This window comes from Pseudomonas sp. OF001 (assembly GCF_904426495.1).
Taxonomy (GTDB): domain Bacteria; phylum Pseudomonadota; class Gammaproteobacteria; order Pseudomonadales; family Pseudomonadaceae; genus Geopseudomonas.
The window spans coordinates 1-57,038 of the sequence record NZ_CAJGBM010000004.1 but is presented as its reverse complement, the minus strand read 5'-3'; the positions used below and the strand labels follow the sequence as shown (position 1 = coordinate 57,038).

Below are 57,038 nucleotides of genomic sequence, written 5' to 3'. Positions count from 1 at the left end.
GGTGGCCGGTCGGCGCGCTGAAGCGCACGCGGCGGCCGCAGCCCTTCAGCTCGCCGGCCGGGATGCTCTCCACCAGGCAGCCGAAGGCCACCAGGTCCTCGGTCAGGCGGCCGAGGGTGGCATCGTCGAGCACCTTGAAGCCCATGAAGTCCATACCGGCCTCGTCGGCCTCGCGCAGCACCACCGAGAACTTGTCGACCTCGGTCCAGCCCTTGAGGTACACGCGGCCGCGCTCGTCGCGGTCGACCTCGATCAGGCCGAGCAGCTCGACGTAGTGTTCCAGGGCCTTGGCCATGTCCAGAACGCGCAGCTGGATGTGTCCCGGACGCATCACACCTTTTTTCATCTCGACACCTCTTGTCTTTGTTGTGGGGTCCAACGGTTTCGCCGGCCGCTAGCGCGCCGGCGTCGTCACGACAGGCTCGGCGGATGCCGGGCGCTGGATGGCCAGGTCGCTGCGCGGGAACAGCCGGCAGGCGAGCACCAGGCCCTGTTCACGGTCGATGGCGTTGACGTGGCGGCGGCTCATCCGTCCGCAGTCGAATTCGCCGCTGACCACCTGCACCTTGCACAGGCCGCAGCCGCCGCCGCGGCAGCCGACCGGGATGCAGCGCCGGGCATGACGCTCCATGGCCGCCAGCACGTTCTGCTCGCCATCGCAGGCGAAGCGCTGGCCGCTGGCAGTTTCGGTGATCTGGAAGGTCTGGCTCATGGCGCACCTCAGCCGCGCAGGCCGAGGGCTGCCCTGGCAGCCAGACGGAAACGGCGCAGCAGGCCGCCACGGGCAGGCGCGGGGGCAGGGCGCTCGGAAGGGAAGAAGATGCGGCGCTCGCGCTGTTCGGCGCGCGCACGGATGGCAGTGTTCATGACGACCGTACCTGTTGTTTTTGTCTGTGCGGCTGGCCTCGGCAACTTGGCTTGCCGGGCGAGAGGACAAGAGCAACGGCTGTGCCAAACCACCCGCAAGGGGCCGCCAACCAATCACAAGCCATTGATTTAAAAGGATTTTTATTTGATGTTCGGCACGCGGCGCAGCTGGAAAGGCTCGTCGCACGGCGGAAGGCAGGCATGGCGTGGCGATGAAATTGATGATTTGGTGAATTCCCGGACCCGCCAGCCGGCGCCAGGCGCCGCCGCACGCCGCCCCGGGCGCCCGGCACGGAGAAATTCAGCAAATGCTCAATTTCCGCATTCTTTGATCATCTGGTTGATTTTTTCCCGGCAAGCCGTTTCCATGCAGCAATAGGCCGCCCACGCGCGCCACGCCTCCCCGCCACAACAACAAGCAAGGGGCCCGCCCGAATGGCGATCAAGTACAAGCCGCAACTGCAGTACCCGGACATCCAGGACCTCAGCAGCCAGATCCGCTTCGTCAGCCAGGAAGGCAAGATCTGGCTGGGCGAGCAGCGCATGCTGCTGATGCCGCTGTCGGCGCTGGCCAACTTCCGCCGCGAGATGGTCGACCTGCTCGGCATCGAACGCGCCAAGGGCTTCTTCCTGCGCCTGGGCTACCAGTCCGGGCTCAAGGACGCCGAGCTGGCGCGCAAGCTGCGCCCCGACTCCAGCGAGCTGGACATCTTCCTCGCCGGCCCGCAGCTGCACATGCTCAAGGGCATGCTGCGCTCGCGACCGATCGAGGTGGACATCGACGTGGAGAAGGGCCGCTTCTACGCCGAGATCGACTGGCTGGACTCCTTCGAGGTGGAGATCTGCCAGACCGAGCTGGGCCTGATGGACCAGCCGGCCTGCTGGACCCTGCTCGGCTACGCCTGCAGCTACACCTCGGCATTCATGGGCCGCGAGATCATCTTCAAGGAAGTCAGCTGCCGCGGCCGCGGCGACGACAAGTGCCGGGTGATCGGCAAGACCGCCGAGGAGTGGGCCGACTCCGCCGAGTTCAAGGCCTACTTCAAGAACGACCCGGTGATCGAGGAGCTCTACGAGCTGCAGTCGCAGGTCGCCACCCTGCGCAGCCGCCTGCACAGCCACGACGGCCAGTACTACGGCGTCGGCCAGTCGCCGGCCTACCAGCGCATCTGCCAGACCATCGACAAGGCCGCGCGCGGCAAGGTATCGGTGCTGCTGCTCGGCGAGACCGGGGTGGGCAAGGAGGTGATCGCGCGCAGCGTGCACCTGCGCAGCGCGCGCGCCGAGCAGCCGTTCGTCGCGGTGAACTGCGCGGCCATCCCGCCGGACCTGATCGAGGCCGAGCTGTTCGGCGTGGAGAAGGGCGCCTACACCGGCGCCAGCCAGTCGCGCGCCGGGCGCTTCGAGCGCGCCCACGGCGGCACCATCTTCCTCGACGAGGTGATCGAGCTGACCCCGCGCGCCCAGGCCACCCTGCTGCGCGTGCTGCAGGAAGGCGAACTGGAGCGGGTCGGCGGCCAGCAGACGCGCAAGATCGACGTGCGGGTGATCGCCGCCACCAACGAGGATCTGGCCGAGGCGGTGCAGGCCGGACGCTTCCGCGCCGACCTGTACTACCGCCTCAACGTGTTCCCGGTGCAGATCCCGCCGCTGCGCGAGCGCCGCGAGGACCTGCCGCTGCTCGCCGAGCACTTCCTCAAGAAGTTCCACGAGCAGTACGCCAAGAAGACCCTCGGCTTCTCCGACCGGGCGCTGGAGGCCTGCCAGCACTACGCCTGGCCGGGCAACATCCGCGAGCTGGAGAACGTCATCGAGCGCGGGGTGATCCTCACCGACAGCAACGAGAGCATCAGCGTCGAGGCGCTGTTCCCCGGCCTGGCGCTGGCGGGACAGCGCGGCGGCGTGCGCCTGTCGCGCGCCGGCGAACTGACCGCCGGCGGCGCCGAGACGGCGCGGCACTGGGTCGAGCAGATCCTCGACGCCGGCATCGGCCTCGACGAGGTCGAGGCCATCCTGATGCGCGAGGCGATGCGCCGCGGCCAGCACAAGGTGTCGCGCGCCGCGCGCCTGCTCGGCATGACCCGCCCGGCGCTGGCCTACCGGCTGAAGAAGGTCGAGGGCGGCCTGCCCGACGAGTGACGCCCGTCGCCCTGTTCCACGTGGAACATCAGAGCAGGCGCAGCAGCGCCTCCTCGGTCGGCACCAGGGGCAGCTGGTGGCTGGCCGCCACGCCGGGGTTGGTCAGCACGCCGGCAGCGACGTTGAGGCCGCGGCGCAGGTGCTCGTCCTCCTCCAGCGCGCGGCGCGTGCCCTTGTCGGCCAGGGCGACGACGAAGGGCAGGGTGGCGTTGTTCAGCGCCAGGGTCGCGGTGCGCGCCACGCCGCCGGGCATGTTGGTCACGCAGTAGTGCACCACGCCGTCGACCACGTAGGTCGGATGGGCATGGGAGGTCGGCCGCGAGGTCTCGGCGCAGCCGCCCTGGTCGATGGCCACGTCGACCAGCACCGCGCCGGCCTTCATCTGCCGCACCATGCCGGCGCTGATCAGCTTGGGCGCCGCCGCGCCGGGGATCAGCACGCTGCCGATCACCAGGTCGGCCGCCTGCACCAGTTCGGACACCGCCGCGCGGGTCGAGTAGCGGGTGGCGATGCGATTGCCGTACAGGGCGTCGAGGCGGCGCAGGGTGTCCATGTTCTTGTCGAGGATGGTGACGTCGGCGCCCAGGCCGATGGCCATGGCGGCGGCCTGGCTGCCGACCACGCCGCCGCCGAGGATCACCACCTTGCCCGCCGGCACGCCGGGCACTCCGCCGAGCAGCACGCCGCGCCCCCCCTTGGCCTTCTCCAGGCAGCTGGCGCCGACCTGGATGGCCATGCGCCCGGCCACCTCGGACATCGGCGCCAGCAGCGGCAGGCGGCCCTGGGCATCGGTGACCGTCTCGTAGGCGATGCAGGTGGCGCCGCTGGCCAGCAGTTCGTCGGTCTGCGGCCGGTCGGCGGCCAGGTGCAGGTAGGTGAACAGGGTGTGCTGGCGGCCCAGGCGGGCGCGTTCGGAAGCCAGCGGCTCCTTGACCTTGACGATCAGCTCGGCCTCGGCGAACACCTGCTCGGCGTCGGCGGCGATGTGCGCGCCGGCCTTCTCGTAGTCGGCGTCGCTGAAGCCGATCGCCGCACCGGCCTGGGTCTCCACCCACAGCTGGTGGCCGAGGGCGCGCAGCTCGGCCACCGATTGCGGGGTCAGGCCGACCCGATACTCGTGGTTCTTGATCTCCCTGGGTACCCCGATGCGCATGGCAGTTCTCCCTGCTGCTCTTGTGGTAGCTCTCAGCGTAGCAGCCGGGACTGTCCGTCGGCGGGCGACGCCGGGGGTTTTGACGAGGCGCTGCGGCTGCGGCCTAATGGCAAGCCAGCCGCCCACCGGGAACCGTCATGTCCGAGCCGTCCACTGCCCAGCGCCCCAGCACCCTGCACCTGCCGCCGGGCGACTGGACCACGGTGCTCGACTGCCTGTGCGCGCGCTTCCCGGCCATCGACCGCGCCAGCTGGCAGTCGCGCATGCAGCGCGGCAAGGTGCTGGACGGCGAGGGGCGCATGCTGGAGCCCGAGCACCCGTACCGCGAAGGCCTGCGCGTGCACTACTTCCGCGAGGTGGAACGGGAGACGCCGATCCCCTTCGTCGAGGACATCCTCCACCACGACGAGCACCTGCTGGTGGTCGACAAGCCGCACTTCCTGCCGGTGATCCCTTCCGGCGGCTACGTCGAGCAGACCCTGCTGGCGCGCCTGACCCGCCGCCTGGGCAATCCGCAGCTGGTGCCGCTGCACCGCATCGACCGCCACACCGCCGGGCTGCTGCTGTTCTCCACCAATCCGGCCAGCCGCGACCGCTACCACGCGCTGTTCCGCGAGCGGCAGATCGACAAGCGCTACGAGGCCATCGCCCCGGCGCTGCCCGACCTCGAGTTCCCGTACCGCCACGAGAGCCGGCTGGTGCGCGGCGAGCCGTTCTTCCGCATGCGCGAGGCGCCCGGCGTGCCGAACAGCGAGACGCGGATGGAAGTGCTGGAGCGCCATGGCGAGCTGTGGCGCTACGCGCTGTTCCCGGTCACCGGCCGCCAGCACCAGCTGCGCGTGCACCTGGCCGCGCTCGGCGCGCCGATCTGCAACGACCCGTTCTACCCGGTGGCGCAGCCGGCCGACGCGCCCGACGACTACGACCGGCCGCTCAAGCTGCTGGCCCGCAGCCTGCGCTTCCGCGACCCGCTGAGCGGCGCCGAGCGCGAATTCGCCAGCCGCCTGCGCCTCGCCTGGTGAGGAGCGACGCCATGCCCGCCAACCTGTTCCAGCCGCTGCCCGATGCCCGCGCAAACGAGTGCTTCGACGACCTGCTCAGGCGTCCCGGCTGCCGCGTCGAGCGCATCGTCTCCCACGGCCAGGCCAGCCCGCCGGGCTTCTGGTACGACCAGGCCTGGGACGAGTGGGTACTGCTGCTCGCCGGCCACGCCGTGCTGCGCCTGGCCTCGCAGGCCGAGCCGGTCGAACTGCGGCCCGGCGACCACCTGCTGATCCCCGCCGGCGAGCGCCACCGCGTCGAGGCCACCGCCGCCGACCGGCCGACCGTGTGGCTGGCGGTACACTGCGGCGAGGCGCCCGGCGACGGAGCAAGCGCGCCGCCGTGAGGTTAAGATGGCGTCTTTCCGCCTACAGGAGTTGCCCATGACGCCTTGCCAGCCCGGCATCCTCGCCAGCCCCATCCCGGCGCAGGCCTGCCACCTGTTCTTCGCCCTCGAATCCACCGAGGCCCTGCCGGCCGCCCTCGACCGCCTGAGCCAGCTGGCCGACGGCGAGGCCGTCGTGGTCGGCTGCGGCGCCGCGCTGGTGCGCGCTCTCGGTAGTCGCATCGACGGCCTGCACAGCTTCCCGGTGCTCGACGGCGCTGCCGTGGACATCCCCTCGACCCAGCACGCGCTGTGGTGCTGGCTGCGCGGCGACGACCGCGGCGAACTGCTGCACCGCCGGCGCGAACTGGTCGCCACCCTGGAGCCGGCGCTGCGCCTGGTGCAGAGCAGCGATGCCTTCCGCTACCGCGACGGTCACGACCTGACCGGCTACGAGGACGGCACCGAGAACCCGCTGGGCGAGGAGGCCGTCGCCGCCGCCATCGCCGCCGACGGCAGCAGCTTCGCCGCCATCCAGCACTGGGTCCACGACCTCGACCACTTCCAGCGCCTGCCGCAGGCCGAACAGGACGACATCATCGGCCGCCGGCAGAGCGACAACGAGGAACTGGAGGACGCCCCGGCGTCCGCCCACGTCAAGCGCACCGCCCAGGAGAGTTTCGCACCGGAAGCCTTCGTGGTGCGCCGCTCGATGCCGTTCAGCGACGGCGAGCAGGCCGGCCTGGTGTTCCTCGCCTTCGGCCACTCCTTCGCCGCCTTCGAGGCCCAGCTCAGACGCATGGCCGGCCTCGAGGACGGCATCGTCGACGCGCTGTTCCGCTTCAGCCGGCCGACCACCGGCGGCTACTACTGGTGCCCGCCGCTGTGCGACGGGCGCCTGGATCTGCGCGCCGTGCGGGGCTGAGCACGCGCCTCATCCCGCTGCGGCCGGGATGGGGTTGCCGACCGACGACGCTTGCCGGGCAAAACCTGCCGCCGCGGTCGAGACTGATGACTGTCTCCCTTCCGCCAGGTACCGCCCATGCGCCGACCAGCTCGCCGCCCCATCTCATCGCCCTGGCAGAAGCTCGTCAGCACGGGGCTGATCCTCGCCCTGCTCGGGCAGTCCGCCTGCAGCCTGACGCCGACCGTGCCCGATACCCGCTACCAGACCAGCCTCGGGCGGATCGCGGTGGTGGCCGCCCCCCGGCCCCCGGAGGTCCGGCTGGAAGGACTGGTGCGCGGCAAGGCCACGGGCGCGGCCAGCGGCGCCGGCAGCAGCTTCCTCAACTGCCTGGGCGAACTCGGCCACTCCGGCTGCAGTGGCGACATCTGCGGAGCGGTGCTGATCATCGGCCTCGGCCTGTGCGGCGTCGCAGGCGTGGTCGGCGGCGTGGTCGGCGCAGTGCAGGCCCCGCGCGCCAGCAGTGTCCGGCACGCCGAGAGCAGCCTGCTCGCCGCCGTGCAGGCCGGCGAAATCCAGGAGACCCTGCGGCGCAAGGTGGAGGAGCTGGCGGTGAGCGAGGGGCGGGCACTGGCCGGTCCGGCCCCGGAGCAGACCCGCCTGGCGACGCAGCGGGGCGACTACCGCGCCCTGGCCGCCGCCGGAATCGACCAGGTGCTGGAGGTCGGCCTGAGCGAGGTCAGCGCTGCCAGCGGCGGCGGCAAGGGTGCCCTGCAACTGCTGATGCAGGCCCGGGTACGCCTGATCCGCAGCAGCGACAATCGCGAACTGAGCCATGCCGACTATCTGTTCCAGGGCGAGCGACGCCTGCCCGCGGAGTGGACGAGGAACAACGCTGCGCCGCTGATGCAGGCCCTGCAGAGCGGCTATGCCGCCCTCGGCGCGCACATCCACGACAGCGTCTTCCTGCTCTACCCGTTTCCCGATCGCGGCATGCACGGCAGCGGCTGGCTGTCCTCGGTGTTCGGCCTCGCCCCGCTCGAGCCGCGCAACCGTGGCCAACTGACCGGTGACAGCTTCCTCGACCGCCAGCTGGTCTGGACACCCGTCGCCTCGACGCGCCCGACCCTGCGCTGGCAGGCCTTCCCGCGTCCCAGCGACATCGCGGCCGCTCCGGCGGAGATGGCACGGGTCGACAACGTGCGCTACGACCTGGTGATCGCCGAGGCACGCCAGCTCGCTCCGGGAAGCATCGTCTATCGCGGCGAGAGCCTGCCCCGGGCGAGCCACACCCTGATCAGCCCGCTGGCGAGCAAGCGCCACTATTTCTGGAGCGTGCGCGCCCGCTTCACCCTCGACGGCCGCGAGCGGGTCACCGAATGGGGCTCGACCCACTTCATGGCCACCGGTCGCCTGACCACGCCCTCGGCGTGGTCGTACCGGTTCAGAACCCCATAGGCCTGTGGATGGCTGTCGATGCCGCGCCGGGTGCGGCCCAGATCCCCGGGAGGCTGGCTGCGCCGGCGACGGCAGGACCAGGCACCAGCTGGCTTTTTCCAGGCAACAAAAAACCCGCCGAAGCGGGTTCTTTCCTGACCATCCGACATCCTGTCGGTCGCCTCCTGGCGCTGGTCCATCATCCGTGATTCCGGGCGCATCCTTTCGCTCGGTGGATGCCTGTAGCTTAGAGATCGCTCCTGAGGCGCGACAGCAACAAAAACCGCCAGTGCGTGTAAGCCATTTGCTATATCGATATGCAGACCGCCTGTGGATTGTCTCGCTGCATACACGGCCAGCTTCGATCAGGCCGCCCAGCGATGTCTGACAGAACTTATCCACAGCCACTTTGGTTTCCTCCAGCGACCATCACAGATCCGGAACCGCCAGCGCGGCTCTCGATGAACTCACGCCGTGCTCCCACGCCATTGTCCATCGGTTTGCTGACCGCTGTGGATAACCTCTGCCTCGGCTTCAGCGACGCAACAGCCGATCGGCCGACGCAATGATCCTGCGTACTTGGCCCACCGTCTGCGCCGCCAGCGCCATTGCGATATGCGGGCGCAACTGTCCCTCGAGAATCTGTGAGTTGTAGACCCTGAGCGCAAGCACCACGCTGGCCCGCAGCGAAATATCCACAGCCCGGCTGTCCGGCAGGCTCAGCCCGGCTGCATCGACCAGTACGCTGGCGACACTGCCGCCCGACCGCCAGGCGTTGTTCATGTTGTCCATAGGTAGCTTTTTCTCCAAGGGTTACCCTCTTTTTCGGCACCGTTCGGTCGATACTTGAGGCAATTCGCCGCTCGGCAAAACAAAACCCCGGCAGACGCAAGTCTGCCGGGGTTTTGTCTGTCTCATCTGTGGATAACCGGATTATCCACAGATTTGCCGATCACACATCCAGATTCGACACCGCCAGCGCGTTGCTCTCGATGAAGTCGCGGCGCGGTTCCACGGCGTCGCCCATCAGGGTGTTGAAGATCTGGTCAGCGGCGATGGCGTCCTCGATGGTCACCTTGAGCATGCGGCGCACCGTCGGGTCCATGGTGGTTTCCCACAGCTGCTCGGGGTTCATCTCGCCGAGACCCTTGTAGCGCTGGATGCTGTGGCGCTTGGTGCTTTCGGTCATCAGCCAGTCGAGCGCTTCCTTGAAGGTCGCCACCGGCTTCTTGCGCTCGCCGCGCTGCACATAGGCGCCTTCCTCGAGCAGGCTGTTGAGCTGCGCGCCGAGGTCGGTGACGGTGCGGTAGTCGTTGCTGGCGAAGAAGTCGCGGTTGAAGGTGACGTAGCTGGACAGGCCGTGGGCGACGGTCTGCACCTCGGGCAGCCACAGGTGGCGCTCGCGGTCCTCGCGCAGGCTGACCTGGTAGCTCTGCCCGGACTTTTCCACAGCCTTGAGGCGCTCGCCGAGCTGTTCGATCCAAGCCTGCATGGCGACCTGGTCGGCGAGCTGCTCGACGCCGACCCGTGGCAGGTAGACGAAGTGCTCGGTGATCTCCTGTGGATAAAGTCGCGACAGGCGGGCGAGGGTCTTCATCACCGTGCGGTATTCGCCGACCAGCTTCTCCAGCGCAGCGCCGGACAGGCCCGGGGCGCTGTCGTTGACGTGCAGGCTGGCGTCCTCGAGGGCCGACTGGGTCATGTATTCCTCCATGGCCTCGTCGTCCTTGATGTACTGCTCCTGCTTGCCCTTCTTGACCTTGTACAGCGGCGGCTGGGCGATGTAGACGTAGCCGCGCTCGATCAGCTCGGGCAGCTGGCGGAAGAAGAAGGTCAGCAGCAGGGTGCGGATGTGCGAACCGTCGACATCGGCATCGGTCATGATGATGATGTTGTGGTAGCGCAGCTTGTCGATGTTGTACTCCTCGCGGCCGATCCCGCAGCCCAGTGCGGTGATCAGGGTGCCGACCTCCTGGGAGGAGAGCATCTTGTCGAAGCGCGCCTTCTCGACGTTGAGGATCTTGCCCTTGAGCGGCAGGATCGCCTGGGTCTTGCGGTTGCGACCCTGCTTGGCCGAGCCGCCGGCCGAATCACCCTCGACGATGTACAGTTCGGACAGCGCCGGGTCCTTCTCCTGGCAGTCGGCCAGCTTGCCGGGCAGGCCGGCGATGTCCAGCGCGCCCTTGCGGCGGGTCATCTCGCGGGCCTTGCGCGCGGCCTCGCGGGCGCGCGCGGCGTCGAGCATCTTGCCGACCACCGCCTTGGCCTCGTTGGGGTTTTCCAGCAGGTAGTCGCCGAAGTACTTGCCCATCTCCTGCTCGACCGCGGTCTTCACCTCGGAGGAGACCAGCTTGTCCTTGGTCTGCGAGCTGAACTTGGGATCCGGCACCTTGACCGAGATGATCGCGGTGAGGCCCTCGCGGGCGTCGTCGCCGGTGGTGGCCACCTTGAACTTCTTGGCCAGGCCCTCGGCCTCGATGTAGTTGTTCAGATGGCGGGTCAGCGCCGAGCGGAAGCCGGCCAGGTGGGTGCCGCCGTCACGCTGCGGGATGTTGTTGGTGAAGCAGAGGATGTTCTCGTTGAAGCTGTCGTTCCACTGCAGCGCCACCTCGACGCCGACGCCGTCTTCCTCGCGCTGCACGTTGAAGTGGAACACCTGGTTGACCGCGGTCTTGTGGTTGTTCAGATAGTCAACGAAGGCCTTGAGGCCGCCCTCGTACTTGAACAGCTCCTCCTTGCCGCTGCGCTCGTCCTTGAGGACGATGCCCACCCCGGAGTTGAGGAACGACAGTTCGCGCAGGCGCTTGGCGAGGATGTCCCAGCTGAAGTGGATGTTGCGGAAGGTCTCGGCCGACGGCTTGAAGTGGATCTGCGTACCGGAGCCCTCGGTGTCGCCGACCGGCGCCAGCGGCGCCTGCGGCACGCCGTGCACGTAGGTCTGCTCCCAGACCTTGCCGCTGCGACGGATGGTCAGCACCAACTGCTCGGACAGCGCGTTGACCACCGACACGCCGACGCCATGCAGGCCGCCGGAGACCTTGTAGCTGTTGTCGTCGAACTTACCGCCGGCGTGCAGCACGGTCATGATGACCTCGGCGGCGGAGACGCCTTCTTCCTTGTGGATATCCACCGGAATGCCGCGGCCGTTGTCGCGCACGGTGATCGATTCGTCGGTGTGGATGGTGATGCTGATCTCGTCGCAATGACCGGCCAGCGCCTCGTCGATGGAGTTGTCCACCACCTCGAAGACCATGTGGTGCAGCCCGGTGCCATCGTCGGTGTCGCCGATGTACATGCCGGGGCGCTTGCGTACGGCGTCCAGACCTTTCAGCACCTTGATGCTGGAGGAGTCGTACGTGTTGTTCTCGCTCATGCCTTCACTCCCGAGGATTCAATACGGCCATGCTCCACGTGGAACATGGCGACCGGCGTGTCCGTGCGCCAGCCGTCTTTGAGGGTTTCGCCGTCGACGCCGGTGACGAACACCTGGCAGTCGAGGTCTTCCAGCAAGCGGCACAGCGCGTGACGATGCTGTTCGTCGAGTTCCGAGGGCAGGTCGTCCACCAGGTAGACGCACTGCCCGTGTTTGGCCTGGTTGACCAGGTGCCCCTGGGCGATGCGCAGGGCGCAGACCACCAGCTTCTGCTGGCCGCGCGAGAGGATGTCGGCGGCGTTGTGGCTGCCGATGCGCAGGCGCAGGTCGGCGCGCTGCGGTCCGGCCTGGGTGTGGCCGAGCTGCTGATCGCGCAGCAGAGCGGCGGCGAGCACCTCGGCGAGGTCGCGTTCGCGGTCCCAGCCGCGGTAGTAGCTGAGGGTCAGCTCCGGCAGTTCCACCAGCTGCGCCAGGGTGCGCTCGAACACCGGCTTGAGCGCCTGGATGTAGGCGCGCCGGTAGGCGTCGATGGCCTCGCTGGCCAGTGTCAGTTCGCGGTCCCAGGCGGCCTGCGCAGCGGCGTCGATTCTACCATGGCGCAACCACGAGTTCCGCTGCCGCAGGGCCGCCTGCAGGCGCTGCCAGGCGTCGAGGAACCGCGGTTCCACGTGGAACACCCCCCAGTCGAGGAACTGCCGGCGCACCTTGGGCGCGCCCTCGAGCAGGCGGAAGCTGTCCGGGTTGATCAGCTGCAGCGGCAGCAGTTCGGCCAGTTGCGCGGCGCTGCGCGCGTTCTGCCCGTCGATGCGGATCTGGCTGTCGCCGCTGCGCTGGCGGGCGATGCCCAGGCTGGCCGGGCGGCCGTCGGCCAGGCGCACCTCGCCGAACACCAGGGCCTGCTCGGCGCCGTGCTGGATCACCGGGGTCAGCCGGCTGCTGCGGAACGAGCGGGCCAGGCCGAGCAGGTGGATGGCCTCCAGCACGCTGGTCTTGCCGCTGCCGTTGTCGCCGTGCAGCAGGTTGATGCGCGGCGAGGGCGCGAGCTGCACCGCCTGCAGGTTGCGCAGGCCGCTGACGTTCAGGCGGACCAGGGACATGGCTGGTGCCCGCCGATGTGGATAAGGGTACTCAACGGCTTGTACACAATGTTATCCACAGGGTGTTCCACGTACAGTACGCATGAATCGTGGCGGGGCAGACCCTGTGGCAGGTACATGCACATCTTGTCCACAGGATCCGCCCAAGCAGATCACAGGCGCATCGGCATCACGACGTAGGCCGAATCGTCGTTGCCGGCTTCCTGCAGCAGGGCGCTGCTGTTGGCGTCGGCCAGGGTGATGCGCACCTGGTCGGTGGTCATCACGCCGAGCACGTCGAGCAGGTAGCTGACGTTGAAGCCGACTTCCAGGGCGTCGCCGAAGTAGTCGACCTGCACCTCTTCCTCGGCCTCCTCCTGCTCGGGGTTGTTGGCCTGGATCTTCAGCAGGCCGCTGGCCAGCAGCAGGCGGATGCCGCGGTACTTCTCGTTGGAGAGGATCGCGGTGCGGCTGAACGCCTCGCGCAGCGCCTGGCGGTCGCCGACGACCAGCTTGTCGCCATTGCGCGGCAAAACGCGCTGATAATCGGGGAACTTGCCGTCGACCAGCTTGGAGGTGAAGGTGAAATCGCCGGTGGTGGCGCGGATGTGGTGCTGGCCGAGGACGATGCTGACCGGCTCGTCCGGCTCGGTGAGCAGGCGCGCCAGCTCGAGGATGCCCTTGCGCGGCACGATGACCTGGTGCTTGTCCGGCGCCTCGAGGCCGGCGTCCAGCGCGCACAGCGCCAGGCGGTGGCCGTCGGTGGCCACGGCGCTGAGGCGGCCGGCGTTGACCTCCAGCAGCATGCCGTTGAGGTAGTAGCGTACGTCCTGCTGGGCCATGGCGAAGCTGGTGCGCTCGATCAGCCGGCGCAGCTTGCTCTGCGCCACGGCGAAGGTCAGCGAACCCTGGCTTTCCTCCACCGAGGGGAAGTCGTTGGCCGGCAGGGTGGACAGGCTGAAGCGGCTGCGCCCGGCCTTGATCAGCAGCTTCTGCTCGTCGACGCGGATGTCGATCAGCGCATCGGACGGCAGGCTCTTGCAGATGTCCATCAGCTTGCGCGCCGGCACGGTGATCTCGCCGGCCTCGGCCGGTTCTTCCAGGGCCACGCGGCCGACCAGCTCGACCTCGAGGTCGGTGCCGGTCAAAGACAGCTGCTGGCCCTGCACCACCAGCAGCACGTTGGACAGCACCGGCAGGGTCTGCCGGCGTTCGACGACCCCGGCGACCAGTTGCAGCGGCTTGAGCAGGGCTTCGCGTTGAATGGTGAAATGCATCTTCAGTCTCGGCTTGCGGGGGCGCGCCCGTCAGGTGGTCAGGGTGCGCAGCAGGTTCTTGTAGTCTTCGCGGATATCGGCGTCTTCCTCGCGAAGTTCGGCGATCTTGCGGCAGGCGTGCAGCACGGTGGTGTGGTCGCGGCCGCCGAAGGCGTCGCCGATCTCCGGCAGGCTGTGGTTGGTCAGCTCCTTGGACAGCGCCATGGCCACCTGGCGCGGGCGCGCCACCGAGCGCGAGCGGCGCTTGGACAGCAGGTCGGCGATCTTGATCTTGTAGTACTCGGCCACCGTGCGCTGGATGTTGTCGATGCTGACCAGCTTGTCCTGCAGGGCGAGCAGATCCTTCAGCGACTCGCGCACCAGCTCGATGCTGATGTCGCTGCCGGTGAAGTGGGCATGGGCGATCACCCGCTTCAGCGAGCCTTCCAGCTCGCGCACGTTGGAGCGGATGCGCTGGGCGATGAAGAACGCCGCGTCGTGGGGCAGCTCGACCTTGGCCTGTTCGGCCTTCTTCATCAGGATCGCCACCCGGGTCTCCAGCTCCGGCGGCTCGACCGCCACGGTCAGGCCCCAGCCGAAGCGCGACTTCAGCCGCTCCTCCAGGCCCTCGATCTCCTTCGGGTAGCGGTCGCTGGTGAGGATCACCTGCTGGCCGCCCTCGAGCAGGGCGTTGAAGGTGTGGAAGAACTCCTCCTGGGAGCGCTCCTTGCGGGCGAAGAACTGGATGTCGTCGATCAGCAGGGCGTCCACCGAGCGGTAGAAGCGCTTGAAATCGTTGATCGCGTTGAGCTGCAGGGCCTTGACCATGTCGGCGACGAAGCGCTCGGAATGCAGGTAGACCACCTTGGCGTTGGGGTTCTTCTTCAGCAGGTGGTTGCCCACCGCGTGCATCAGGTGGGTCTTGCCCAGGCCGACGCCGCCATAGAGGAACAGCGGGTTGTAGCCGTGCTTGGGGTTGTCGGCCACCTGCCAGGCGGCGGCGCGCGCCAGCTGGTTGGACTTGCCCTCGACGAAGTTCTCGAAGGTGAAGTTGCGGTTCAGGTAGCTGGTGTGCTTGAGGCCGCCCTCGACCTGCACGCTGCGCTCGGTGCGCACCGCCGGCGCGCTGGGCGCCTCGGCCACGGCCTCGACCAGCGCCGGTGCGGCGATCTCCGCCGCGGCCGGCACGAAGGCCGGCGCGGGGGCGGGGGCGGGCGTCGCCACCGGAGCGGGCGCCGGGCGCGGCGGCGCGGGGCGCTTGCTGCCGATCAGCAGCGACAGCGCCGGCACCTGGCCGTCGCTGCGCTCGTTCATCAGTTCCAGCAGGCGGCCGATGTACTTCTCGTTGACCCAGTCGAGCACGAAGCGGTTGGGCGCGTACACGCGCAGCTCGTCGCCATGCATTTCGACCTGCAGCGGACGGATCCAGGTGTTGAACAGCTGGGAAGGCAGCTCGTCGCGCAGGACTTCCACGCACTGCTGCCACAGTTCCACGGACACTCGGTTTCCCTCGCTCGGTAAAGCGTCTTGATAGACAGGCAAAGGACACATTGTAGCGGCGAGGCGCCGAGTTATCCACATGCCTGGCGCTCTGCGGCAGGCGAACGACCGAGCTGCGCACGTTTTTTCACCGCCCGTCGCCAGGGACCTCCATCCCCATGTGGATAACCGCACGGCAAACCCATCGAGAACCTCCGGGAAAAGTCGGTTGGCAACTCGCCTGTGGACAAGATGCCCATCCATCCCCAGCTTTCCCCAAGCTGCCGCACACGCGCCGCACTTCTTCTCGACAGGCTTCAGTTTTCGTCCAAGCCTTGTGGATAATGGTCTCTGGCTACTTATCCACAGAAATGGGCTTGTATATACATCATTACCAGAACGATCTTTTAAACACTTTCTTGTCTGTGTTGATTATCGGCAGGGGAAAACCGTGCGCCATCGCTGATCGAATGCGGACAGGGACGAGGTCCGTCCGACCGGGCAGGCGAGAACGAGACGTCAACCGTCGAGGCAGGACTGAGCGGAAGTAAGAGCGACGACGAGGGCTGTGGATGACTGCCATCGAGCGCTGGTTGGAAATTGACCTGTGCCGAGGCTTTCTCTAGAATCCCCGGTCTCTTTAACTGGGGCTCCCTGTCGGCGCCCTGCGATTACCAGGTAACTGACCCATGAAACGTACTTTTCAGCCCAGCAATCTGAAGCGCGCCCGTACCCACGGTTTCCGTGCGCGTATGGCCACCAAGAACGGTCGTGCAGTCCTGTCGCGTCGCCGCGCCAAGGGCCGCAAGCGTCTGACCACCGTCTGATTGCCCGGAACGGGTGGTGAGTCGGAGTTTCGGCCGGGACAAGCGACTGCTGACGTCCCGACAGTTCGCGGCAGTCTTCGACTCCCCCACCGGCAAGGCTCCCGGCAAGTCTGTACTGCTCCTGGCCCGTGACAACGGGCTCGATCATCCGCGCCTCGGCCTGGTGATCGGCAAGAAGAGCGTCAAGCTTGCCGTCGAGCGCAATCGCCTGAAGCGCATCATGCGCGATTCCTTCCGTCTGCATCAGGAGATGCTCGGCGGTCTGGACATCGTGGTGGTCGCGCGCAAGGGCCTCGGCGATCTGGACAACCCCGAGCTGCACCAGCAGTTCGCCAAGCTCTGGAAACGCCTGGCGCGCAACCGGCAAAGCCCGCAAGCCCGCCCCGAACAGCCGCCGACCGACGGATCCCATGCGTAAACTGGCCCTCGCCCTGATCCAGTTCTATCGCTATGCCATCAGTCCGCTGATGGCCAGCCGCTGTCGCTTCTATCCCAGCTGTTCCTGTTATGCCCACGAAGCCATCAGCACGCATGGCCTCGCTCGCGGTGGCTGGCTGACCCTGCGTCGGCTGTCCCGCTGCCACCCCTGGCATGCCGGTGGTTACGACCCGGTGCCACAGTCCCGCACGTCCCGACCCTCATCGATGGCCGAATAAAACCATGGACATTCAACGCTCGATACTGATCGTCGCTCTGGCAATCGTGTCTTACATCATGGTCCTCAAGTGGAACGAGGACTACGGTCAGCCGCAGCTGCCAGCCGTGGCCGCCGCTCCGGCGCAGACCGCCGTCGGCGTACCGACTGCCGCCACCCAGGCCGACGTGCCGGTAGCCGGCGAGCAGGGCAATGCTCCGGCGAACGTTGCCGCGGCAGCGAGCACGCCGCTGATCCAGGTGCAGACCGACGTGCTCAAGCTGGCCATCGACCCACAGGGCGGCGACGTGGTGCAGCTGGCCCTGCCGCAGTATCCGCGCAGCCTGCAGAATCGCGACGTGCCCTTCGCCCTGTTCGACAACGGCACCGAGCGCACCTACGTCGCGCAGAGCGGCCTGACCGGCGCCAACGGTCCGGACGCCCGCACCAGCGGCCGCCCGCTGTACAGCAGCGAGAAGAACGCCTACCAACTGGTCGACGGCCAGGACGAGCTGGTGGTCGAGCTGAAATTCAGCGAGGCCGGCGTCAACTACGTCAAGCGCTTCGCCTTCAAGCGCGGCCAGTACGACTTCACCGTCAGCCACCGCATCGACAACCAGAGCGGCGCGCCGTGGAGCGGCAACCTGTTCGCCCAGCTCAAGCGCGACGCCAGCGCCGACCCGTCGGCGACCAGCGGCGCCAGCATGGCCACCTACCTCGGCGCTGCCCTGTGGACCCAGGACGAGCCGTACAAGAAGGTCGCCATGAAGGACATGGACGACAAGAACCTGCGCGAGACCGTGCAGGGCGGCTGGGTCGCCTGGCTGCAGCACTACTTCGTCACCGCCTGGGTGCCGAGCAAGGACGACAGCAACGTGGTGGCCACCCGCAAGGACGGCCAGGGCAACTACATCATCGGTTTCACCGGCCCGGCGCTCAACGTGCCGGCCGGCGCCAGCGCCGAGACCAGCGCCACCCTGTACGCCGGTCCGAAGATCCAGGACAAGCTGGAGGAACTGTCGCCGGGACTGGAGCTGACCGTTGACTACGGCTTCCTGTGGTTCATCGCCCAGCCGATCTTCTGGCTGCTGCAACATATCCACAGCCTGCTGGGCAACTGGGGCTGGTCGATCATCGTCCTCACCGTGCTGATCAAGCTGGCGTTCTTCCCGCTGTCGGCGGCCAGCTACAGGTCCATGGCGCGCATGCGCGCGGTGGCCCCGAAGCTGCAGGCGCTCAAGGAACAGTTCGGCGACGATCGCCAGAAGATGTCCCAGGCGATGATGGAGCTGTACAAGAAGGAGAAGATCAATCCGCTGGGCGGCTGCCTGCCGATCCTGGTGCAGATGCCGGTGTTCCTCGCCCTCTACTGGACCCTGCTGGAAAGCGTCGAGATGCGCCAGGCGCCGTGGCTGGGCTGGATCGTCGACCTGTCGATCAAGGATCCGTTCTTCATCCTGCCGATCATCATGGGCATCAGCATGTTCGTGCAGACCAGCCTGAACCCGACCCCGCCGGATCCCATGCAGGCCAAGGTGATGAAGCTGATGCCGATCATCTTCACCTTCTTCTTCCTGTGGTTCCCGGCCGGCCTGGTGCTGTACTGGGTGGTCAACAACGTCCTGTCCATCGCCCAGCAGTGGTACATTACCCGGCAGATCGAGCGGGCCGCCAAGGCCTGAATCAGCCGCTGACAGCAGACGCCCCCTCGTGGGGCGTCTTGCTTTCCACCATCCGGAGGCCGCCATGCAACCCGTCCGTGACACCATCGCCGCCGTCGCCACCGCCCAGGGCCGGGGCGGCGTGGGCATCGTCCGCGTATCCGGGCCGCGCGCCCGACCGATCGCCATCAGCCTGAGCGGCCGCGAGCCCGAACCGCGGCATGCCTACTACTGCGAGTTCTTCGGAGATGACGGCGAGGTGATCGACCAGGGCCTGCTGCTGTACTTCCGCGGCCCCAACTCGTTCACCGGCGAGGACGTCCTCGAGCTGCAGGGCCACGGCGGCCCGGTGGTGCTCGACATGCTGCTGCGCCGCTGCCTGGAGCTGGGCGCGCGGCTGGCGCGCCCCGGCGAGTTCAGCGAGCGCGCCTTCCTCAACGACAAGCTCGACCTGGCCCAGGCCGAGGCCATCGCCGACCTGATCGAGGCCAGCAGCGAGCAGGCCGCGCGCAACGCCGTGCGCTCGCTGCAGGGCGAGTTCTCGCGCCGCGTGCAGCATCTGGCCGACAAGCTGATCGAGCTGCGCATGTACGTCGAGGCGGCCATCGACTTCCCCGAGGAGGAGATCGACTTCCTCGCCGACGGCCACGTGCTCGGCCAGCTCGACGGCGTGCGCGCCGAGCTCTTGGCGGTGCAGCGCGAGGCGGGGCAGGGCGCGCTGCTGCGCGACGGCATGACCGTGGTGATCGCCGGGCGGCCCAATGCCGGCAAGTCCAGTCTGCTCAACGCCCTGGCCGGGCGCGAGGCGGCCATCGTCACCGACATCGCCGGCACCACCCGCGACGTGCTGCGCGAACATATCCACATCGACGGCATGCCGCTGCACGTGGTCGACACCGCCGGCCTGCGCGACACCGAGGACCAGGTCGAGCGCATCGGCGTCGAGCGCGCCCTCAAGGCCATCGGCGAGGCCGACCGCGTGCTGCTGGTGGTCGACGCCACCGCCCCGGAGGCGGCCGATCCGTTCGCCCTGTGGCCGGAATTCCTCGAGCAGCGCCCCGATCCGGCGCGGGTCACCCTGATCCGCAACAAGGCCGACCTGTCCGGCGAGGCCATCCGCCTGGAAAGCTGCGCCGACGGCCACGTGACGATCAGCCTGTCGGCGCGCAGCGGCGCCGGGCTCGAGCTGCTGCGCGAGCACCTGAAGACCTGCATGGGCTACGAGCAGACCACCGAGAGCAGCTTCAGCGCCCGCCGCCGCCACCTCGACGCCCTGCGCCAGGCCGGCGCCTGCCTCGAGCATGGCCGCCAGCAGCTGACCCTGCTCGGCGCCGGCGAGCTGCTCGCCGAGGACCTGCGCATGGCCCACCAGGCGCTCGGCGAGATCACCGGCGCCTTCACCCCCGACGACCTGCTCGGGCGGATCTTCTCCAGCTTCTGCATCGGCAAGTAGCCCCTCTCCCGGCCTGCTGACCCGGGGGTCGGCTGGCCGTCACTCCCTGCGTTCCTGCGCCAGGACCGGTTTTTCCGCCGGCCCTGCGCTGTCCCGTGTCCGCTCGTCGGGTCACGTGCTCAGACAGGACCTTGTCCACACAAGAATCCGTGCGGATAAGCCCTGTGGACAACCCCAATCCAGCTCTTTCGATAAGATCGTCGAACCCATGTGGATAACTGCCCCTGTGGATAACCGACTTGTCCACACACAGCCCCAGGCGGGTTATGCAGAGACCTCCCGATGACCTGTGTACAATCTTATTCAGTGAACAAGTCATTGAAATACAAGGACTAAACGGATCTATCCACAGATTTTGTGCACACCTATAACAAGCTCTAAAACAGTCTTTCTAAAAATCCGTTCTCTCTATTTTTTGTTGATCACCCGGCTCGGTCCGGCCCACACCGGCTGGCTACTTTTTGTCCACACTGCTTCATTCACCCCGGAGAAGCCTCTATACTGCGCGGCTTCCCGAATTCCCTTCCCGAACAGGCACGAGGTGCGTGGTGGATTTCCCTTCCCGTTTTGATGTGATCGTCATCGGTGGCGGCCATGCCGGTACCGAGGCGGCACTGGCCGCAGCACGCATGGGGGTCAAGACCCTGCTGCTCTCCCACAACGTGGAAACCCTCGGCCACATGAGCTGCAACCCGGCCATCGGCGGCATCGGCAAGAGCCACCTGGTCAAGGAGATCGACGCCCTCGGCGGTGCCATGGCCGAGGCCACCGACGTGGCCGGCATCCAGTTCCGCATCCTCAACAGCCGCAAGGGCCCGGCGGTGCGCGCCACCCGCGCGCAGGCCGACCGTGCGCTGTACAAGGCCGAGATCCGCCGCATCCTGGAAAACCAGCCGAACCTGTGGATATTCCAGCAGTCCGCCGACGACCTGATCGTCGAGGGCGAGCAGGTGCGCGGGGTGGTCACCCAGATGGGCCTGAAATTCCATGCCGACAACGTGGTACTGACCGCCGGCACCTTCCTCGGCGGACTTATCCACATCGGCCTGGAGAACTATTCGGGCGGGCGCGCCGGCGACCCGCCATCGCTGGCCCTGGCGCGCCGCCTGCGCGAGCTGCCGCTGCGCGTCGGCCGGCTGAAGACCGGCACGCCGCCGCGCCTCGACGGCCGCTCCATCGATTTCGCGGCGATGACCGAGCAGCCCGGCGACACCCCGACCCCGGTGATGTCGTTCCTCGGCTCGCGCGAGCAGCATCCGCGCCAGGTCAGTTGCTGGATCACCCATACCAACGCGCGCACCCACGAGATCATCGCCGGCAACCTCGACCGCTCGCCGATGTACTCGGGGATCATCGAGGGCATCGGCCCGCGCTACTGCCCGTCGATCGAGGACAAGATCCACCGCTTCGCCGACAAGGACAGCCATCAGGTGTTCCTCGAGCCGGAAGGGTTGTCCACCCACGAGATCTATCCCAACGGCATCTCCACCTCGCTGCCGTTCGACGTGCAGCTGCAGATCGTCCGCTCGATCCGCGGACTGGAGAATGCCCACATCGTGCGGCCCGGCTACGCCATCGAGTACGACTTCTTCGATCCGCGCGATCTGAAGTACTCGCTGGAGACCAAGGTGATCGGCGGCCTGTTCTTCGCCGGGCAGATCAACGGCACCACCGGCTACGAGGAGGCCGGCGCCCAGGGTCTGCTCGCCGGCGCCAACGCCGCGCTGCGCGCCCAGGGCCGCGAGGCCTGGTGCCCGCGCCGCGACGAGGCGTACATCGGCGTGCTGGTCGACGACCTGATCACCCTCGGCACCCAGGAGCCGTACCGCATGTTCACCTCGCGCGCCGAGTACCGGCTGATCCTGCGCGAGGACAACGCCGACCTGCGCCTGACCGAGAAGGGCCGCGAGCTGGGCCTGGTCGACGAGCGGCGCTGGGCGGTGTTCTGCGCCAAGCGCGAGGGCATCGAGCGCGAGGAGCAGCGTCTGAAGAGCACCTGGGTGCGTCCGGGCACCGCCCAGGGCGATGCTATCGCCGCGCGCTTCGGCACCCCGCTGAGCCACGAGTACAACCTGCACAACCTGCTGGCGCGCCCGGAGATCGACTACGCGGCGCTGACCGAGATCACCGGCGAGGCTGTGGATAACCCGCAGGTCGCCGAGCAGGTGGAGATCCGCATCAAGTACGCCGGCTACATCGACCGCCAGCAGGAAGAGATCGAGCGCCTGCGGGCCAGCGAGAACACCGCGCTGCCCGACGACCTCGACTACGCCGCCATCGGCGGGCTGTCCAAGGAAATCCAGGGCAAGCTGAGCACCGCCCGCCCGCAGACCCTCGGCCAGGCCTCGCGCATCCCCGGTGTCACCCCGGCGGCGGTGTCGCTGCTGCTGATCCACCTGAAGAAGCGCGGCGCCGGCCGCCAGCTGGAGCAGAACGTCTGATGTCCGCCGTCACTGCCGCCCACGCCGCCGAACTGCTCCGCGGCGCCGCCGAACTCGGCGTCGAGCTCACCGCCAGCCAGCAGGAACAGCTGCTGGCCTACCTGGCCCTGCTGATCAAGTGGAACCAGGCCTACAACCTGACCGCGGTGCGCAACCCGGACGAGATGGTCTCGCGCCACCTGCTCGACAGCCTGAGCATCGTGCCGTTCGTGCGCGAAGCTGGGGATAACTGGCTGGACGTCGGCAGCGGCGGCGGCATGCCTGGCATCCCGCTGGCCATCCTGTTCCCCGAACGGCGCTTCACCACCCTGGACTCCAACGGCAAGAAGACCCGCTTCCAGACCCAGGTGAAACTCGAGCTGAGGCTGGCCAACCTGGAAGTTGTCCACAGCCGTGTGGAAAACTTCCGCCCGGTGCAACCCTTCGCCGGCATCGTCTCGCGGGCGTTCAGCTCGCTGGCCGACTTCGCCCACTGGACCCGCCACCTGGGCGACGCCGACACCCGCTGGCTGGCGATGAAGGGCCAGTACCCGCACGAGGAACTCGCCGCGCTGCCGGCGGATTTCCGCGTCGAAGCCGAACAGGTGCTGCAGGTGCCCGGTTGCCAGGGCCAGCGCCATCTGCTGATACTGCGCCGCTGCGCCTGAGGAGAGAGATGCCGAGCATGGCCAAAGTATTCGCGATCGCCAACCAGAAGGGCGGGGTGGGCAAGACCACCAGCTGCGTCAACCTCGCCGCCTCGCTGGCGACGCTGCAGCGCCGCGTGCTGCTGATCGACCTCGATCCGCAGGGCAACGCCACCAGCGGCAGCGGTGTGGACAAGCTCGCCCTCGAGCATTCGGTGTACGACGTGCTGGTCGGCAACTGCGACCTCGCCGCGGCCATGCAGGCCTCCGAGCACGGCCGCTACCAGCTGCTGCCGGCCAACCGCGACCTCACTGCCGCCGAGGTCGGCCTGCTCGAGCTGCCGAACAAGGAACAGCGCCTGCGCCAGGCGCTGGGGCCGATCCGCGACAGCTACGACTTCATCCTGATCGACTGCCCGCCGGCGCTGTCGATGCTGACCGTCAACGCGCTGGTCGCCGCCGACGGGGTGATCATCCCCATGCAGTGCGAGTACTACGCGCTGGAAGGCCTCTCCGACCTGGTCAACAGCATCCAGCGCATCGGTTCGCTGCTCAATCCGAACCTGAAGATCGAGGGCATCCTGCGCACCATGTACGACGCTCGTGTCGGCCTGACCAACGACGTCACCGCGCAGCTGCGCCAGCACTTCGGCGACACCCTCTACGAGACCACCATTCCGCGCAACGTGCGCCTGGCCGAGGCGCCCAGCCACGGCATGCCGGCGCTGGTCTACGACAAGGCCTCGCGCGGCGCCAAGGCCTACCTGGAACTGGCGAAGGAAGTGCTCGTCCGCCAGCGCCGCGGCCAGCGCGCCACCACCATCGCTTGAGGAATTGCACATGGCTGTGAAGAAACGCGGTCTGGGCCGCGGTCTGGATGCCCTGCTCGGCGGCGCCACCGTCACCGCCCTGCAGGAGCAGGCGGCCAAGCTGCCGCGCGAGGAGCTGCAGCACCTGCCGCTGGACCTGCTGCAGCGCGGCAAGTACCAGCCGCGTCGCGACATGGATCCGCAGGCGCTCGAGGAGCTGGCCCAGTCGATCCGCCGACAGGGCCTGATGCAGCCGGTGGTGGTGCGGCCGCTCGACGGCGAGCGCTACGAGATCATCGCCGGCGAGCGGCGCTGGCGCGCCAGCCAGCTGGCCGGCCTGGAGCGCATCCCGGCGCTGGTGCGCGAGGTCAGCGACGAGGCGGCGATCGCCATGGCGCTGATCGAGAACATCCAGCGCGAGGACCTCAACCCGATCGAGGAGGCCATGGCCCTGCAGCGCCTGCAGCAGGAGTTCCAGCTCACCCAGCAGCAGGTCGCCGAGGCGGTCGGCAAGTCGCGGGTCACCATCGCCAACCTGCTGCGCCTGATCGCCCTGCCGGAGGAGGTGAAGACCCTGCTCGCCCACGGCGATCTGGAGATGGGCCATGCCCGCGCCCTGCTCGGTCTGCCGGCGTCCCGTCAGGCGGAAGGAGCGCGGCACGTTGTCGCACGTGGCCTGACCGTGCGGCAGACCGAGGCCCTGGTGCGCCAGTGGCTGAGCGGCAAGGCGGAGGTGGAGCCGGCCAAGGCCGATCCGGACATCGCCCGCCTCGAACAGCGCCTTGCCGAGCGGCTCGGCGCGGTGGTGCAGATCCGTCACGGCGACAAGGGCAAGGGCCAGCTGGTGATCCGCTACGGCTCGCTGGACGAGCTGCAGGGCGTGCTGGCGCATATCCGCTGAAAGTAGCAGTGCGTAGCGAATGGTCTTAATTCACTACCCGGCAGTTGAACGGGGCAGATTCCCCCCCTATACTCCCGGCGCAATTTTTGCCGGCACAGGGTCTGCAGTGCAGACAGTCCAGCAACACGGAAGCGGGGCCATGCGGTGAACTTTCGCAACAAAACCCCCCTGCACCGCCTCGCGGTGTTTCCGCTGCTGCTGACCCAGCTGGCGGTGGCCCTGGTGGCTGCCGCGGTGGGAGGACTGTGGAAGGGACCGGTCGCCGGATACTCCACGCTGCTTGGCGGCATGATCGCGTTTCTGCCGAACCTGTACTTCACGTACAAGGCCTTCCGCTACTTCGGAGCGCGTTCGGTGAAGGCCATCGTCCAGTCCTTCTGGTCGGGCGAGATGGGCAAACTGTTTCTGACGGCAGCGTTGTTTGCGCTGGTGTTTGCAGGAGTGGAGCGGTTGAACGTGGCGGCGCTGTTTGCCGGCTACGCTCTGGTGCTGGGCACCTCCGCGTGTGCGCTCCTGCTGGTGAAGGGCTTTCCGAAGCATTAGAGCATTGAGGCGTTTATGGCTAACACACCGGCTGAATACATTCAGCACCACCTGCAGAACCTGGTCTTCGGCTCCCATCCGGTCAACGGCTGGAGCTTTGCCAAGACTCCCGAAGAAGTGAAGGCAATGGGCTTCTGGGCCGTCCACGTCGATACCCTCGGCTGGTCGGTACTGATGGGCCTGGTATTCCTGTTCCTGTTCAGCCGTGTCGCCAAGCGTGCCAACGCCGGCGTGCCAACCGGCCTGCAGAACCTGGTGGAAATGTGCATCGAGTTCGTCGAAGGTGTGGTCAAGGACACCTTCCACGGCCGCAACCCGGTGATCGCCCCGTTGGCACTGACCATCTTCGTCTGGGTGTTCCTGATGAACAGCCTGAAGTGGATCCCGGTCGACTACATCCCGGGCCTGGCGCACCTGATGGGCGTGCCCTACTTCAAGATCGTGCCGACCGCCGACCCCAACGGCACCTTCGGCCTGTCCCTCGGCGTGTTCATCCTGATCCTGTTCTACAGCGTCAAGGTCAAGGGTTTCGGCGGCTTCACCAAGGAGCTGGCGTTCACCCCGTTCAACCACTGGTCGCTGGTCCCGTTCAACCTGTTCCTCGAGATCCTCGGCCTGCTGACCAAGCCGCTGAGTCTCGCCCTGCGTCTGTTCGGCAACATGTACGCCGGTGAGGTGGTGTTCATCCTCATCGCCCTGCTGCCGTTCTGGGCACAGTGGGCCCTGAATGTGCCCTGGGCGATCTTCCACATCCTGGTGATCCCGCTGCAGGCCTTCATCTTCATGGTGCTGACAGTGGTGTATCTGAGCGCCGCCCACGAAGACCACCACTGAACAGTGGACCAACCCTCGCTTTAACCAACGAAACCTTAACCTTTAGAAAACCTCAGGAGCTGTTATGGAACTCGTCTACATCGCCGCCGCCATCATGATCGGTCTGGGTGCTCTGGGCACCGGCATCGGCTTCGCCCTGCTGGGCGGCAAGCTGCTGGAATCCACCGCCCGTCAGCCGGAGCTGGGCGCCCAGCTGCAAACCAAGACCTTCCTGATGGCCGGTCTGCTCGACGCCGTGCCGATGATCGGCGTCGGTATCGCGATGTACCTCATCTTCGTTGTTGCCGGCTAAGTTCAGGCATCCGCGGATCATTGGCCGGACCGCGCCGTGCGCGGTCCGGCCTGCCGATGCTCTGACTACCCGGACCCACGAGATAGCACGAGGTAAATCGCTGTGAACATTAACTTGACGCTGTTCGGTCAAACGATTGCCTTCGCTATTTTCGTCTGGTTCACCATGAAGTTTGTGTGGCCGCCGATCACCGCCGCCATGCAAGCCCGCCAGAAGAAAATTGCCGAAGGTCTGGATGCCGCCGGCCGTGCCCAGCGCGACCTGCAACTGGCCCAGGAAAAAGCTGCCCAGACGCTCCGTGAAACCAAGGAGCAGGCTGCCGAGATTCTCGACAAGGCGAACAAGACCGCCAACGCGATCGTCGAGGAAGCCAAGCAGCAGGCCCGTGGCGAAGGCGAGCGTCTGCTTGCCAGTGCCAAGGCCGAAATCGAGGTTGAAGTGAATCGCGCCAAGGATCAGCTGCGCGCCCAGGTTGCGGCCCTCGCCGTCGCCGGTGCCGAGAAGATCCTGGAGTCCTCCGTGGACACCAAGGCACACAACGATCTGGTCGCAAAACTGGCCTCCCAACTCTAAGCGAGGCGAGCGATGGCAACTATCAATACGCTTGCTCGGCCTTATGCGAAAGCCGCCTTCGAGTTCGCTTCCGCAGCCAAACAAAGCGATGCCTGGTCGAACATGCTGGCGCTGAGCGCGGCCTTCGTGGAGTCCCCCGAAGTCATCGCCCAGCTGCGCAATCCGGCCCTGACCCGCGACCGCAAGGCCGAGGTTCTGGTTCAGCTGTGCGCTGAACGCATCGACGAGTCGTTCCGCAACTTCGTGGTGGCGCTGGGCGAAAACGATCGCCTGGAACTGCTGCCGACCGTGCGCGACCAGTTCGAGATGCTGAAGGCGGAAGCCGAGCGTTCGATCGACGTCGAGGTCGAGACGGCTCACGAACTGAGCGCCGAACAACTCCAAACTCTGGCTGCCGCCTTGTCGAAGCGGCTAGATCGCACCGTCCAGCCTACCCCGGTCGTCAATCCCGCCCTCATCGGCGGTTTGATCATTCGTGCGGGTGACCTGGTTATCGACGGTTCGGTCCGCGGCAAACTGAACCAGTTGGCCGAAGCGTTGAAATCCTGATTTGAGGGGCATGGCATGCAGCAACTGAATCCTTCCGAAATTAGCGAAATCATCAAGCAGCGTATCGCCAAGCTTGATGTGTCCGCTCAGGCCCGTAACGAAGGCACCGTCGTCAGCGTTTCCGACGGCATCGTGCGCATCTTCGGCCTGGCCGACGTGATGTACGGCGAAATGATCGAGTTCCCGGGTGGCGTCTACGGTATGGCGCTGAACCTGGAGCAGGACTCCGTCGGCGCCGTGATCCTGGGCAGCTACCAGGGTCTGAAAGAGGGCATGAGCGCCAAGTGCACCGGCCGCATCCTCGAAGTTCCGGTCGGTCCGGAACTGCTGGGTCGCGTGGTCGACGCACTGGGCAACCCGATCGATGGCAAGGGCCCGATCAACGCCAAGGAAACCGACGCGGTCGAGAAGGTCGCTCCGGGCGTGATCTGGCGTAAGTCGGTCGACCAGCCGGTGCAGACCGGCTACAAGTCGGTCGACGCCATGATCCCGGTCGGCCGTGGCCAGCGCGAGCTGATCATCGGCGACCGCCAGATCGGCAAGACCGCGATGGCCATCGACGCCATCATCAACCAGAAGAACAGCGGCATCCGCTGCGTGTACGTGGCCATCGGTCAGAAGCAGTCGACCATCGCCAACGTGGTGCGTAAGCTGGAAGAGCACGGCGCCCTGGCCAACACCATCGTGGTGGCTGCCAGCGCTTCCGAATCCGCTGCCCTGCAGTACCTGGCGCCGTACTCCGGCTGCACCATGGGCGAATACTTCCGCGACCGCGGTGAAGACGCCCTGATCGTGTACGACGACCTGTCCAAGCAGGCCGTCGCCTACCGCCAGATCTCCCTGCTGCTGCGCCGTCCGCCGGGCCGCGAAGCCTATCCGGGTGACGTGTTCTATCTCCACAGCCGCCTGCTGGAGCGCGCTTCCCGCGTTTCCGAAGAGTACGTGGAGCAGTTCACCAAGGGCGAAGTGAAGGGCAAGACCGGTTCGCTGACCGCGCTGCCGATCATCGAGACCCAGGCCGGCGACGTCTCCGCATTCGTTCCGACCAACGTGATCTCGATCACCGACGGCCAGATCTTCCTGGAATCCGCCATGTTCAACTCGGGTATCCGTCCGGCCGTCAACGCCGGTATCTCGGTATCCCGCGTCGGTGGCGCAGCCCAGACCAAGATCATCAAGAAGCTGTCCGGCGGCATCCGTACCGCGCTGGCCCAGTACCGTGAACTGGCGGCCTTCGCCCAGTTCGCCTCGGACCTCGACGAAGCGACCCGCAAGCAGCTCGAGCATGGCCAGCGCGTCACCGAGCTGATGAAGCAGAAGCAGTACGCGCCGATGTCCATCGCCGACATGTCGGTGTCCCTGTACGCTGCCGAGCGTGGCTTCCTGGCCGACGTCGACGTGAAGAAAGTCGGCGCCTTCGAGCAGGCCCTGATCGCCTTCTTCAACCGCGACTACGCCGACCTGATGGCGAAGATCAACGTGAAGGGCGACTTCAACGACGAAATCGACGCAGGCCTGAAGGCCGGCATCGAGAAGTTCAAGGCCACTCAGAGCTGGTAAGCCGCAGCGGGAGCCGCAAGGCTCCCGCCTGCTAACCCGAAAGGTGTCAAATGGCAGGCGCAAAAGAGATTCGCAGCAAGATTGCGAGCATCAAGAGCACGCAGAAGATCACCAGCGCCATGGAAAAAGTGGCGGTCAGCAAGATGCGCAAGGCTCAGCAGCGCATGGCTGCCAGCCGTCCCTACGCGGTGCGCATCCGCGAGGTGATCGGTCACCTGGCCAAGGCCAACCCGGAATACCGCCACGCCTTCATGGTGGAGCGTCCGGTCAAGCGTGTCGGCTACATCCTGGTGTCGAGCGACCGTGGTCTGTGCGGCGGCCTGAACATCAACCTGTTCAAGGCCCTGATCAAAAACATGAAGGACTGGCGCGATGCCGGCGTTGAGGCAGAGTTCTGCGTCATCGGCAGCAAGGGTGCCAGTTTCTTCCGCAGCTACGGCGGTAACGTGGTCGCTGCGATCAGCCACCTGGGCGAAGCGCCGTCGGTCAACGACCTGATCGGCAGCGTCAAGGTCATGCTGGATCGGTTCAACGAAGGCTCGCTGGATCGCCTGTACCTGGCGTCCAACAAGTTCGTGAACACCATGACCCAGAAGCCGGTGGTTGAACAATTGCTGCCCCTGGCTCCCGCTACCGAGGCCGACGACGGCGCGAAGCAGGGCCTGTGGGATTACCTGTACGAACCCGACGCCCAGCAACTGCTGGATGCCCTGCTGGTTCGCTATGTCGAATCGCAGGTGTATCAGTCCCTGGTCGAGAACAACGCCTGCGAGCAGGCTGCGCGCATGATCGCCATGAAGAATGCCACCGACAACGCCGGTCAGCTGATCAAGGATCTGCAGCTGATCTACAACAAGGCGCGTCAGGCTGCGATCACGCAAGAGATCTCGGAAATCGTCGGCGGCGCTGCCGCGGTTTAAACAGGTTCAAATATTCAGAGGAACCAGATATGAGTAGCGGACGTATCGTTCAAATCATCGGCGCCGTTATCGACGTGGAATTCCCGCGCGATCAGGTGCCGAACGTCTATGACGCGCTGAAAGTCGAAGGCGCGGCCACCACCCTGGAAGTCCAGCAGCAGCTGGGCGACGGCGTGGTTCGTTCCATTGCGATGGGTTCCACCGAAGGCCTCAAGCGTGGCCTGACCGTGAGCAACACCGGCGCCGGCATCTCCGTGCCGGTCGGCAAGGCCACCCTCGGCCGCATCATGGACGTGCTGGGCAACCCGATCGACGAGGCGGGCCCCATCGGCGAGGAAGAGCGCTGGACCATCCACCGCGCTGCCCCGTCCTACGCGGAGCAGGCCGGCGGCAACGAGCTGCTGGAAACCGGCATCAAGGTGATCGACCTGGTCTGCCCGTTCGCCAAGGGCGGCAAGGTCGGCCTGTTCGGTGGCGCCGGCGTGGGCAAGACCGTGAACATGATGGAGCTGATCCGCAACATCGCCATGGAGCACAGCGGTTACTCCGTGTTCGCCGGCGTGGGTGAGCGTACTCGTGAAGGTAACGACTTCTATCACGAGATGAAGGACTCCAACGTTCTGGACAAGGTGGCCCTGGTCTACGGCCAGATGAACGAGCCGCCGGGTAACCGTCTGCGCGTCGCCCTGACCGGCCTGACCATGGCCGAGAAGTTCCGTGACGAAGGCCGCGACGTTCTGCTGTTCGTCGACAACATCTACCGCTACACCCTGGCTGGTACCGAAGTGTCCGCGCTGCTGGGTCGTATGCCGTCCGCGGTGGGTTACCAGCCGACCCTGGCCGAGGAAATGGGCGTTCTGCAGGAGCGCATCACCTCCACCAAGAACGGCTCGATCACCTCGGTGCAGGCCGTCTACGTTCCCGCGGACGACCTGACCGACCCGAGCCCGGCGACCACCTTCGCCCACCTCGACGCCACCGTGGTACTGTCCCGCGACATCGCCTCGCTGGGTATCTACCCGGCCGTCGATCCGCTGGACTCCACCTCCCGTCAGCTGGATCCGCTGGTGATCGGCCAGGAGCACTACGACACCGCTCGCGGCGTGCAGTACGTGCTGCAGCGCTACAAGGAGCTGAAGGACATCATCGCGATCCTCGGCATGGACGAACTGTCCGAAGCCGACAAGCAGCTGGTGTCCCGCGCCCGTAAGATCCAGCGCTTCCTGTCCCAGCCGTTCTTCGTGGCCGAAGTCTTCACCGGCTCGCCGGGCAAGTACGTGTCGCTGAAGGAAACCATTCGCGGCTTCGCCGGCATCCTCAATGGCGACTTCGACCACCTGCCGGAGCAGGCGTTCTACATGGTCGGCGGCATCGACGAAGCCATCGAGAAAGCCAAGAAACTGTAACTGGCGCGCCCTGACGGGCGCTCGACCAGGCGGCGGCTGCCACGGTAGCCCCGCCTGCTTACCGAGGCATGAATATGGCTATGACAGTCCACTGCGACATCGTCAGCGCGGAAGAAGAGCTGTTCTCGGGGCTGGTGGAAATGGTCGTCGCCCATGGTCACATGGGCGATGTGGGTATTCTGCCGGGCCACGCCCCGCTGCTGACCGATCTCAAGCCGGGTCCGGTGCGCGTGATCAAGCAGGGTGGCGCGCAGGAGGTGTACTACATCTCCGGCGGTTTCCTCGAAGTGCAGCCGAGCATGGTGAAGGTCCTGGCCGACACCGCGATCCGCGCTGCCGACCTCGACGAGGCTGCGGCTCTCGAAGCCCAGAAGGCTGCCGAGAAGGCGCTCAGCGAGAAGGGTGCCGAGTTCGACTACTCGACCGCTTCCGCACGTCTGGCCGAGGCTGCTGCGCAGCTGCGGACCATTCAGGAACTGCGCAAGAAGTTCGGTGGCCAGGTGCACTGATCCGCATTGCGGCCCAGTCGTCCGGTTCACCAGAAAAGGGGGTAGCCTTGGCTATCCCCTTTTTTTATTTTCGGCGACGGTGCGTGGCGTCTGCACCGCTGCCCACCGTTTCTGTTCATTTCGCTCCAGCCCAGGTCTGGGGCTGCATAGGGAAGTACACCCATGAGTCTGGAAATCGTCATCCTCGCTGCCGGCCAGGGCACCCGCATGCGCTCGGCACTGCCCAAGGTGCTGCATCCGGTGGCCGGCAAGCCGATGCTCGGCCACGTCATCGATACCGCGCGCGCCCTGCAGCCGCAGCGCATCCACGTGGTGATCGGCCACGGCGCCGAAGCGGTGCGCGAGCGCCTGGCCGCCGCCGACCTGAACTTCGTCCTGCAGGAGCAGCAGCTCGGCACCGGTCATGCCGTGGCCCAGGCCCTGCCGTTCATCGACGCCGAGCAGGTGCTGGTGCTCTACGGCGACGTGCCGCTGATCGAGGCTCCGACCCTCGAGCGCCTGCTGGCCCACGCCGGCGCCGAACAGCTGGCCCTGCTCACCGTCGAGCTGGCCGACCCCACCGGCTACGGGCGCATCCTCCGCGACGCCGAGGGTCGGGTGACCGCCATCGTCGAGCAGAAGGACGCCAATGCCGAGCAGCGCGCCATCCGCGAGGGCAACACCGGCATCCTCGCCATGCCCGGCGCGCGCATGGCCGAGTGGATGGGCCGCCTGTCCAACCGCAACGCCCAGGGCGAGTACTACCTGACCGACGTGATCGCCATGGCGGTGGCCGACGGCCTGGGCGTGGCCACCGCGCAGCCGGAGGACGCCATGGAGGTGCAGGGCGCCAACGACCGCCGCCAGCTCGCCGAGCTGGAGCGCCACTACCAGCAGCGCGCCGCCCGCCGGCTGATGGCCCAGGGCGTGACCCTGCTCGATCCGGCGCGCTTCGATGTGCGCGGCGAGGTGACGGTCGGCCGCGACGTGGTCATCGACATCAACGTGATCCTCGAGGGCCGGGTGGTCATCGAGGACGGTGTCGAGATCGGCCCCAACTGCGTGATCCGCAACAGCACCCTGCGCCGCGGCGCCATCGTCAAGGCCAACAGCCACCTGGACGGCGCCGAGCTGGGCGAGGGCGCCGACTGCGGGCCGTTCGCCCGCCTGCGCCCAGGCAGCGTGCTGGGCGCCGGGGCGCACGTCGGCAACTTCGTCGAGCTGAAGAACGCGGTGATGGGCGAGGGCGCCAAGGCCGGCCACCTGGCCTATCTGGGCGATGCCGAGATCGGCGCGCAGAGCAACATCGGCGCCGGCACCATCACCTGCAACTACGACGGTGCCAACAAGCACCGCACGGTGATCGGCGTGGATGCCTTCATCGGCACCAACAACTCGCTGGTGGCGCCGGTGACCATCGGCGACGGCGCCACCACCGCCGCCGGCTCGGTGATCACCAGCGAGGTGCCGGCCAGCACCCTGGCGGTCGGCCGCGCGCGCCAGCGCAACATCGACGGCTGGCAGCGCCCGGTGAAGAAGCCCAAGAGCTGAGCCGGCGGGCTCGGCATCCGCTGGTGCTGTGGATAATCCGTCCGCAGGCTGCCGCCGAGCACTGCCAAGACGCCCTGTGGACAACTGCATCGCGTGGTTTTCCACAGGGCGTTGCGGCTTGGAGGCCTGTCGAATTGTGGATAACGCCTCCTCCGACTTGTCCACAGCTGCCCTTGGCAGCTTGCGCCTCCTGATGTGGACAGTTTCGTCTGGCGAAGCTTGACGCCCGCGTGGTGCTGGGTTTTGATTCGCACCTATAATTTACGAATCGAAACTTTCGAAACGAAACCTGCGAATGTCCAAGCGCAACACCCCGCAGCGCCGTCACGCCATCCTCGCCCTGCTCGCCGAGCAGGGCGAGGTCCATGTCGAGGCCCTGGCCCGCCATTTCCAGACCTCGGAAGTGACCATCCGCAAGGATCTGGCCGCGCTGGAGAACAACGGCCTGCTGCTGCGCCGCTACGGCGGTGCGGTTCCGGTGCCCCACGAACTGGTGATCGAACACGCCCAGAGCGTGTCGCCGCACAAGCAGGCCATCGCCCGCGCCGCGGCCGCCTGCATCCGCGAGCATGCGCGGATCATCATCGACAGCGGCAGCACCACCGCGGCGCTGATCCCCGAGCTGGACCGCCGCCCCGGGCTGGTGGTGATGACCAACTCGCTGAGCGTGGCCAACGCCCTGCGCGAGCTGGAGCAGGAGCCGGTGCTGCTGATGACCGGCGGTACCTGGGATCCGCATTCCGAGTCGTTCCAGGGCCAGGTCGCCGAGCAGGTGCTGCGCTCCTACGACTTCGACCAGCTGTTCATCGGCGCCGACGGCCTCGACCTGGCGCGCGGCACCACCACCTTCAACGAGCTGCTCGGCCTGTCGAGGGTGATGGCCGAGGTGGCGCGCGAGGTGATCGTCATGCTCGAGGCCGACAAGGTCGGCCGGCGCATGCCCAATCTGGAGCTGCCGTGGAGCAGCATCCACACCCTGATTACCGACGAGCGCCTCGAGCCCGCGGCGCGCGAACAGATCCAGGCGCGCGGCATCCGGCTGATCTGCGCCGCCGTCCCCAGCCGATAGATCGAAAGGAGAGCCCGCATGTGCGGAATTGTTGGAGCCATCGCCGAACGTAACGTCAGCGCCATCCTCATCGAGGGCCTCAAGCGCCTGGAATACCGCGGCTACGACAGCGCCGGGGTGGCCATCTGCGGCCCGGACGGCCAGCTGCGCCGCAGCCGCCGCATCGGCAAGGTCGCCGCGCTGGAGCAGGCGCTGGCCGACGAGCCGCTGCCCGGCCGCCTGGGCATCGCCCACACCCGCTGGGCCACCCACGGCGTGCCCAGCGAGGCCAACGCCCACCCGCACTTCTCCGGCGAGGCACTGGCGGTGGTGCACAACGGCATCATCGAGAACCACGAGCAGCTGCGCGAACGGCTCAAGGGGCTCGGCTACGTGTTCAGTTCGCAGACCGACACCGAGACCATCGTCCACCTGCTGCACCACACCCTCAAGCGTCTGCCCGACCTGGCCGATGCGCTCAAGGCGGTGGTGCGCGAGCTGCATGGCGCCTACGGCCTGGCGGTGATCAGCGCCGCGCAGCCGGATCGCATCCTCGCGGCGCGCAGCGGCAGCCCGCTGGTGATCGGCCTGGGGCTGGGCGAGAACTTCCTCGCCTCCGACCCGCTGGCGCTGCGCCAGGTCACCGACCGCTTCGTCTACCTGGAGGAGGGCGACATCGCCGAGATCCAGCGCGACAGCGTGCGGATCTGGGATGCCGACGGGCGCAGCGTGCAGCGCGACACCGTGCAGTTCCACGAGGGAGCCGAGGCGGCGGAGAAGGGCGAGTACCGCCACTTCATGCTCAAGGAAATCCACGAGCAGCCCAAGGTGGTGCAGCGCACCCTGGAAGGCCGCCTGGGCAGCGACCACGTGCTGGTGCAGGCCTTCGGTCCGCAGGCCGCCGAGCTGTTCGCCCGGGTGCGCAACGTGCAGATCGTCGCCTGCGGCACCAGCTTCCATGCCGGCATGGTCGCCCGCTACTGGCTGGAGGAGCTGACCGGCGTGCCCTGCCAGGTCGAGGTGGCCAGCGAGTTCCGCTACCGCAAGGTGGCGGTGCAGCCGGACAGCCTGTTCGTCACCATCTCGCAGTCCGGCGAGACCGCCGATACCCTGGCCGCACTGCGCAACGCCAAGTCGGCCGGCTACCTGGCCAGCCTGGCGATCTGCAACGTCGGCACCAGCTCGCTGGTGCGCGAATCCGACCTGGTGCTGCTGACCAACGCCGGCCCGGAGATCGGCGTGGCCTCGACCAAGGCCTTCACCACCCAGCTGGTCGGCCTGCTGCTGCTGACCCTGGCCCTCGGCCGGGTGCGCGGCACCCTCGCCGCCGGCGCCGAGGCCGAGCTGGTCGAGGCGCTGCGTCGCCTGCCGGGCAACCTGCAGGAGGCGCTGGCGATGGACAAGACCGTCGAGCAGGTCGCCGCGCTGTTCGCCGAGAAGAACCACACCCTGTTCCTCGGTCGCGGCGCGCAGTACCCGGTGGCCATGGAGGGGGCGCTGAAGCTCAAGGAGATCTCCTACATCCACGCCGAGGCCTACCCGGCCGGCGAGCTCAAGCACGGCCCGCTGGCGCTGGTCGACAGCGACATGCCGGTGGTCACCGTGGCGCCCAACAACGAGCTGCTGGAGAAGCTCAAGTCCAACCTGCAGGAAGTGCGCGCCCGCGGCGGCCAGCTGGTGGTGTTCGCCGACCGCGGCGCCGGCATGGAGGACGGCGAGGGCACCCACGTGGTGGCCATGCCGCCGATCCACGACCTGCTCGCGCCGATCCTCTACACCATCCCGCTGCAGCTGCTGTCCTACCACGTCGCCGTGCTCAAGGGCACCGACGTCGACCAGCCGCGCAACCTGGCCAAGAGCGTCACCGTGGAATAACCCCGCGCGACGCCCTTTCCCCCTGTCCAGAGCCCGGCCGCAGCCGGGCTCTGGCGTTTCCGGTGCGGTTGCCCCGCTGCGGGCCAGGCCGACGACTGGCCGAGACTGGACTACCCTTCAAGGGGCTTTCCATGAATGGGGGATCGGACATGCTGGCGATGCTTCCGCCCGTCCTGCGCACGCTGCAACTGCCATTGCGCGTGCGCCTGTGGGACGGCCACCAACTGGACCTCGGCCCCGAGCCGCAGGTGACCCTCGAGGTGCGCGACCCGCAGCTGCTGACCCGGCTGGCGCATCCCAGCCTCGACCTGCTCGGCAGTGCCTACGTCGAGGGGGCGATGGACATCCAGGGGTCGCTGGAGCAGGCGATCCAGCTGGCGGACGCACTCACCGCGGCGCTGCTCGGCGACCGGGAGGCCGCGCCGCCGGTGCGCCCGGCCCACGACAAGGCGAGCGATGCGGCGGACATCCACTACCACTACGACCTGTCCAACGACTTCTACCGGCTGTGGCTGGACCGCGACATGGTCTACTCCTGCGCCTACTACGAGACCGGCATGGAGGACCTGGACACCGCCCAGCAGGCCAAGCTGCGCCACCTGTGCCGCAAGCTGCGCCTGGCGCCCGGCGAGCGCCTGCTCGACGTCGGCTGCGGCTGGGGCGGCCTGGCGCGCTTCGCCGCCCGCGAGTTCGGCGCCGAGGTCTACGGCATCACCCTCAGCCGGGAACAGCTCAGGCTGGCCCGCGAGCGGGTGGCCGAGGAGGGCCTGCAGGACCGCGTGCAGCTGGAGTATCTCGACTACCGCGACCTGCCGGCCGACGGCCGCTTCGACAAGGTGGTCAGCGTCGGCATGTTCGAGCACGTCGGCCACGCCAACCTGGCGCTGTACTTCCAGACTCTGCAGCGCGCGGTGAAGCCCGGCGGCCTGGTGATGAACCACGGCATCACCGCCAGGCACACCGACGGCCGCCCGGTCGGGCGCGGCGGCGGTGCGTTCATCGACCGCTACGTGTTCCCCCACGGCGAGCTGCCGCACCTGGCCACTGCGGTGGCGCGGATGAGCGAGGCCGGCCTCGAGGTGGTCGACGTGGAAAGCCTGCGCCTGCATTACGCGCGCACCCTGCGCTTCTGGAGCGAACGGCTCGAGCGGCGCCTGGACGAGGCGCGCCAGCTGGTGCCCGAGCGTGCCCTGCGCATCTGGCGGTTGTACCTGGCCGGTTGCGCCTACGGCTTCGAGCGCGAATGGATCAACCTGCACCAGATCCTCGCCGTGCGCCCGCGCCCCGACGGCTCCCACGATCTGCCCTGGAGCCGGGCGGATCTCTACCGCTGATTTCGCCGCAGTGCCGCGGGCGGTGGCCGCTCTGATCCGCTGGCGTCAGTAAAATGGCGTGTCGCCGCTGCGCGCAAATCGGCGGAGCGCCTGTCGACAGACATTGACGCCCGGCAGGCGGACAGGCACATTCGCCCGTCACATTGGCGACGAATACAGCCGTTACAGTGGCAGGCGGGGCGCCGGGCCACGGCTGGTCGGCAGGGGCAGGGGCAGGGAGAAGGCGCACGTGCTGTTGGGCTTGAGGCGGGTTCACCCGCAATACCGGGATTCGCTGCGCCCGACCCTCGGCGTGCTGGTCGTGCTGCTCGCCGGCATGGGCCTGCTGGCGCTGGGCGGCGAGGCGCTGCCTGCCGTCGACCACTACCTGCCCTGGCACATGCTGCTGGAAACCACCGCCATCGCCGTTGCGGCGCTGGTGTTCGCGGTCGGCTGGAATACCCACAGCCTGCACCCGCAGCGCAACGTCCTGCTGCTCGCCTGCGCCTTCCTCGGCGTCGCCATCCTCGACTTCTCGCACATGCTGTCGTTCCAGGGGATGCCCGACTACGTGACCCCCAGCGACCCGCAGAAGGCCATCCATTTCTGGCTGGCGGCGCGCTACCTGGCCGCCTGCGCCCTGCTGCTGGTGGCCTGGCTGCCCTGGCCGGCGCCCGGCAGCACGGATGAGTCGCCGCCGGCGCACCAGCGTTTCGTGCCGCTCCTCGGCGTCCTGCTGCTGGTGGCGGCGGTGCACTGGGTATTCCTCTGGCGGCCGCACTGGGTGCCGGCCACCTTCATCCCCGGGCGGGGGCTCACCGCGTTCAAGCTGTGGGCGGAATACGGCGTGATCGTCGTGCACCTGCTGACCGTCGGCGTGCTGCTCGCCCGCCTGCGCCACGCCAGCGGCTTCAACGTGCCGCTGCTGCTCGCGGCGGTGCTGGCGATGATCCTCAGCGAGCTGTTCTTCACCCTGTACGCCAGGGTCACCGACAGCTTCAACCTGATGGGTCACGTCTACAAGGTGATCGCCTACCTGCTGCTCTACGGCGCGGTGTTCGTCGACATGATCGCGGCGCCCTACCGCGCGCTGCACAACGCGCGCCGGCATTCCCAGGCGATCCTCGCGGCGATCCCCGACCTGCTGTTCGAGCTGGACCGCGACGGCCGCTACCTGCAGGTGCATGCCCCGCGCCGCGAGCAGCTGGCCGTCGGCACCGCAGAGCTGCTCGGGCGCACCGTCTACGAGGCGCTGCCGCTGGAGGCGGCGCGCTCCTGCATCGCGGCGCTGGAGGAGGCGCAGGCCTGCGGCTACTCGTCCGGCCGGCAGATCCAGATCCCGCTGGCCGACGGCGACCACTGGTTCGAACTGTCGGTGTCGATGATGCAGCGCGAGGCGGATGCCGAGCCGCGTTTCGTCGTGCTGTCGCGCGACGTCACCGCGCGCGCCCGCGACCAGGTCACCCTGCGCAAGCTGAGCCAGGCGGTGGAACAGAGCCCGAGCACCATCGTCATCACCGACCTCGACGCGCGCATCGAGTACGCCAACCAGGCCTTCACCCGCGCCACCGGCTACCGCCTCGAGGAGGCCATCGGCCAGAACCCCAAGCTGCTGCACTCCGGCAAGACGCCGCAGAGCACCTACCAGGACATGTGGCAGCAGCTCACCAGCGGACGGGCCTGGCGCGGCGAGTTCGTCAACCGGCGCAAGGACGGCAGCGAGTACACCGAGGCGGTGCTGATCTCGCCGGTGTTCGACGATGCCGGCCAGACCACCCATTACCTGGCGATCAAGGAAGACATCACCCAGCGCAAGCTGGACGAGCAGCGCATCGAGCGCCTGGCGCATTTCGATGCGCTCACCGACCTGCCCAACCGCAAGCTGTTCGCCGCCCGCTGCGAACAGGCGCTGGGCCTGTCCGAGCGCAGCCAGCAGCCGCTGGCGGTGCTGTACCTGGACCTCGACCACTTCAAGCACATCAACGACTCGCTGGGCTACCGCATCGGCGATGCCTTCCTGGTCGAGGTGGCGCAGCGCCTCAAGGCGGTGCTGCGCGACGAGGACACCCTGTCGCGCCAGGGCGGCGACGAGTTCGTGCTGGTGCTGCCCTATACCGACGCCAAGGGCGCCGCCCACGTCGCCGCGCGCCTCAAGGCGCTGCTGGCCGCGCCCTGCCGGATCGAGGAGCACAGCCTGGTGATCACCACCTCGATCGGCATCGCCATGTTCCCCGAGGACGGCCGCGACTTCGAGAGCCTGTCGCAGCGCGCCGACATCGCCATGCACCGCGCCAAGCAGGAAGGGCGCAACGGCTTCCGCTTCTTCACCGCCGAGATGCAGCGCCAGTCGGCGCGCATCCTGCAGCTGGAGAACGCCCTGCGCCAGGCGCTGGACAACGGCGAGCTGTACCTGTGCTTCCAGCCGCAGATGAGCATCGACGGCCGGGAGCTGGTCGGCGCCGAGGCGTTGCTGCGCTGGAACCACCCGCAGCTGGGGGCGATCAGTCCGGCCGAGTTCATCCCCATCGCCGAAGGCAGCGGACTGATCCTGCCGATCGGCGAGTGGGTGCTGCGCCGCGCCGCCCAGCAGATGCAGGACTGGCTGGCCTGCGGCTATCCGGCGGCGACGACGGTGGCGGTCAACCTGTCGCTGGCGCAGTTCCGCCACCCGGCGCTGGTCGAGCTGGTCGCCGAGGTGCTGCAGGAGACCGGTCTGCCGCCGCACTGCCTGGAGCTCGAGCTGACCGAGAGCGTGGCCATGCACGATCCCGCCGCAGCCATCGCCGTGGTACAGCGCCTGCGAGCGCTGGGCGTGCTGCTGTCGATCGACGACTTCGGCACCGGCTATTCGTCGCTGAGCTATCTCAAGCAGTTCCAGGTGCACAAGCTGAAGATCGACCAGTCCTTCGTCCGCCACATCAGCGAGGACGGCCACGACCAGTCCATCGTCCGGGCGATCCTCGGCATGGCGCGCAGCCTGGGCATGCTGAGCATCGCCGAGGGCGTGGAGACCGCCGCACAGCGCGCCGAGCTGGAGCGCCTGGGCTGCGACGAGGTGCAGGGCTACCTGTTCGGCCGCCCGGTGCCGGCGGACGAGTTCGCCGTGCTGATGCGTCGCTATCAGGGCGCGGCGAAGGACGAACTGGCGGTGGACTTCTGCATCTGAACCGCGGTCGGCGTTTGGTAGTACGCTGTCGCCCTTTCGTCATCCATCGACAGGAGCTTGCGATGATTTATCGCCCTCTCGGCACGACCGGCATCCAGGTCAGCGCGCTGGCGCTGGGCAGCATGACCTGGGGCGAGCAGAACAGCGAAGCCGAAGGCTTCGCGCAGATCGACCGCGCGCGAGCCGCCGGGATCAACTTCATCGACACCGCGGAGATGTACCCGGTGCCGCCCAGGGCCGAGACCTGCGGCGCCACCGAGACCATCATCGGCAACTACTTCAGGCGCCATGGCGGCCGCGAGCAGTGGATCATCGCCAGCAAGGCGGCGGCGCCGGGCAACGGCATCACCCACATCCGCGGCGGCCGGCCGCACCACGACCGCGCCAACCTGGTCGCCGCCGTCGACGGCAGCCTGCGCCGCCTGCAGACCGACTACATCGACCTCTACCAGCTGCACTGGCCGGACCGGCAGACCAACTTCTTCGGCCAGCTCGGCTACCAGCACGCCCCGGATGCGCACATCACGCCGATCGAGGAGTCGCTGGAGGTGCTCGACGAGCTGGTCAGGAGCGGCAAGATCCGCCACATCGGCCTGTCCAACGAGACGCCCTGGGGCGTGCACCGCTTCCTGCAGCTGGCCGAAACCCGCGGCTGGCCGCGCCCGGTGTCGATCCAGAACCCCTACAACCTGCTCAACCGCAGCTTCGAGGTGGGCCTGGCGGAGATGGCGATCCGCGAGCAGGTGGGCCTGCTGGCCTACTCGCCGCTGGCCTTCGGCCTGCTGTCCGGCAAGTACGAGAACGGCGCCCGGCCGGAGCGGGCGCGGCTGACCCTGTTCGAGCGCTTCCAGCGCTACAACAACCCGCAGGCGCGCCAGGCGGCCAGCGCCTACGTCGCCCTGGCCCGCGAGCACGGCGTCGACCCGGCGCAGCTGGCGCTGGCCTGGGTCACCAGCCGGCCGTTCGTCACCAGCAACATCATCGGCGCCACCAGTCTCGAGCAGCTGGACAGCAACATCGCCAGTCTCGACCTCCAGCTCGGCGACGAGCTGCTGGCCGGCATCGAGCGCATCCACACCGGACAACCCAACCCGGCGCCCTGAAGGCGCCACCGTCTCCCGTCTGCCGCCCGGCAGGCGGGAGCGGCATTTGCGACGCGGGGCTGTACCCCTGCCGCGGGCAGGTTGCACAATGGCACTTTTGCCGGCCTAGGCCGGACGCGGCGGAGGCCGGGAGACTCTTCATGGCGGCGAACTGGGGGCTGCGCAGCAAGTCGGTACTGGCCTTGCTGCTGGCATGCATGCTGGCTTCGATACCGGCGGTCCTGCTCGGCTGGCGGGCGATGGAGGAGATTCGCCAGCATTTCGGCGAGGCCTACGCGCGCAACTTCACCCTGCTGCACCGCGAGCGCATCCTCGCCCCGGTAGCCCGCGAGCTGGCCCTGGCGCGGCGCTTCGCCGACTCCCAGCTGACCCGCCAGTGGTTGCTCGACGAGGACGACCCGCAGCGCCGCGCGCGCTTCTTCGCCGAGGCCGAGGGCTATCGGCGCGACTTCCGCGACCAGTCCTGGTTCGTCATCGCCGAGCCCAGCCGCAGCTACTATTTCGTCGACGCCGAGGCCGCGGCGGGTGCCCAGCCACGCTACCGGCTCGATCCCGCCGACCCGGAGGATGCCTGGTACTTCGCCAGCGTCGGCGGCCAGGCCACCTACAATCTCAACGTCAACGTCGACCACAAGCTGGGCGAGACCAAGCTGTGGATCAACGTGCTGGTGCGCGAGGGCGCCCGCGTGCTCGGCCTGGCCGGCACCGGCCTGGACCTGAGCGACTTCCTCGCCGATTTCCTGGTCGGCCGCGACAACGGGGTGACGCCGATGATCCTCGCCCCCGACGGCGCCATCCAGGCCCACCCGGACCGCTCGCGCATCGCCTACAGTTCGGGCGCCGGCCAGGCCGCCGGAGCCGGCCTGATCTTCGACCTGCTCGGCACGCCGGCCGAGCGGGAGGCGCTGCGCGCGGCCCTGCGGCGCGCCGAGGCCGAGCCGGACGGCGTACAGATCCTGCACGCGCGGATCGACGGCCAGCCGCGCCTGCTGGCGCTCAGCTACATCGCCCCGCTGCGCTGGCACCTGCTCACCGCGGTCGACCTGCACGCCGCACGCCTGCTCGACCAGAACTGGCTGTGGCCGCTGCTGGGCACCCTGGTGGTGCTGCTGGCCGCCCTGCTGCTGGGCTTCGCCTACGCGATGGAGCGCCTGCTGCTGCAGCCGCTGCGCAGCCTCAAGCAGTCGGCCAAGGCGATCGCTGCCGGCCACTACGCCACCAGCCTGCCGCCGGCGCGCGGCGACGAGATCGGCGAGCTGTCGGCGGCCTTCGCCAGCATGGCGGCCCAGGTGCATCGGCACACCGCCGAGCTGGAGGGCAAGGTGCGCGAGCGCACCCACGCCCTGGAGCAGGCCAACCGCGAGATGGTCGCCGCGCACAAGCAGATCGACGACTCCATCGACTACGCCAGCCTGATCCAGCGCGCCATCCTGCCCGACCGCCAGCTGGCCGCCTCGCTGGGCGAGCATCACTTCGTGCTGTGGCAGCCGCGCGACGTGGTCGGCGGCGATTTCTACGTGTATCGCGAGAGCGAGGGCAACTGCCTGCTCGGCGTGGTCGACTGCGCCGGCCACGGCGTGCCCGGCGCCCTGATGACCATGCTGGCGCGGGCGGCGATCGACCATGCCATCGCCGTGGCCGGGGTCGACGACCCGGCGGCGATCCTGCGCGAGACCGACCGCACGGTGCGCGGCATGCTGCGCGAGGAGCAGGTGTCGCGGGCCCTGGCGACCAACATGGATGCCGGCCTGGTATGGGTCGACCGCAGCGCCCGGCGCCTGCGCTTCGCCGGGGCGAAGATCGCCCTGTACGCCAGCGACGGCCACGAGGTGCGCGAATACAAGGGCGCTCGCCGCGCCCTGGCCGACAAGCGCCAGGGCGAGTACACCAATCAGGATATCGAGCTGCCGTCGGGCTGGACCTTCTACCTGTGCACCGACGGCTTCCTCGACCAGGCCGGCGGCGAGCATGGCTTCGGCTTCGGCAGCCGGCGCTTCGTCGACCTGCTGCGCAGTCATGCCCAGCGTCCATTGGCCGAGCAGGCCGAGCGCTTCGTCGCCCGTCTCGAGGCCTACCGCGGCGGGCACCCGCAACTGGACGACATCACCGTGCTTTCCTTCCGTTTCGACTAGGTGCAGAACCAAGGAGTGACCATGGACACACATGACCTGCTGGCCATGCGCGAGAACTACAATCGCCAGCGCATCATGCTCTGCTTCAACGGGCCGATCTCGCGCAGCCTGATCGAGGAGATCGGCAACGCCCTGCGCAACTACCTGGCGGCCGAACAGGCGCAGCCCTCGGCGGCGATGGACGTGTTCGCCGTTTACATCGAAATGACCCAGAATATCCGCCACTACGCTACCCGCATGCACTACAGCGATCAGGACGCCTCGGCCACCGTGGCCATCGCCCGCGACGAGGACGGCCGCTACGTGGTGTCGGCCGGCAATCTGGTGGAGCACGCCGACGGCCTGCAGCTGGTCGAGTGGGTCGAGGGCCTGGCCGGGCTGGACAAGGTGCAGCTCAAGGCCGCCTACAAGGAGCAGCTGCGCAAGCCGCGCGACGGCGAAAGCACCAGCGGTGCCGGCCTCGGCCTGCTCGACATCGCCCGCAAGTCGAGCCGGCCGCTGCACGCCTCGCTCCGCGAACAGACCGGCGGGCGCGCCTTCTTCAGCCTGCGCGCGGTGATCTGATCACTTTTCACGGGAATGACCATGACTGTACTGAACATACACGGAACCCAGTCCACGCCGGCCATTCAGGGTGACTGGAGCGCTGGCGTGCTGGCCATGCAGGGCGATTCCTACCCGGAAAACTCCTTCGAGCTGTTCGGCCAGGTGATCGACTGGGTCGAGCGCTTCCTGCGCGAGGAGGTCCGCCCGCTGGCCCTCGAGCTGCGCCTGCTGTACCTCAACACCAGCTCGATCAAGGCGCTGATGGACATCTTCGACCTGCTCGAGGATGCCCATCGCGACGGCCGCCCGGTCAGCGTCAACTGGTACTACGACAGCCGCAACGAGCGGGTCGCCGAGCTGGCCGAGGAGTTCCGCGAGGACTGCAGCTTCCCCTTCGCCATCCTGGCCCACGGCGAGTAGCAGCCCATGAACAGCGAGAGCGAACTGGACCTGCTGGTCGAGAGCCTGCTGAGCGACCCCGCCTACTATGGCCACCCGCTGCGCGAGGCGCTGGCGCGCCTGCAGCAGCAGAACCTCGACCAGCTGTCGCGGCTCGAGCGCATCGCGCGGATTTCCGACGGTTACCAGTCGCTGGCGCGCGAGCAGAACCTCTCGCTGTCCGAACGCTACCACCGCCAGCTGCGCCAGCTGGAGAAGGTGGCGCGCATCTCCGACCGCTACCAGGACATGCTGCGCGACCTCAACCAGGCGCTGAAGACCGCCTCGCAGCGCGACGTGCTCACCGGGCTGGCCAACCGCCGCCTGCTGATGGAGCGCCTGCGCGAGGAGGAACTGCGCAGCCAGCGCAGCGGGCACGCCTTCGTGCTGGCGATGATCGACGTCGACCACTTCAAGCTGATCAATGACACCTGGGGACACGAGGTCGGCGACCGCGCCCTCAGCGAGATCGCCCGCGCCCTGCAGACCAGCGTGCGCGGCTGCGACCTGTGCGGGCGCTGGGGTGGCGAGGAGTTCCTGCTGTTGCTGCCGGAAACCGTGCTGGCCGACGCGTTGCCGCTGATCGAGCGGCTGCGCGGCGCCCTGCGCGAGCTGCGGGTGATGGTCGGCGAGCAGCGCCTGGCGATCACCGCCAGCTTCGGGGTAGCCGAGTACCGGGCTCCGGAAGGCTACTCGCAGGTGCTCAACCGCGCCGATGCGGCGCTGCTCGAGGCCAAGCGCAGCGGGCGCGACCGCTGCATGCTGGCAGGCGAGTGGGAGGCCGGCAGCGCCTATCGGGTGATCTGATCGGCCCGCGGTGCCGGGCTGCTGGCGTTGCCGGCGGTCGCGGCTGCGCGCCGCGCGGCAAGCCGCAAGCCGTAAGAAGAACGCCCGCCCCGCGCAGGGCGCGGGGCGGGCGTGGGAGGGGCGGGGATCAGGCCAGTTCGTCGAAGCACTCGGCGAGGATGGCCAGGCCCTTGTCCAGCTGGGCGTCCGGGATGGTGATCGGCATCAGGAAGCGGATGACGTTGTAGTAGGTGCCGCAGGACAGCAGGATCAGGCCCTTGTCGCGGGCGCGGGCGACGATCTTGCCGACCAGCTCGGCGGCCGGCTTGTGCACGTCGCCGTCCTCGAACAGCTCGATGGCGACCATCGAACCCAGGCCGCGCACGTCGCCGATGACCTTGTGCTTGGCCTGGATCTCGCGCAGGCCGGCCTTCAGACGCTCGCCGACGGCCTGGGAGCGCTCCAGCAGGTTCTCCTCGTCGAACACCTTGAGCACGGCCAGCGCCGCGGCGCAGGCGATCGGGCTGCCGGCGTAGGTGCCGCCCAGGCCGCCGGGGGCGACGGCGTCCATGATTTCCGCCTTGCCGCACACGCCGGAGATCGGGAAGCCACCGCCTACGGACTTGGCGAAGGTGGTCAGGTCCGGGACGATGCCCAGCTGCTCGGTGGCGAAGAAGGTGCCGGTGCGGCCGGCGCCGGTCTGCACCTCGTCGGCGATCAGCAGGATGCCGTGCTGGTCGCACAGGGCGCGCAGGCGCTGCATGAAGGCCTTGGAGTTGACGTAGAAGCCGCCTTCGCCCTGCACCGGCTCGATGATGATCGCGGCGATGTCCTGCGGCTGGGCATCGTTCTTGAAGATCCGCTCGATGCTGGCGATGGCGTCGTCCTCGCTGATGCCGTGCAGCTCGCAGGGCGCCAGGGCGCGGAACACGCCGCCCGGCATCAGGCCCATGCCGGCGGAGTAGGGCACCACCTTGCCGGTCAGCGACAGGGTCATCATGGTGCGGCCGTGGTAGGCGCCGGTGAAGGCGATCACCCCGGCGCGGCCGGTGGCGGCGCGGGCGATCTTCACGGCGTTCTCGACGGCCTCGGAGCCGGAGGTGACCAGCAGGGTCTTCTTGGCGAAATCGCCCGGCACGCGCTTGGCGATTTCCTCGCACAGGGCGATGTAGGGCTCGTAGGCCAGCACCTGGAAGCAGGTGTGCGACAGCTTGGTCAGCTGCTCCTGGACGGCGGCCACCACCTTCGGATGCAGGTGGCCGGTGTTGAGCACGGCGATGCCGCCGGCGAAGTCGATGTACTCGCGGCCCTCGACGTCCCACACGGTGGCGTTCTCGGCGCGCTCGGCGACGATCGGGTGGATCTGGCTGACGCCGCGGGCGACGGCAGCTTGGCGGCGTTGCAGCAGGGAGGCGTTGGTCTGGCTCATGGCATTACTCACGCAGGACAGTCGGAGCGTCGGTCGGGGCCGGCCTGCCGGTGGCAGGCCGGCCGGAAAGGAGGGGTGAAGGGCCGTCGCCGACAAAACACGGCCTCCACCCACCCCGGGCCGTGGCCCGGAGTTCGTACGAAATCAGATGCCGCCGAGGCACAGGTACTTGATCTCGAGATACTCGTCGAGACCGTACTTGGAGCCCTCACGGCCGAGGCCGGAAGCCTTCATGCCGCCGAACGGCGCCACCTCGGTGGAGATCAGGCCGGTGTTGATGCCGACCATGCCATACTCCAGCGCATCGGCCACGCGGAACACGCGGCCGAGGTCGCGGGCGTAGAAGTAGGCAGCCAGGCCGAACTCGGTGTCGTTGGCCTGGGCGATCACGTCCTCCTCGTCGCGGAAGCGGAACAGCGGGGCCAGCGGGCCGAAGGTCTCTTCCTTGGCGACTCGCGCGCTGGTTGGCACATCGACCAGAATAGTCGGCTCGAAGAAGTTGCCACCCAGGCCGTTGCCGCCGGCGATCACCCGCGCGCCCTTGCTCAGCGCGTCGTCGAGGTGCTGGCGCACCTTGGCCACGGCATTGGCGTCGATCAGCGGGCCGGTGGTCACGCCGGCCTCGGCGCCGTTGCCCACCTTGAGCTTGGCCACTGCGGCGGCCAGCTTGGCGGCGAAGGCGTCGTAGACCTTGTCCTGCACATAGATGCGGTTGGCGCACACGCAGGTCTGTCCGGCGTTGCGGTACTTGGAGATCATCGCGCCTTCGACCGCGGCATCCAGGTCGGCGTCGTCGAACACGATAAAGGGCGCATTGCCGCCCAGCTCCAGCGACAGCTTCTTCAGGGTCGGCGCACACTGCTCCATCAGCTTGATGCCGACGCCGGTCGAGCCGGTGAACGACAGCTTGCGCACCACCGGATTCTCGCACAGCTCGGCGCCCACCTCGCGGCTGGTGGCGACGTCCGCCGGCAGCACGCTGAGCAGGCCGGCCGGGATGCCGGCGCGCTCGGCCAGGGCGGCCAGGGCCAGGGCGGAGAAGGGGGTCTGCGGTGCCGGCTTGAGCACCATGGCGCAGCCCACCGCCAGCGCCGGGCCAGCCTTGCGGGTGATCATCGCCGCCGGGAAGTTCCACGGGGTGATCGCCGCGGTGACGCCGACCGGCTCCTTCTGCACCAGGATGCGCTTGTCGGCGGCATGCGCCGGGATCACGTCGCCATAGGCGCGCTTGGCCTCCTCGGCGAACCACTCGATGAAGGACGCGGCGTAGGCCACCTCGCCTCTAGCCTCGGCCAGCGGCTTGCCCTGCTCGGCGGTCATGATCTGCGCCAGGTCTTCCTGGTTGGCGAGGATCAGCTCGTACCACTGGCGCAGGCGGGCAGCGCGCTCCTTGGCGGTCAGCTTGCGCCAGGCCGGCTGCGCCACGCGCGCCGCCTCGATGGCACGGCGGGTCTCGGCACGGCCCATGTTCGGCACGCTGCCCAGCTTCTCGCCGCTGGCCGGGTTGAAGATGTCGGTCCGCGCGCCGCTGTCGGCCTCGCACCAATGACCGTTCACGTAGGCCTGCTGGCGGAACAGGCTGGGGTCTTTCAGTTCCATCGCGGTCTCCGGCGGGATGTTCGAAATGTCAAACAATCCTAGGGTCGATCACGGGTGCGCGCAATGGGGTGTGCAAAAAAAACAACGCAGATGATTGAAAATGTAAATTTTTCAAAGACATAGGTTATCGGATGGATCGAAATGTTCGGGATAGCGAACGATCCTCGACGCCATGGACGGCTGTGGCCAACATGCGTATCATGTGGCCGCACGTTGCGAACGGTCTGCCAGTCCGTTCTCACAAGCATCCGTAGCTCAGCTGGATAGAGTACTGCCCTCCGAAGGCAGGGGTCAGCGGCTTGAGAAGCTCGGAAGCTAGTGGTCAAATAGGTCTCTGCAACACATACGCACCTGTAGCTCAGCTGGATAGAGTATTGCCCTCCGAAGGCAAGGGTCGTGGGTTCGAATCCCGCCAGGTGCGCCATATCTTCTTGATTTACACGCCTTTTTCCGAGGCGCCGCCGGTTCGGTCCCTGAGCCGGTTCCTCCCGCAAAATTTCCCCCATGCCGGCCAAACGCAGCATCTTGACCAGTGCACCCTGTCTTGGGTGCCCAACCCGGGCAGCTCACATCGCCCAGGCGGTCATGATCCTTTCCACCTGGTCCCTTGGCAGATATTCCTGTTCCAGACGACCACACTCCCGCGTCAGCAGGTATCGATAGAGGTCGGCCTCGTCGGGCTGTAGACCATCGGGGGCCGAGTCCTGGGCCTTGACCGGCTCGACGACCGCACTGGTCGATGCGTACCGGTCAAAGATCGACCTCTCCATCAGCAGCGCCCGGATGGCCGGCTGTCGTTGCCTCGCGCGCGCCAGCATCAAGAGCCCCCAGGTGTCCATGTCGCCCCAGTAGCCGAGGGACTTGCTGGCCAAGTACGGGGAGCCCAGCCACTGCAGATCCAGTCCGGCGCCGAGAATCGCGATGGTGTCCGGTAGCTCGGGCAACTGGTGGATGCACTGTTCGTTCTCTACCACCAGCACACGGGAGCAGGGCAGATCGACTTCCGCCAGTTCAGCGGTGGTCAGTCTGAGCCTTTTGAACGGCAGCAGGCCGGGTGACAGCGGAGCGACCAGTACCCAGTGGCTGCTGTCTTCGAAGGCATCCAGGAAGGTCGTCAGCCCCTGTGCGGACACCTCGCCTTCGAAGCGCTCGTCGAGCAGCCTGGTCAGCAGGGCGGTGTTGCGCTCGAAGAACTTGGTGTCCACGCCGAGCTCGGCCAGCAGGCGCAAGGGGCGCCCTTGGGCGCAGCCCGGCGACAGTCGAGCGGCAAGTCGTGCGGTGGTGATGACCTCGTCGGCTGATTTTTTTAGCCAGAGACTGCGCTGACTGACAAGTAGGGTGTGAAAGCAGCGGTCGGTCTGCTCCACCAGCGCCTCGAGCATCCGGTATTCACGCATCACTTCGGGATCGCCGCTAGCAGCAACCCACTCCGACGGGCTGCGCAACCGCCAGGTCATGGGCACCTGGACCGGTCCGAGGGCGGCACGGTAGTCGACGGGCTCCCACGTGACCTCACCGATCCGCACTTGCCGCCAGGCTTCGACATGCCGCTGCACGGCTTGGGGATTGGCCGAGAAGAGGCCAGCCGAGGGTTTGCCGATGGTGAAGTCGCGGGGCCAGCCGCCGGGATCGAGCAGGCGCTCCCGGCGGATGCGCGGCTGTTGCCATTGGCGGGCCAGGCTCTGGCCGATATCACTGGGCGACTTCATGGCGGACCTGGCGGCGTTGCTGGCGAAGTTCGTCCAGGGCTTCCCAGCTCAGCGAGGCCAGGCTGGATTCCGGTCCTCGGCGATGAACAACGATGGCCGAGCGGGTGTGGTGGCGCAGCAGACGCATCTCCTTGTTCGGGGTGATGAACACGGCATGCAGTCCGAACTCGCGCAGGGCCGCGATGATGCGTCCGGCGACTGCATGGGAACTGCGTGAGAAGGCCTCGTCGAGGACGATGGTGCCGAACAGCGGCCGGCTGCTGCCGTCCGGGCAGAGCGCGTAGCTCAGGGAGGCGGTCAGTACATAGGAGGCGATGATTTCCTTTTCGCCGCCGCTGCCGCCCTGTGAGCCGGTGCGGGTCTCGATGACCTCGCCGCTTTCCCGGTCGATCACCGAAACGGCGAACTCCAGGCGAAAGCGTGGGTCCAGCAGGGCGCGAGCGGCTAGGGTGCGGCTGCGCTCGCAGGCATCCTTGAGCAAGGCCACCAGCTCCTGTAGGGCCTTGTACTGGCTTTCGCCATTGTCGTCGGTGAAGCGTGCCGAGTTCAGTTGGCGCTGCGCGCGTTGCAGGCTGCGCAGGCTCTCGTGCACGACCTTGCTTGCTACCAGGCGCAGGTAACGACCGGGCTGGAAGTCGACTCGACGCATGGTGCTGTTCAGATCCTCTAGGCGCTCTTCGATCAGGGCGACCTGGTGGTCGACATAGCTGAGCAACTGGGTCACGCCGTCGTCGGAGGAGCGGTTCAGGTAATCCAGGAAGCGCTTGAGCTTCTCGGGCAGGGCTTCCTCGGTCAGTACCTGCAGGCGTGCTAGATACTGTGGAATGTCTTCCAGTTTCCTCCCGACTTCCGCGAGGGCGCCGGTATCCTCCTTCTTAGCATCGGACATGCGCTTGATGAGTTCTTCGCGCAGCTTCTGCAGCTTCTCGCCGCCAGCCTTGAGCTGCTGCTGTAGCTCGTGCGCATGCTTGCGCTCGATGTCTTGGAGGTCGTCCAGCTGTTCGAGCGCCAAGCGCGGGAAGTGCGTGGCTGCCAAGGTGCGTTGAGCATCGCTAAGCCCCTGCCCTGCGCGCTGAAAGGCTCTGCGCAGTGCTGCGTCGGCATGCTCCAGATCTTTCTTTGCAGCGGTGAAGGTTTCGATGGCCTTCCTCAGCTGCTGGTCCAGCTCCTTGTGCAGGCTTTCTGCCTTGTCCAGTTCGACCTTGGCTGTGCCAGCATCGGAGTCTGGGCGGGTCAGGGCATCCAGATGCTGCTGAAATTCGTCGAGTTGGCGCTGCGCGCCGGGCAGGTCGATCTCTTCGAACTCCAGGCGCTGGAGCTGCTCCAGCGCGCGGTACTGATCCTCCAGACTGCCAGCGGCATCCTGCGCGATACGAAGGGCTTGCGTCGCGGTTGTCAGCTGCGTTTCGAGGGTACGAATCTGTTCAGTGAGATAAGCCAGGCGATCTCGGTTGTCGAAACCGGTGAGCCAGTCCTCGTCCAGACGCTTCTGGTCCTGCTTGTCGAAGAAGCGTTCCTTGCCGGACATCAATCCCTGGGCCGTCATCGCGTGCGGGGTTTGCCGCAACTGCTCTGGGCTGTCGACGCAGTGCCGGTCGTTGTCGGCCAGTAGCGCTTCGAGCGCGGCGCGATAAGGATGCTCCTTGCAGGTCAGCTTGTTGGTGAAGCCATCCTCGAAGGGGCGTGGGCGAGAAACAGGTTCCTTCACCTCGAGCAGGCGAACATGCAGGCGATTGTGCCGCTGGTTGATCCACTGCAGTGCGGATCTGGATGACTCCGGCGGTACCAGGATGCGCAGCCGGTGACTGCCGATCGCTCGTTCGATGGCGCCGCGCCAGGACTGCTCCTCGGGTTTGACCTGCACGAGTTCGGCGACGAAGGGCAGGGCTGCTTCATCCAGCCCCAGTGCCCTAGCCAGCTCGCTGCGGAAGGCCTGGTGTAGTCCGGGTAGGTTCGAACCCGGACGACGCTCCACCTCGGCCTTTTCCCGTTGCAGCTCGCCGAGCTGCTCTTTCAGCGCCTGTTCGGCAACCCCCGCCTTGAAGGCCTGCTCCTGTGCTGCGCTGATCTGCGCATCCAGGCTCTGTAGTCGCTCACGGGCCTTTTCCTGGTTGGCGTGCAGGGCCGTCGCGGAAAGCTCGTCCGCCAGGTTGAGGTTTCTGGCCAGCCGCTGATATTGGGTCGCCTGGAGCTCTCGTCGGGCACGGAATTTTTGCCATTCGGCGATGCGCCCTCTGAGCTGATCGATGCCAGCCCCCCCGGCTTTCAGGTAAAGCTGCCGTTGCCGGTCGACCAGCCCTTTCTGTTCATCCAGGCGCTGCTGACATTGGTCCTGCTCCTGCTTTGCCTGTCTGAACGCAGCGTCCAGCCTGCTGGTTTCTGCCTGCCACAGTTGATGGGCCTGTTCGGCGAACCACACGGGCAGGATGGCATCGAGCGCCTGCTGGTCCTCCAGTTGTCGCTGCTGCGCCTGATAACGTTGCCAGCCATCGGCGATCGGTTGCAACGAGCGTTGTTGCCGGCGGGCGATTTCCAGTTCCTGATGGATGCCGGTAAGGTCGTCGAAGCTGGCGGCGACTTCGGCTGCGCGCTCGAAGGCCGAGTTGTCGTCCAGCACCAGCTCGCGAAAGATTTCGTCGATGCTGTTGAGCTGTTTGAGGCCCGCGGCGCGGTTGAGCAGAGTGAAGGCGTTCTCGCCAACCTCGAAGTAGTCGCGCAGCCGGGCCAGGAAGGCCTTCTTGCTGGGGTAGGTCCAGATGCCGGTGCTGTCCTTGTCCATCTGCCGTAGTGCGCGCATGCCGCCTTCGTGATGCAGGTGCAGCCAGTGCTCCAGGGTTTGTTCGGGCGCCTCGCTAAATAGCCACAACTTCTTCATGTCCGTTGCGCTGGAGCTTATGCCCTCGAACCAAAGCAAGGTCCCCAGACGTACCAACTGACCGTCGCGCTCGAGTGTGGCGGCGATCGCAGTTACTGTTTTTCCGGGGCGGGCGATATGGGATTGACCGGGGCCGCCATCGCCTGGGCCGGAAACACCGCGGACATAGGACACCAGATCCCGGTCGCTTTCATGTCCACCGGTGGAGGCCAGGTTGTATCGTGGGTTGGCGCAGAGCAGTGTCATCAGAGCGTCGACCAGAGTGGTCTTGCCGCTGCCGGTGGGGCCGGTCACCGCTGTGCCGGCAGGGTCTATCTCAGCATGGTGAAAGTCCTGGAACCCGCCCCAGTTGTATAGCTCCAAGCGAGTCAGGATGAAGGTCTCGCTGTTACGCCAAAGCGTCGACTGTTTCATTCCATCTCCTCGCCAGCCGCCGGCTCAGTGGTTTCGTTCGACTTATCGATCTGTGCCTGCAGCCACGCCAGCAGTGCCTGAAGGTTCTCCGGGTTGGCTAGGTGCGCGATGATGGGGCGGATGATCACCCGATCATGGGCATCCAGAGCCGAGACCAAGCCATGGCCTTTGAGCTGATCCAGCAGGCCAATAGCACGAGTTCTCTCCCGGGCATCGCTGCCCAGATCACCGAGATAGACCTGCAGTTGCGGAATCAGGTCGTCGACGGCGACCTGTGCGTGGCTGGCGCCGGTCCCGCTTTCCTGTTCATAGGTAATGAAGTGTTGACGCAGGATTGCGATCAGCAGGGACTGTTCCAGATTCAGACGCTGCCTGCGTACCAGCGGGTGAGACCATTCATCCTGTTCGGCCGTTTCGTCCTGCCGTACGGTCACGAATACCAAGCCGCGTACTTCATCGACACCCATGCGCAGGTCGAGGGGCTCCAGAACTCGGGCTATATCTTCGTGCTGGGTGAGCGCGGTGCGATACAAGTTGGGTTTGTGGCTTTCTTCCAGCAGTCCGTACTTGAGCAATTCCTGAACGGTTTCGCGGGTTCGCTGCGGTGTTCTGGGCTCATCGACAGGTTCATCGAGCGACTCGGGTAACTCGATACTGGGGGAGTCGTCATCTATTCCCCTCTGCGGCGAAGCCTGCAGGGTGTCGCGTTCTGTGGAGGCTCCGGTAATGCGATCAAAAATGCCTGCCATGCTCACAACTCCCAGTCGATATCCTTGAGCGCCTCGCTTTCCAGCCCGGCATACGGCAAGTGGAAGATCCAGCGACGTTGCTCGTCGTCCACCAGCTCCACTGTTTCCCTCTCTTTGTCCAGCACCTTGATGCCGGCCTCGCGCGCCATTCCCAGCCAGAGTGCGAACGTTTCCAGGTCATGCGCGGGAGGCAGCAGATGTGCCAGTTCGCCGAGACTCACAGACCTGCGCTGCTCGGCCAGTACGCTTAATGTGTTGCGGATCAGCGTTTCTCGATCCAGGCCGTCGAAGGCGTCCCAGAAGTCATCGCCGATCTGATCCAGTCCAGCCTGTTTGTCATGCAGGTTCAGCTCGCTTCGCTCTTCATCATCCAGAGCCTTGAAGCGCAAACGCTCGGCAGCCGGCACACTGGTGATAGCTACGCCAACCGGCGGGAGTGGGACGGCCTGGCGGCGTACCGATTGGCGCTGCCAGTCGATATTGAGCGCTAGGTTGAAGATCTCGTTCAGCAGGTGTCCTACCCGGTGATGCTCTGCGGCGAGGCCGGTCTTCATGAATCCCTTCACGTCCCTTTCGCTGCGTGCTCTAGCCTGGAGGACGCTCTGTGTTTCCTGGACGAGGCGCAAGACCAGCCATTGCAGTTCCATTTGCTGCGAGCGGTTCAGGGCTTTGGGGATCGTCGGGTGGCGGAGGATGGTGCGCAGGCGTGCACGCATGTTGTCCAGCTCAATGGACTGGCGTAGCTGTTGTTGGAAACTGTCGAACACGCGACCTTCTGGCGTATTCAGCAGCGCGTCCTGGCCATCGAGCAGTCGGTCGACGATTTCGCCACGGTGATATTGCTCGCTGATGATCGATTGCCTCAGTGCACGATCCGCCTCGCGCCAGGAGTCTTCGACCCGGCGAAAATCGGCGCGCAGCCCAACCGCCAGGTTGTAGACCTCGCGGATGCCTTCGGTCGCCTGGGCCTCGTCCAGCACGCTTATCTGTCCGGCCTCGGCCTGCTCCAGTTCGAACTCCAGATCCTTGATTCGACGGCGCAGACTGGCGATGCGGCTTTCCTTGCTCGGATTCAGGCTGGTCTCCAGATTCTCGATCTCACGCTGGACCACCGAGAGGCGGGAGGCGGTGGAGGTCATGATGCGACTGTCCAGGGACTCCACGAACTGGATGGCGACCTCCAGAGCATCGGTCGCGTAGATCCGTCCCTCGCGCTCGATGATCAGGCGGCGCTTGATCCACTCTCGCAGTTCGCGACCAGCCTGCAGGTGCGTATCCTCTGGACTGATCTCGTAAAGGTCTTGGCTGGTATAGGCAGCAAGGATTGTCGCCAGTGCCTGGAGCGCATCCTCTATAGCAATGCCGTCATGAGCTCGCTCGAACAGGGTACGCAGGCAGCCCAATACCAAAGGTGCTCTGCGAGACGCGAGCAGGAGCCAGGCTGGATGCTGGTTGCGCGCGGATATGTAGCGCTCTGAGCGCTGTTGAGCGCTTTCTTCCATGATGGCCGACTCCCTGGGGGCGCTCAGTCTGGGTGCTGAGGCTGCCGTGGCGATCGATGGCCTGATGATACGTATTTATTGCGCAGGTGTGGGCAGGGAGGTGGATTCAAGGCAGGAGGCGCGGCTAAGGGTCGGCCTGATGCGTGGGAGTACATGCTGGTTGGCCTCGTCATCAGCTACAGCGCAGGTGGCATGAAGGGGATGGGGGAGGAGAGGCCCCCTTGCAAAAGCTGGTCGATGGCGCTGGGGGCTCGTACAATGGCTGCCATCTGACCTACTGTAGCTAGTGGTCAAAAGCGCCTCAGCTTGATTTCGTTTCTGTGCCTAGGATTTTGTTGTTTAAGTGACGGCAGATGACGTGAAGCCACATTGCCGAGAAACGCTCGAAGCCTTGCACCACGTGGCTTACAGTCACTTTAGGGCGCTTTCAGTTAGCTGAGATTCCTGTACCGCATTGGCCTCCGAAGGCAGGGGTCGTGGGTTCGAATCCCGCCGGATCATCGACAGGGGGCCTGCACCTTGGTGCAGGCCCCCTGTTTGCTTTGTGCCATCAGCTTGGGACGATTGCGGTCGGCGTATCCCCGTATCAGTCCTTATATATGGTGCTCCTGGCGGTTGTGCACTCAACGCATGTGCTCGGGCCTTCCTGGCGGAATCATTTCAATAAAGTCGTTGACGTCGCCGCCGATGTCTCTATAATGCGCCCCACTTCCAGCGGCAAGCTGATCGAAAAGCCTTGTAAATCAAGTGCTTGGATCGGGGTGGTGGTGGTGGAAGTGCAGGGTTGCTTTCCTGCGGCGTCGTCAGTCTCCGGGTTGAAGGCGCGTTGTTCGGAGATGTTGACAGCGGCTCTGGCTGCTGTATGATTCATCTCCCTCGCTTCGGTGGTCGAGTTCTTCGCTGAAGCGCAAGCGGTTGATTTGAAAAGAAAATTTTCGAAAAACGCTTGACAGGTTGAAAGGCTGCTGTAGAATGCGCGGCCTCGGTTGAGACGAAGCGGAAGCGCTGAGTGAATCGATCGAAACGCTCTTTAACAAGTTGAATCAAGCAATTCGTGTGGGTGCTTGTGAGGTAAGACTGACAGTCGCAAGATTATCAGCATCACAAGTAACACTCGTGAATTCGAGAGTTTTTTGCGATTGCTGAGCCAAGTTTAGGGTTTTCTCAAAACCCGAATTGATTTGAACTGAAGAGTTTGATCATGGCTCAGATTGAACGCTGGCGGCAGGCCTAACA

General features: G+C 66.7%; 49 protein-coding genes and 1 tRNA gene (1 of these 50 running past the window's edge). 34 read left to right on the top strand and 16 right to left on the bottom strand.

The features are described from left to right. The 3 genes in view from RA210_RS03820 to RA210_RS03810 are tightly spaced (at most 48 nt apart) and all read right to left on the bottom strand, a layout consistent with a single transcriptional unit that may run on beyond the window. A protein-coding gene (locus tag RA210_RS03820) for a catechol 2,3-dioxygenase (protein ID WP_136490014.1) crosses the window boundary here: on the bottom strand, positions 1-346 show its start. It extends 578 nt beyond the left edge of the window; the window shows 346 of its 924 coding nt (coding positions 1-346); the start codon lies at positions 344-346; its stop codon lies beyond the left edge, outside the window. 48 nt (positions 347-394) lie between these two features. Then, positions 395-712 carry a 2Fe-2S iron-sulfur cluster-binding protein gene (locus RA210_RS03815; RefSeq protein WP_136490013.1) on the bottom strand — a complete coding sequence of 106 codons (318 nt, stop codon included), beginning with the start codon at positions 710-712 and terminating at the stop codon, positions 395-397. An 8-nt stretch (positions 713-720) separates the two neighbouring features. Beyond that, positions 721-867 (bottom strand): hypothetical protein, encoded by a 147-nt coding sequence (locus tag RA210_RS03810; protein ID WP_168772516.1) that lies wholly within the window; start codon positions 865-867, stop codon positions 721-723. 435 nt (positions 868-1,302) lie between these two features. On the opposite strand from RA210_RS03810, the gene RA210_RS03805 reads away from it, so the two are divergent. Beyond that, positions 1,303-3,006, top strand: coding sequence for a sigma-54-dependent Fis family transcriptional regulator (locus tag RA210_RS03805; protein WP_201485446.1), 1,704 nt, complete (start codon positions 1,303-1,305; stop codon positions 3,004-3,006). A gap of 28 nt (positions 3,007-3,034) precedes the next feature. Here RA210_RS03805 and ald read toward each other — a convergent pair whose 3' ends face one another. Next, positions 3,035-4,159: an alanine dehydrogenase gene (ald, locus tag RA210_RS03800; protein ID WP_201485445.1), complete on the bottom strand. Its 1,125-nt coding sequence runs from the start codon at positions 4,157-4,159 to the stop codon at positions 3,035-3,037. 137 nt (positions 4,160-4,296) lie between these two features. On the opposite strand from ald, the gene RA210_RS03795 reads away from it, so the two are divergent. From RA210_RS03795 to RA210_RS03780, 4 genes are all read left to right on the top strand, one after another. Continuing rightward, positions 4,297-5,181, top strand: a complete 885-nt coding sequence (locus RA210_RS03795) for a pseudouridine synthase (RefSeq protein ID WP_136490009.1) — start codon at positions 4,297-4,299, stop codon at positions 5,179-5,181. A gap of 11 nt (positions 5,182-5,192) precedes the next feature. Continuing rightward, positions 5,193-5,546: a cupin domain-containing protein gene (locus RA210_RS03790; RefSeq protein WP_136490008.1), complete on the top strand. Its 354-nt coding sequence runs from the start codon at positions 5,193-5,195 to the stop codon at positions 5,544-5,546. Positions 5,547-5,583: 37 nt separating this feature from the next. Continuing rightward, positions 5,584-6,450 carry a Dyp-type peroxidase gene (locus RA210_RS03785; RefSeq protein ID WP_136490007.1) on the top strand — a complete coding sequence of 289 codons (867 nt, stop codon included), beginning with the start codon at positions 5,584-5,586 and terminating at the stop codon, positions 6,448-6,450. Between the two features lie 117 nt (positions 6,451-6,567). Next, positions 6,568-7,887 (top strand): hypothetical protein, encoded by a 1,320-nt coding sequence (locus tag RA210_RS03780; RefSeq protein WP_136490006.1) that lies wholly within the window; start codon positions 6,568-6,570, stop codon positions 7,885-7,887. Between the two features lie 513 nt (positions 7,888-8,400). On the opposite strand, the gene RA210_RS03775 is transcribed toward RA210_RS03780, so the two are convergent. The 5 genes from RA210_RS03775 to dnaA all read right to left on the bottom strand — a co-directional run bounded on the left by RA210_RS03775 (position 8,401) and on the right by dnaA (position 15,071). Continuing rightward, on the bottom strand, positions 8,401-8,658 hold the full coding sequence (locus RA210_RS03775; RefSeq protein ID WP_201485444.1) for a hypothetical protein: 258 nt from the start codon (positions 8,656-8,658) through the stop codon (positions 8,401-8,403). Positions 8,659-8,818: 160 nt separating this feature from the next. Then, on the bottom strand, positions 8,819-11,239 hold the full coding sequence (gyrB, locus tag RA210_RS03770; RefSeq protein ID WP_136490004.1) for a DNA topoisomerase (ATP-hydrolyzing) subunit B: 2,421 nt from the start codon (positions 11,237-11,239) through the stop codon (positions 8,819-8,821). After that, a complete protein-coding gene (gene recF / locus RA210_RS03765) occupies positions 11,236-12,336 on the bottom strand; it encodes a DNA replication/repair protein RecF (RefSeq protein ID WP_136490003.1) in 1,101 nt (366 codons plus the stop codon). Before recF ends, gyrB begins: the two co-directional genes overlap by 4 nt. Positions 12,337-12,488: 152 nt before the next feature. Then, complete coding sequence (gene dnaN, locus RA210_RS03760; protein ID WP_136490002.1) at positions 12,489-13,592, bottom strand: DNA polymerase III subunit beta; 1,104 nt, start codon at positions 13,590-13,592, stop codon at positions 12,489-12,491. Between the two features lie 30 nt (positions 13,593-13,622). Next, positions 13,623-15,071, bottom strand: coding sequence for a chromosomal replication initiator protein DnaA (dnaA, locus tag RA210_RS03755; protein WP_201485443.1), 1,449 nt, complete (start codon positions 15,069-15,071; stop codon positions 13,623-13,625). A 668-nt stretch (positions 15,072-15,739) separates the two neighbouring features. On the opposite strand from dnaA, the gene rpmH reads away from it, so the two are divergent. From rpmH to siaD, 28 genes are all read left to right on the top strand, one after another. Beyond that, entirely contained in the window at positions 15,740-15,877 is a 138-nt protein-coding gene (gene rpmH, locus RA210_RS03750; RefSeq protein WP_090313513.1) for a 50S ribosomal protein L34, read from the top strand. A gap of 13 nt (positions 15,878-15,890) precedes the next feature. Next, a complete protein-coding gene (gene rnpA, locus RA210_RS03745; protein WP_136489685.1) occupies positions 15,891-16,295 on the top strand; it encodes a ribonuclease P protein component in 405 nt (134 codons plus the stop codon). After that, positions 16,288-16,533: a membrane protein insertion efficiency factor YidD gene (gene yidD / locus RA210_RS03740; RefSeq protein WP_136489684.1), complete on the top strand. Its 246-nt coding sequence runs from the start codon at positions 16,288-16,290 to the stop codon at positions 16,531-16,533. Before rnpA ends, yidD begins: the two co-directional genes overlap by 8 nt. A gap of 4 nt (positions 16,534-16,537) precedes the next feature. Continuing rightward, positions 16,538-18,193: a membrane protein insertase YidC gene (gene yidC, locus RA210_RS03735; RefSeq protein WP_201485442.1), complete on the top strand. Its 1,656-nt coding sequence runs from the start codon at positions 16,538-16,540 to the stop codon at positions 18,191-18,193. Between the two features lie 64 nt (positions 18,194-18,257). Next, positions 18,258-19,625 carry a tRNA uridine-5-carboxymethylaminomethyl(34) synthesis GTPase MnmE gene (gene mnmE, locus RA210_RS03730; RefSeq protein WP_201485441.1) on the top strand — a complete coding sequence of 456 codons (1,368 nt, stop codon included), beginning with the start codon at positions 18,258-18,260 and terminating at the stop codon, positions 19,623-19,625. A 548-nt stretch (positions 19,626-20,173) separates the two neighbouring features. After that, positions 20,174-22,066 (top strand): tRNA uridine-5-carboxymethylaminomethyl(34) synthesis enzyme MnmG, encoded by a 1,893-nt coding sequence (gene mnmG / locus RA210_RS03725; RefSeq protein ID WP_201485440.1) that lies wholly within the window; start codon positions 20,174-20,176, stop codon positions 22,064-22,066. Beyond that, entirely contained in the window at positions 22,066-22,713 is a 648-nt protein-coding gene (gene rsmG, locus RA210_RS03720; protein WP_201485439.1) for a 16S rRNA (guanine(527)-N(7))-methyltransferase RsmG, read from the top strand. Before mnmG ends, rsmG begins: the two co-directional genes overlap by 1 nt. Before the next feature lie 17 nt (positions 22,714-22,730). After that, positions 22,731-23,522, top strand: coding sequence for a ParA family protein (locus tag RA210_RS03715; protein ID WP_201485438.1), 792 nt, complete (start codon positions 22,731-22,733; stop codon positions 23,520-23,522). A 10-nt stretch (positions 23,523-23,532) separates the two neighbouring features. Further along, positions 23,533-24,402, top strand: a complete 870-nt coding sequence (locus RA210_RS03710; RefSeq protein WP_201485437.1) for a ParB/RepB/Spo0J family partition protein — start codon at positions 23,533-23,535, stop codon at positions 24,400-24,402. Between the two features lie 144 nt (positions 24,403-24,546). Beyond that, entirely contained in the window at positions 24,547-24,945 is a 399-nt protein-coding gene (locus RA210_RS03705) for a F0F1 ATP synthase subunit I (RefSeq protein WP_201485436.1), read from the top strand. Between the two features lie 15 nt (positions 24,946-24,960). Beyond that, entirely contained in the window at positions 24,961-25,779 is an 819-nt protein-coding gene (atpB, locus tag RA210_RS03700) for a F0F1 ATP synthase subunit A (RefSeq protein ID WP_201485435.1), read from the top strand. 64 nt (positions 25,780-25,843) lie between these two features. After that, the gene (gene atpE, locus RA210_RS03695) at positions 25,844-26,071 is read left to right on the top strand and encodes a F0F1 ATP synthase subunit C (RefSeq protein WP_072325766.1); all 228 of its coding nucleotides are present in this window, start codon (positions 25,844-25,846) and stop codon (positions 26,069-26,071) included. 102 nt (positions 26,072-26,173) lie between these two features. Next, entirely contained in the window at positions 26,174-26,644 is a 471-nt protein-coding gene (locus RA210_RS03690; RefSeq protein ID WP_136489675.1) for a F0F1 ATP synthase subunit B, read from the top strand. A 12-nt stretch (positions 26,645-26,656) separates the two neighbouring features. Beyond that, positions 26,657-27,193 carry a F0F1 ATP synthase subunit delta gene (locus RA210_RS03685; protein WP_136489674.1) on the top strand — a complete coding sequence of 179 codons (537 nt, stop codon included), beginning with the start codon at positions 26,657-26,659 and terminating at the stop codon, positions 27,191-27,193. Between the two features lie 15 nt (positions 27,194-27,208). Continuing rightward, positions 27,209-28,753 (top strand): F0F1 ATP synthase subunit alpha, encoded by a 1,545-nt coding sequence (gene atpA / locus RA210_RS03680; RefSeq protein ID WP_201485434.1) that lies wholly within the window; start codon positions 27,209-27,211, stop codon positions 28,751-28,753. 50 nt (positions 28,754-28,803) lie between these two features. Then, positions 28,804-29,673, top strand: a complete 870-nt coding sequence (atpG, locus tag RA210_RS03675) for a F0F1 ATP synthase subunit gamma (RefSeq protein WP_136489672.1) — start codon at positions 28,804-28,806, stop codon at positions 29,671-29,673. Between the two features lie 29 nt (positions 29,674-29,702). Next, positions 29,703-31,079 (top strand): F0F1 ATP synthase subunit beta, encoded by a 1,377-nt coding sequence (atpD, locus tag RA210_RS03670; protein WP_201485433.1) that lies wholly within the window; start codon positions 29,703-29,705, stop codon positions 31,077-31,079. Between the two features lie 74 nt (positions 31,080-31,153). Further along, positions 31,154-31,588, top strand: a complete 435-nt coding sequence (locus RA210_RS03665; protein ID WP_201485432.1) for a F0F1 ATP synthase subunit epsilon — start codon at positions 31,154-31,156, stop codon at positions 31,586-31,588. A gap of 162 nt (positions 31,589-31,750) precedes the next feature. Further along, entirely contained in the window at positions 31,751-33,118 is a 1,368-nt protein-coding gene (gene glmU / locus RA210_RS03660) for a bifunctional UDP-N-acetylglucosamine diphosphorylase/glucosamine-1-phosphate N-acetyltransferase GlmU (RefSeq protein ID WP_201485431.1), read from the top strand. Between the two features lie 295 nt (positions 33,119-33,413). Continuing rightward, positions 33,414-34,187, top strand: a complete 774-nt coding sequence (locus RA210_RS03655) for a DeoR family transcriptional regulator (protein ID WP_201485430.1) — start codon at positions 33,414-33,416, stop codon at positions 34,185-34,187. An 18-nt stretch (positions 34,188-34,205) separates the two neighbouring features. Continuing rightward, positions 34,206-36,041: a glutamine--fructose-6-phosphate transaminase (isomerizing) gene (glmS, locus tag RA210_RS03650; RefSeq protein ID WP_201485429.1), complete on the top strand. Its 1,836-nt coding sequence runs from the start codon at positions 34,206-34,208 to the stop codon at positions 36,039-36,041. A gap of 149 nt (positions 36,042-36,190) precedes the next feature. Continuing rightward, positions 36,191-37,375 (top strand): C17 cyclopropane fatty acid synthase CfaB, encoded by a 1,185-nt coding sequence (gene cfaB, locus RA210_RS03645; protein ID WP_201485428.1) that lies wholly within the window; start codon positions 36,191-36,193, stop codon positions 37,373-37,375. Positions 37,376-37,604: 229 nt separating this feature from the next. After that, positions 37,605-40,520 (top strand): bifunctional diguanylate cyclase/phosphodiesterase, encoded by a 2,916-nt coding sequence (locus RA210_RS03640; protein WP_201485427.1) that lies wholly within the window; start codon positions 37,605-37,607, stop codon positions 40,518-40,520. Positions 40,521-40,582: 62 nt separating this feature from the next. Next, complete coding sequence (locus tag RA210_RS03635; RefSeq protein WP_201485426.1) at positions 40,583-41,623, top strand: NADP(H)-dependent aldo-keto reductase; 1,041 nt, start codon at positions 40,583-40,585, stop codon at positions 41,621-41,623. Between the two features lie 140 nt (positions 41,624-41,763). After that, positions 41,764-43,755 carry a biofilm regulation protein phosphatase SiaA gene (gene siaA / locus RA210_RS03630; protein ID WP_201485425.1) on the top strand — a complete coding sequence of 664 codons (1,992 nt, stop codon included), beginning with the start codon at positions 41,764-41,766 and terminating at the stop codon, positions 43,753-43,755. Positions 43,756-43,776: 21 nt separating this feature from the next. Continuing rightward, a complete protein-coding gene (siaB, locus tag RA210_RS03625; RefSeq protein WP_136490696.1) occupies positions 43,777-44,319 on the top strand; it encodes a biofilm regulation protein kinase SiaB in 543 nt (180 codons plus the stop codon). Positions 44,320-44,340: 21 nt separating this feature from the next. Next, positions 44,341-44,721: a biofilm regulation phosphoprotein SiaC gene (siaC, locus tag RA210_RS03620; RefSeq protein WP_136490695.1), complete on the top strand. Its 381-nt coding sequence runs from the start codon at positions 44,341-44,343 to the stop codon at positions 44,719-44,721. Between the two features lie 6 nt (positions 44,722-44,727). Then, positions 44,728-45,546: a biofilm regulation diguanylate cyclase SiaD gene (siaD, locus tag RA210_RS03615; RefSeq protein WP_136490694.1), complete on the top strand. Its 819-nt coding sequence runs from the start codon at positions 44,728-44,730 to the stop codon at positions 45,544-45,546. A gap of 127 nt (positions 45,547-45,673) precedes the next feature. Here siaD and gabT read toward each other — a convergent pair whose 3' ends face one another. Together gabT and gabD are read right to left on the bottom strand one after the other, a co-directional pair. Continuing rightward, a complete protein-coding gene (gene gabT, locus RA210_RS03610) occupies positions 45,674-46,954 on the bottom strand; it encodes a 4-aminobutyrate--2-oxoglutarate transaminase (protein WP_201485424.1) in 1,281 nt (426 codons plus the stop codon). Positions 46,955-47,098: 144 nt separating this feature from the next. Beyond that, positions 47,099-48,553 carry an NADP-dependent succinate-semialdehyde dehydrogenase gene (gene gabD, locus RA210_RS03605; protein WP_136491430.1) on the bottom strand — a complete coding sequence of 485 codons (1,455 nt, stop codon included), beginning with the start codon at positions 48,551-48,553 and terminating at the stop codon, positions 47,099-47,101. A gap of 347 nt (positions 48,554-48,900) precedes the next feature. Between gabD and RA210_RS03600 the strand changes: the two genes are divergently transcribed. Beyond that, positions 48,901-48,977 (top strand) — tRNA-Arg (locus RA210_RS03600). A 142-nt stretch (positions 48,978-49,119) separates the two neighbouring features. Here the strand turns inward: RA210_RS03600 and RA210_RS03595 are convergent. The 5 genes from RA210_RS03595 to RA210_RS03575 form a co-directional block, all read right to left on the bottom strand. Next, positions 49,120-50,262 carry a Wadjet anti-phage system protein JetD domain-containing protein gene (locus RA210_RS03595; protein WP_136491429.1) on the bottom strand — a complete coding sequence of 381 codons (1,143 nt, stop codon included), beginning with the start codon at positions 50,260-50,262 and terminating at the stop codon, positions 49,120-49,122. Beyond that, positions 50,246-53,551, bottom strand: a complete 3,306-nt coding sequence (locus RA210_RS03590) for an ATP-binding protein (protein ID WP_201485423.1) — start codon at positions 53,549-53,551, stop codon at positions 50,246-50,248. The genes RA210_RS03595 and RA210_RS03590 overlap by 17 nt, the downstream gene beginning before the upstream one ends. Continuing rightward, positions 53,548-54,300 (bottom strand): DUF4194 domain-containing protein, encoded by a 753-nt coding sequence (locus tag RA210_RS03585; protein ID WP_136491427.1) that lies wholly within the window; start codon positions 54,298-54,300, stop codon positions 53,548-53,550. The genes RA210_RS03590 and RA210_RS03585 overlap by 4 nt, the downstream gene beginning before the upstream one ends. 2 nt (positions 54,301-54,302) lie before the next feature. Beyond that, on the bottom strand, positions 54,303-55,802 hold the full coding sequence (locus RA210_RS03580) for a DUF3375 domain-containing protein (RefSeq protein WP_201485422.1): 1,500 nt from the start codon (positions 55,800-55,802) through the stop codon (positions 54,303-54,305). 655 nt (positions 55,803-56,457) lie between these two features. Then, a complete protein-coding gene (locus RA210_RS03575) occupies positions 56,458-56,673 on the bottom strand; it encodes a hypothetical protein (RefSeq protein ID WP_201485421.1) in 216 nt (71 codons plus the stop codon). Positions 56,674-57,038 lie beyond the last annotated feature (365 nt).

What these genes read in the sequence shown, in the direction of transcription:
- RA210_RS03815 (WP_136490013.1), bottom strand. Translation starts at nt 712, where the DNA reads ATGAGCCAGACCTTCCAGATCACCGAAACTGCCAGCGGCCAGCGCTTC.
- RA210_RS03810 (WP_168772516.1), bottom strand. Translation starts at nt 867, where the DNA reads ATGAACACTGCCATCCGTGCGCGCGCCGAACAGCGCGAGCGCCGCATC.
- RA210_RS03805 (WP_201485446.1), top strand. Translation starts at nt 1,303, where the DNA reads ATGGCGATCAAGTACAAGCCGCAACTGCAGTACCCGGACATCCAGGAC.
- ald (WP_201485445.1), bottom strand. Translation starts at nt 4,159, where the DNA reads ATGCGCATCGGGGTACCCAGGGAGATCAAGAACCACGAGTATCGGGTC.
- RA210_RS03795 (WP_136490009.1), top strand. Translation starts at nt 4,297, where the DNA reads ATGTCCGAGCCGTCCACTGCCCAGCGCCCCAGCACCCTGCACCTGCCG.
- RA210_RS03790 (WP_136490008.1), top strand. Translation starts at nt 5,193, where the DNA reads ATGCCCGCCAACCTGTTCCAGCCGCTGCCCGATGCCCGCGCAAACGAG.
- RA210_RS03785 (WP_136490007.1), top strand. Translation starts at nt 5,584, where the DNA reads ATGACGCCTTGCCAGCCCGGCATCCTCGCCAGCCCCATCCCGGCGCAG.
- RA210_RS03780 (WP_136490006.1), top strand. Translation starts at nt 6,568, where the DNA reads ATGCGCCGACCAGCTCGCCGCCCCATCTCATCGCCCTGGCAGAAGCTC.
- RA210_RS03775 (WP_201485444.1), bottom strand. Translation starts at nt 8,658, where the DNA reads ATGGACAACATGAACAACGCCTGGCGGTCGGGCGGCAGTGTCGCCAGC.
- gyrB (WP_136490004.1), bottom strand. Translation starts at nt 11,239, where the DNA reads ATGAGCGAGAACAACACGTACGACTCCTCCAGCATCAAGGTGCTGAAA.
- recF (WP_136490003.1), bottom strand. Translation starts at nt 12,336, where the DNA reads ATGTCCCTGGTCCGCCTGAACGTCAGCGGCCTGCGCAACCTGCAGGCG.
- dnaN (WP_136490002.1), bottom strand. Translation starts at nt 13,592, where the DNA reads ATGCATTTCACCATTCAACGCGAAGCCCTGCTCAAGCCGCTGCAACTG.
- rpmH (WP_090313513.1), top strand. Translation starts at nt 15,740, where the DNA reads ATGAAACGTACTTTTCAGCCCAGCAATCTGAAGCGCGCCCGTACCCAC.
- yidD (WP_136489684.1), top strand. Translation starts at nt 16,288, where the DNA reads ATGCGTAAACTGGCCCTCGCCCTGATCCAGTTCTATCGCTATGCCATC.
- yidC (WP_201485442.1), top strand. Translation starts at nt 16,538, where the DNA reads ATGGACATTCAACGCTCGATACTGATCGTCGCTCTGGCAATCGTGTCT.
- mnmE (WP_201485441.1), top strand. Translation starts at nt 18,258, where the DNA reads ATGCAACCCGTCCGTGACACCATCGCCGCCGTCGCCACCGCCCAGGGC.
- rsmG (WP_201485439.1), top strand. Translation starts at nt 22,066, where the DNA reads ATGTCCGCCGTCACTGCCGCCCACGCCGCCGAACTGCTCCGCGGCGCC.
- RA210_RS03715 (WP_201485438.1), top strand. Translation starts at nt 22,731, where the DNA reads ATGGCCAAAGTATTCGCGATCGCCAACCAGAAGGGCGGGGTGGGCAAG.
- RA210_RS03710 (WP_201485437.1), top strand. Translation starts at nt 23,533, where the DNA reads ATGGCTGTGAAGAAACGCGGTCTGGGCCGCGGTCTGGATGCCCTGCTC.
- atpB (WP_201485435.1), top strand. Translation starts at nt 24,961, where the DNA reads ATGGCTAACACACCGGCTGAATACATTCAGCACCACCTGCAGAACCTG.
- atpE (WP_072325766.1), top strand. Translation starts at nt 25,844, where the DNA reads ATGGAACTCGTCTACATCGCCGCCGCCATCATGATCGGTCTGGGTGCT.
- RA210_RS03685 (WP_136489674.1), top strand. Translation starts at nt 26,657, where the DNA reads ATGGCAACTATCAATACGCTTGCTCGGCCTTATGCGAAAGCCGCCTTC.
- atpA (WP_201485434.1), top strand. Translation starts at nt 27,209, where the DNA reads ATGCAGCAACTGAATCCTTCCGAAATTAGCGAAATCATCAAGCAGCGT.
- atpG (WP_136489672.1), top strand. Translation starts at nt 28,804, where the DNA reads ATGGCAGGCGCAAAAGAGATTCGCAGCAAGATTGCGAGCATCAAGAGC.
- atpD (WP_201485433.1), top strand. Translation starts at nt 29,703, where the DNA reads ATGAGTAGCGGACGTATCGTTCAAATCATCGGCGCCGTTATCGACGTG.
- RA210_RS03665 (WP_201485432.1), top strand. Translation starts at nt 31,154, where the DNA reads ATGGCTATGACAGTCCACTGCGACATCGTCAGCGCGGAAGAAGAGCTG.
- glmU (WP_201485431.1), top strand. Translation starts at nt 31,751, where the DNA reads ATGAGTCTGGAAATCGTCATCCTCGCTGCCGGCCAGGGCACCCGCATG.
- RA210_RS03655 (WP_201485430.1), top strand. Translation starts at nt 33,414, where the DNA reads ATGTCCAAGCGCAACACCCCGCAGCGCCGTCACGCCATCCTCGCCCTG.
- glmS (WP_201485429.1), top strand. Translation starts at nt 34,206, where the DNA reads ATGTGCGGAATTGTTGGAGCCATCGCCGAACGTAACGTCAGCGCCATC.
- cfaB (WP_201485428.1), top strand. Translation starts at nt 36,191, where the DNA reads ATGCTGGCGATGCTTCCGCCCGTCCTGCGCACGCTGCAACTGCCATTG.
- RA210_RS03635 (WP_201485426.1), top strand. Translation starts at nt 40,583, where the DNA reads ATGATTTATCGCCCTCTCGGCACGACCGGCATCCAGGTCAGCGCGCTG.
- siaA (WP_201485425.1), top strand. Translation starts at nt 41,764, where the DNA reads ATGGCGGCGAACTGGGGGCTGCGCAGCAAGTCGGTACTGGCCTTGCTG.
- siaB (WP_136490696.1), top strand. Translation starts at nt 43,777, where the DNA reads ATGGACACACATGACCTGCTGGCCATGCGCGAGAACTACAATCGCCAG.
- siaC (WP_136490695.1), top strand. Translation starts at nt 44,341, where the DNA reads ATGACTGTACTGAACATACACGGAACCCAGTCCACGCCGGCCATTCAG.
- siaD (WP_136490694.1), top strand. Translation starts at nt 44,728, where the DNA reads ATGAACAGCGAGAGCGAACTGGACCTGCTGGTCGAGAGCCTGCTGAGC.
- gabT (WP_201485424.1), bottom strand. Translation starts at nt 46,954, where the DNA reads ATGAGCCAGACCAACGCCTCCCTGCTGCAACGCCGCCAAGCTGCCGTC.
- gabD (WP_136491430.1), bottom strand. Translation starts at nt 48,553, where the DNA reads ATGGAACTGAAAGACCCCAGCCTGTTCCGCCAGCAGGCCTACGTGAAC.
- RA210_RS03595 (WP_136491429.1), bottom strand. Translation starts at nt 50,262, where the DNA reads ATGAAGTCGCCCAGTGATATCGGCCAGAGCCTGGCCCGCCAATGGCAA.
- RA210_RS03590 (WP_201485423.1), bottom strand. Translation starts at nt 53,551, where the DNA reads ATGAAACAGTCGACGCTTTGGCGTAACAGCGAGACCTTCATCCTGACT.
- RA210_RS03585 (WP_136491427.1), bottom strand. Translation starts at nt 54,300, where the DNA reads ATGGCAGGCATTTTTGATCGCATTACCGGAGCCTCCACAGAACGCGAC.
- RA210_RS03580 (WP_201485422.1), bottom strand. Translation starts at nt 55,802, where the DNA reads ATGGAAGAAAGCGCTCAACAGCGCTCAGAGCGCTACATATCCGCGCGC.
- RA210_RS03575 (WP_201485421.1), bottom strand. Translation starts at nt 56,673, where the DNA reads ATGAATCATACAGCAGCCAGAGCCGCTGTCAACATCTCCGAACAACGC.